Source organism: archaeon, assembly GCA_016432545.1.
Taxonomy (GTDB): domain Archaea; phylum Thermoproteota; class Nitrososphaeria; order Nitrososphaerales; family Gagatemarchaeaceae; genus UBA183.
On record CP066694.1, the window covers coordinates 906,418 to 960,842 of the forward strand.

67 protein-coding genes, 1 other RNA gene and 1 pseudogene (2 of these 69 only partly in view) are annotated in these 54,425 nt (G+C 61.9%); 39 read left to right on the forward strand and 30 right to left on the reverse strand.

Annotation, left to right across the window (positions count from 1 at the left end; genetic code table 11):
- Window positions 1–48, reverse strand: the start of a protein-coding gene (locus tag HY247_04995) for an Lrp/AsnC ligand binding domain-containing protein (GenBank protein ID QQG49566.1). 207 nt of this gene lie to the left of the window's left edge; 48 of the gene's 255 nt are visible here — the first part of the coding sequence; it begins with the start codon at window positions 46–48; its stop codon lies beyond the left edge, outside the window.
- 66 nt (window positions 49–114) lie between these two features.
- On the opposite strand from HY247_04995, the gene HY247_05000 reads away from it, so the two are divergent.
- The 5 genes from HY247_05000 (at window position 115) to HY247_05020 (ending at window position 5,950) form a co-directional block, all read left to right on the forward strand.
- Window positions 115–801, forward strand: a complete 687-nt coding sequence (locus HY247_05000) for a hypothetical protein (protein QQG48117.1) — start codon at window positions 115–117, stop codon at window positions 799–801.
- Window positions 802–826: 25 nt separating this feature from the next.
- On the forward strand, window positions 827–1,339 hold the full coding sequence (locus HY247_05005) for a DUF367 family protein (protein ID QQG48118.1): 513 nt from the start codon (window positions 827–829) through the stop codon (window positions 1,337–1,339).
- A gap of 39 nt (window positions 1,340–1,378) precedes the next feature.
- Window positions 1,379–1,666: RNase P RNA component (gene rnpB / locus HY247_05010), an RNA gene on the forward strand.
- Window positions 1,667–2,678: 1,012 nt separating this feature from the next.
- A complete protein-coding gene (locus tag HY247_05015) occupies window positions 2,679–3,932 on the forward strand; it encodes a DNA repair exonuclease (protein QQG48119.1) in 1,254 nt (417 codons plus the stop codon).
- Window positions 3,929–5,950 carry an SMC family ATPase gene (locus HY247_05020; protein QQG48120.1) on the forward strand — a complete coding sequence of 674 codons (2,022 nt, stop codon included), beginning with the start codon at window positions 3,929–3,931 and terminating at the stop codon, window positions 5,948–5,950. The genes HY247_05015 and HY247_05020 overlap by 4 nt, the downstream gene beginning before the upstream one ends.
- Here the strand turns inward: HY247_05020 and HY247_05025 are convergent.
- On the reverse strand, window positions 5,947–6,606 hold the full coding sequence (locus tag HY247_05025) for a VTT domain-containing protein (protein ID QQG48121.1): 660 nt from the start codon (window positions 6,604–6,606) through the stop codon (window positions 5,947–5,949). The two genes, HY247_05020 and HY247_05025, sit on opposite strands and share 4 nt — an antisense overlap.
- A gap of 91 nt (window positions 6,607–6,697) precedes the next feature.
- On the opposite strand from HY247_05025, the gene HY247_05030 reads away from it, so the two are divergent.
- From HY247_05030 to HY247_05040, 3 genes are all read left to right on the forward strand, one after another.
- Entirely contained in the window at window positions 6,698–8,014 is a 1,317-nt protein-coding gene (locus HY247_05030) for a hypothetical protein (GenBank protein QQG48122.1), read from the forward strand.
- Window positions 8,015–8,081: 67 nt separating this feature from the next.
- Window positions 8,082–8,750 carry an alanyl-tRNA editing protein gene (locus HY247_05035; protein ID QQG49567.1) on the forward strand — a complete coding sequence of 223 codons (669 nt, stop codon included), beginning with the start codon at window positions 8,082–8,084 and terminating at the stop codon, window positions 8,748–8,750.
- A gap of 35 nt (window positions 8,751–8,785) precedes the next feature.
- Window positions 8,786–9,091, forward strand: coding sequence for a hypothetical protein (locus tag HY247_05040; GenBank protein QQG48123.1), 306 nt, complete (start codon window positions 8,786–8,788; stop codon window positions 9,089–9,091).
- A gap of 320 nt (window positions 9,092–9,411) precedes the next feature.
- On the opposite strand, the gene HY247_05045 is transcribed toward HY247_05040, so the two are convergent.
- Both HY247_05045 and HY247_05050 read right to left on the reverse strand, forming a co-directional pair.
- A complete protein-coding gene (locus tag HY247_05045) occupies window positions 9,412–9,732 on the reverse strand; it encodes a hypothetical protein (GenBank protein QQG48124.1) in 321 nt (106 codons plus the stop codon).
- Entirely contained in the window at window positions 9,729–10,619 is an 891-nt protein-coding gene (locus tag HY247_05050; GenBank protein ID QQG48125.1) for a DMT family transporter, read from the reverse strand. Before HY247_05050 ends, HY247_05045 begins: the two co-directional genes overlap by 4 nt.
- A 63-nt stretch (window positions 10,620–10,682) precedes the next feature.
- On the opposite strand from HY247_05050, the gene HY247_05055 reads away from it, so the two are divergent.
- Window positions 10,683–11,687, forward strand: a complete 1,005-nt coding sequence (locus HY247_05055) for a TIGR03617 family F420-dependent LLM class oxidoreductase (GenBank protein QQG48126.1) — start codon at window positions 10,683–10,685, stop codon at window positions 11,685–11,687.
- On the opposite strand, the gene HY247_05060 is transcribed toward HY247_05055, so the two are convergent.
- Window positions 11,677–12,255, reverse strand: a complete 579-nt coding sequence (locus tag HY247_05060; protein ID QQG48127.1) for an O-methyltransferase — start codon at window positions 12,253–12,255, stop codon at window positions 11,677–11,679. The genes HY247_05055 and HY247_05060 overlap by 11 nt on opposite strands.
- A 100-nt stretch (window positions 12,256–12,355) precedes the next feature.
- Between HY247_05060 and HY247_05065 the strand changes: the two genes are divergently transcribed.
- On the forward strand, window positions 12,356–12,697 hold the full coding sequence (locus HY247_05065; GenBank protein ID QQG48128.1) for a DUF59 domain-containing protein: 342 nt from the start codon (window positions 12,356–12,358) through the stop codon (window positions 12,695–12,697).
- Here HY247_05065 and HY247_05070 read toward each other — a convergent pair whose 3' ends face one another.
- Window positions 12,698–13,318, reverse strand: a complete 621-nt coding sequence (locus HY247_05070; protein ID QQG48129.1) for a hypothetical protein — start codon at window positions 13,316–13,318, stop codon at window positions 12,698–12,700.
- Between the two features lie 123 nt (window positions 13,319–13,441).
- Between HY247_05070 and HY247_05075 the strand changes: the two genes are divergently transcribed.
- The 4 genes from HY247_05075 (at window position 13,442) to HY247_05090 (ending at window position 15,938) form a co-directional block, all read left to right on the forward strand.
- A complete protein-coding gene (locus HY247_05075; GenBank protein QQG48130.1) occupies window positions 13,442–13,990 on the forward strand; it encodes a hypothetical protein in 549 nt (182 codons plus the stop codon).
- Window position 13,991: 1 nt separating this feature from the next.
- Window positions 13,992–14,690, forward strand: a complete 699-nt coding sequence (locus HY247_05080) for a DUF4430 domain-containing protein (GenBank protein QQG48131.1) — start codon at window positions 13,992–13,994, stop codon at window positions 14,688–14,690.
- A 212-nt stretch (window positions 14,691–14,902) separates the two neighbouring features.
- Complete coding sequence (locus HY247_05085) at window positions 14,903–15,271, forward strand: hypothetical protein (GenBank protein QQG48132.1); 369 nt, start codon at window positions 14,903–14,905, stop codon at window positions 15,269–15,271.
- Between the two features lie 220 nt (window positions 15,272–15,491).
- Window positions 15,492–15,938 (forward strand): HIT domain-containing protein, encoded by a 447-nt coding sequence (locus tag HY247_05090; protein ID QQG48133.1) that lies wholly within the window; start codon window positions 15,492–15,494, stop codon window positions 15,936–15,938.
- On the opposite strand, the gene HY247_05095 is transcribed toward HY247_05090, so the two are convergent.
- Complete coding sequence (locus tag HY247_05095; GenBank protein QQG48134.1) at window positions 15,939–17,057, reverse strand: CAP domain-containing protein; 1,119 nt, start codon at window positions 17,055–17,057, stop codon at window positions 15,939–15,941. It lies immediately after the preceding gene.
- Between the two features lie 75 nt (window positions 17,058–17,132).
- A complete protein-coding gene (locus tag HY247_05100) occupies window positions 17,133–17,780 on the reverse strand; it encodes a hypothetical protein (GenBank protein ID QQG48135.1) in 648 nt (215 codons plus the stop codon).
- Window positions 17,781–17,912: 132 nt separating this feature from the next.
- On the opposite strand from HY247_05100, the gene HY247_05105 reads away from it, so the two are divergent.
- Window positions 17,913–18,626, forward strand: a complete 714-nt coding sequence (locus HY247_05105) for an NAD(P)H-hydrate epimerase (protein ID QQG48136.1) — start codon at window positions 17,913–17,915, stop codon at window positions 18,624–18,626.
- 46 nt (window positions 18,627–18,672) lie between these two features.
- A complete protein-coding gene (locus HY247_05110; GenBank protein QQG48137.1) occupies window positions 18,673–18,840 on the forward strand; it encodes a hypothetical protein in 168 nt (55 codons plus the stop codon).
- Window positions 18,841–18,845: 5 nt separating this feature from the next.
- On the opposite strand, the gene HY247_05115 is transcribed toward HY247_05110, so the two are convergent.
- Window positions 18,846–19,496 (reverse strand): class I SAM-dependent methyltransferase, encoded by a 651-nt coding sequence (locus tag HY247_05115; GenBank protein ID QQG48138.1) that lies wholly within the window; start codon window positions 19,494–19,496, stop codon window positions 18,846–18,848.
- A gap of 83 nt (window positions 19,497–19,579) precedes the next feature.
- Here HY247_05115 and HY247_05120 point away from each other — a divergent pair, with 83 nt between their 5' ends.
- Window positions 19,580–19,774: a hypothetical protein gene (locus tag HY247_05120; GenBank protein QQG48139.1), complete on the forward strand. Its 195-nt coding sequence runs from the start codon at window positions 19,580–19,582 to the stop codon at window positions 19,772–19,774.
- On the opposite strand, the gene HY247_05125 is transcribed toward HY247_05120, so the two are convergent.
- Window positions 19,771–20,316, reverse strand: coding sequence for a hypothetical protein (locus HY247_05125; protein QQG48140.1), 546 nt, complete (start codon window positions 20,314–20,316; stop codon window positions 19,771–19,773). The genes HY247_05120 and HY247_05125 overlap by 4 nt on opposite strands.
- A 168-nt stretch (window positions 20,317–20,484) precedes the next feature.
- Between HY247_05125 and solA the strand changes: the two genes are divergently transcribed.
- Complete coding sequence (gene solA / locus HY247_05130; protein ID QQG48141.1) at window positions 20,485–21,618, forward strand: N-methyl-L-tryptophan oxidase; 1,134 nt, start codon at window positions 20,485–20,487, stop codon at window positions 21,616–21,618.
- On the opposite strand, the gene HY247_05135 is transcribed toward solA, so the two are convergent.
- The gene (locus HY247_05135) at window positions 21,599–23,284 is read right to left on the reverse strand and encodes a hydantoinase B/oxoprolinase family protein (GenBank protein QQG48142.1); all 1,686 of its coding nucleotides are present in this window, start codon (window positions 23,282–23,284) and stop codon (window positions 21,599–21,601) included. The two genes, solA and HY247_05135, sit on opposite strands and share 20 nt — an antisense overlap.
- Window positions 23,281–25,308 carry a hydantoinase/oxoprolinase family protein gene (locus HY247_05140; GenBank protein ID QQG48143.1) on the reverse strand — a complete coding sequence of 676 codons (2,028 nt, stop codon included), beginning with the start codon at window positions 25,306–25,308 and terminating at the stop codon, window positions 23,281–23,283. The genes HY247_05135 and HY247_05140 overlap by 4 nt, the downstream gene beginning before the upstream one ends.
- 79 nt (window positions 25,309–25,387) lie before the next feature.
- Between HY247_05140 and HY247_05145 the strand changes: the two genes are divergently transcribed.
- On the forward strand, window positions 25,388–26,665 hold the full coding sequence (locus HY247_05145) for an MFS transporter (GenBank protein QQG48144.1): 1,278 nt from the start codon (window positions 25,388–25,390) through the stop codon (window positions 26,663–26,665).
- On the opposite strand, the gene dinB is transcribed toward HY247_05145, so the two are convergent.
- Both dinB and HY247_05155 read right to left on the reverse strand, forming a co-directional pair.
- On the reverse strand, window positions 26,614–27,702 hold the full coding sequence (gene dinB, locus HY247_05150) for a DNA polymerase IV (protein ID QQG48145.1): 1,089 nt from the start codon (window positions 27,700–27,702) through the stop codon (window positions 26,614–26,616). The two genes, HY247_05145 and dinB, sit on opposite strands and share 52 nt — an antisense overlap.
- Before the next feature lie 7 nt (window positions 27,703–27,709).
- Complete coding sequence (locus HY247_05155; protein ID QQG48146.1) at window positions 27,710–28,513, reverse strand: DUF72 domain-containing protein; 804 nt, start codon at window positions 28,511–28,513, stop codon at window positions 27,710–27,712.
- Between the two features lie 81 nt (window positions 28,514–28,594).
- On the opposite strand from HY247_05155, the gene HY247_05160 reads away from it, so the two are divergent.
- The 5 genes and pseudogenes from HY247_05160 (at window position 28,595) to HY247_05180 (ending at window position 32,793) form a co-directional block, all read left to right on the forward strand.
- Complete coding sequence (locus HY247_05160) at window positions 28,595–29,140, forward strand: hypothetical protein (protein ID QQG48147.1); 546 nt, start codon at window positions 28,595–28,597, stop codon at window positions 29,138–29,140.
- Window position 29,141: 1 nt separating this feature from the next.
- Window positions 29,142–31,234: pseudogene (locus HY247_05165) on the forward strand (SPFH domain-containing protein).
- Window positions 31,235–31,274: 40 nt separating this feature from the next.
- On the forward strand, window positions 31,275–31,493 hold the full coding sequence (locus HY247_05170) for a hypothetical protein (protein QQG48148.1): 219 nt from the start codon (window positions 31,275–31,277) through the stop codon (window positions 31,491–31,493).
- Between the two features lie 38 nt (window positions 31,494–31,531).
- Entirely contained in the window at window positions 31,532–32,395 is an 864-nt protein-coding gene (locus HY247_05175; GenBank protein QQG48149.1) for an alpha/beta hydrolase, read from the forward strand.
- A complete protein-coding gene (locus tag HY247_05180; GenBank protein ID QQG48150.1) occupies window positions 32,392–32,793 on the forward strand; it encodes an SRPBCC domain-containing protein in 402 nt (133 codons plus the stop codon). Before HY247_05175 ends, HY247_05180 begins: the two co-directional genes overlap by 4 nt.
- 4 nt (window positions 32,794–32,797) lie before the next feature.
- Here the strand turns inward: HY247_05180 and HY247_05185 are convergent, their stop codons facing one another.
- Entirely contained in the window at window positions 32,798–33,217 is a 420-nt protein-coding gene (locus tag HY247_05185) for a hypothetical protein (protein QQG48151.1), read from the reverse strand.
- Between the two features lie 87 nt (window positions 33,218–33,304).
- On the opposite strand from HY247_05185, the gene HY247_05190 reads away from it, so the two are divergent.
- On the forward strand, window positions 33,305–33,484 hold the full coding sequence (locus tag HY247_05190; protein QQG48152.1) for a chorismate-binding protein: 180 nt from the start codon (window positions 33,305–33,307) through the stop codon (window positions 33,482–33,484).
- Here HY247_05190 and HY247_05195 read toward each other — a convergent pair.
- The 3 genes from HY247_05195 to HY247_05205 all read right to left on the reverse strand — a co-directional run bounded on the left by HY247_05195 (window position 33,474) and on the right by HY247_05205 (window position 34,389).
- Window positions 33,474–33,671: a hypothetical protein gene (locus HY247_05195; GenBank protein QQG48153.1), complete on the reverse strand. Its 198-nt coding sequence runs from the start codon at window positions 33,669–33,671 to the stop codon at window positions 33,474–33,476. The genes HY247_05190 and HY247_05195 overlap by 11 nt on opposite strands.
- Window positions 33,672–33,694: 23 nt before the next feature.
- The gene (locus tag HY247_05200) at window positions 33,695–33,976 is read right to left on the reverse strand and encodes a hypothetical protein (protein ID QQG48154.1); all 282 of its coding nucleotides are present in this window, start codon (window positions 33,974–33,976) and stop codon (window positions 33,695–33,697) included.
- Between the two features lie 80 nt (window positions 33,977–34,056).
- Window positions 34,057–34,389: an FKBP-type peptidyl-prolyl cis-trans isomerase gene (locus HY247_05205; GenBank protein ID QQG48155.1), complete on the reverse strand. Its 333-nt coding sequence runs from the start codon at window positions 34,387–34,389 to the stop codon at window positions 34,057–34,059.
- 525 nt (window positions 34,390–34,914) lie between these two features.
- Here HY247_05205 and HY247_05210 point away from each other — a divergent pair.
- The 8 genes from HY247_05210 to HY247_05245 all read left to right on the forward strand — a co-directional run bounded on the left by HY247_05210 (window position 34,915) and on the right by HY247_05245 (window position 41,684).
- Window positions 34,915–35,346 (forward strand): hypothetical protein, encoded by a 432-nt coding sequence (locus HY247_05210; GenBank protein ID QQG48156.1) that lies wholly within the window; start codon window positions 34,915–34,917, stop codon window positions 35,344–35,346.
- Complete coding sequence (locus tag HY247_05215; protein QQG48157.1) at window positions 35,333–37,009, forward strand: hypothetical protein; 1,677 nt, start codon at window positions 35,333–35,335, stop codon at window positions 37,007–37,009. Before HY247_05210 ends, HY247_05215 begins: the two co-directional genes overlap by 14 nt.
- 333 nt (window positions 37,010–37,342) lie before the next feature.
- Window positions 37,343–37,996: a phosphoribosyltransferase gene (locus HY247_05220; GenBank protein ID QQG48158.1), complete on the forward strand. Its 654-nt coding sequence runs from the start codon at window positions 37,343–37,345 to the stop codon at window positions 37,994–37,996.
- Window positions 37,997–38,106: 110 nt separating this feature from the next.
- Entirely contained in the window at window positions 38,107–38,682 is a 576-nt protein-coding gene (locus tag HY247_05225; protein QQG48159.1) for a hypothetical protein, read from the forward strand.
- Between the two features lie 87 nt (window positions 38,683–38,769).
- Window positions 38,770–39,393 carry an orotate phosphoribosyltransferase gene (locus tag HY247_05230; protein QQG48160.1) on the forward strand — a complete coding sequence of 208 codons (624 nt, stop codon included), beginning with the start codon at window positions 38,770–38,772 and terminating at the stop codon, window positions 39,391–39,393.
- Window positions 39,390–40,319 carry a dihydroorotate dehydrogenase gene (locus tag HY247_05235; protein QQG48161.1) on the forward strand — a complete coding sequence of 310 codons (930 nt, stop codon included), beginning with the start codon at window positions 39,390–39,392 and terminating at the stop codon, window positions 40,317–40,319. The genes HY247_05230 and HY247_05235 overlap by 4 nt, the downstream gene beginning before the upstream one ends.
- Window positions 40,316–41,053, forward strand: a complete 738-nt coding sequence (locus tag HY247_05240) for an orotidine 5'-phosphate decarboxylase (protein QQG48162.1) — start codon at window positions 40,316–40,318, stop codon at window positions 41,051–41,053. Before HY247_05235 ends, HY247_05240 begins: the two co-directional genes overlap by 4 nt.
- Before the next feature lie 10 nt (window positions 41,054–41,063).
- Window positions 41,064–41,684 carry a hypothetical protein gene (locus HY247_05245; GenBank protein QQG48163.1) on the forward strand — a complete coding sequence of 207 codons (621 nt, stop codon included), beginning with the start codon at window positions 41,064–41,066 and terminating at the stop codon, window positions 41,682–41,684.
- Here HY247_05245 and HY247_05250 read toward each other — a convergent pair whose 3' ends face one another.
- Both HY247_05250 and HY247_05255 read right to left on the reverse strand, forming a co-directional pair.
- Window positions 41,685–42,071, reverse strand: coding sequence for a hypothetical protein (locus HY247_05250; GenBank protein QQG48164.1), 387 nt, complete (start codon window positions 42,069–42,071; stop codon window positions 41,685–41,687). It lies immediately after the preceding gene.
- A 4-nt stretch (window positions 42,072–42,075) separates the two neighbouring features.
- Window positions 42,076–42,489 carry an arsenate reductase ArsC gene (locus HY247_05255; protein QQG48165.1) on the reverse strand — a complete coding sequence of 138 codons (414 nt, stop codon included), beginning with the start codon at window positions 42,487–42,489 and terminating at the stop codon, window positions 42,076–42,078.
- An 86-nt stretch (window positions 42,490–42,575) separates the two neighbouring features.
- On the opposite strand from HY247_05255, the gene HY247_05260 reads away from it, so the two are divergent.
- The gene (locus HY247_05260; GenBank protein QQG48166.1) at window positions 42,576–42,944 is read left to right on the forward strand and encodes a hypothetical protein; all 369 of its coding nucleotides are present in this window, start codon (window positions 42,576–42,578) and stop codon (window positions 42,942–42,944) included.
- Here the strand turns inward: HY247_05260 and HY247_05265 are convergent.
- The 5 genes from HY247_05265 to HY247_05285 form a co-directional block, all read right to left on the reverse strand.
- The gene (locus tag HY247_05265) at window positions 42,941–43,450 is read right to left on the reverse strand and encodes a CBS domain-containing protein (GenBank protein ID QQG48167.1); all 510 of its coding nucleotides are present in this window, start codon (window positions 43,448–43,450) and stop codon (window positions 42,941–42,943) included. The two genes, HY247_05260 and HY247_05265, sit on opposite strands and share 4 nt — an antisense overlap.
- 53 nt (window positions 43,451–43,503) lie before the next feature.
- Complete coding sequence (locus HY247_05270; GenBank protein ID QQG48168.1) at window positions 43,504–43,776, reverse strand: hypothetical protein; 273 nt, start codon at window positions 43,774–43,776, stop codon at window positions 43,504–43,506.
- 80 nt (window positions 43,777–43,856) lie between these two features.
- Window positions 43,857–46,187 carry a hypothetical protein gene (locus tag HY247_05275; protein ID QQG48169.1) on the reverse strand — a complete coding sequence of 777 codons (2,331 nt, stop codon included), beginning with the start codon at window positions 46,185–46,187 and terminating at the stop codon, window positions 43,857–43,859.
- Window positions 46,188–46,309: 122 nt separating this feature from the next.
- Window positions 46,310–46,780, reverse strand: coding sequence for a helix-turn-helix transcriptional regulator (locus HY247_05280; GenBank protein ID QQG48170.1), 471 nt, complete (start codon window positions 46,778–46,780; stop codon window positions 46,310–46,312).
- A 48-nt stretch (window positions 46,781–46,828) separates the two neighbouring features.
- Entirely contained in the window at window positions 46,829–47,308 is a 480-nt protein-coding gene (locus tag HY247_05285) for a DUF192 domain-containing protein (GenBank protein QQG48171.1), read from the reverse strand.
- A gap of 61 nt (window positions 47,309–47,369) precedes the next feature.
- Between HY247_05285 and HY247_05290 the strand changes: the two genes are divergently transcribed.
- The 4 genes from HY247_05290 to HY247_05305 all read left to right on the forward strand — a co-directional run bounded on the left by HY247_05290 (window position 47,370) and on the right by HY247_05305 (window position 50,379).
- Entirely contained in the window at window positions 47,370–47,999 is a 630-nt protein-coding gene (locus HY247_05290; protein QQG48172.1) for a hypothetical protein, read from the forward strand.
- A gap of 85 nt (window positions 48,000–48,084) precedes the next feature.
- The gene (locus tag HY247_05295) at window positions 48,085–48,984 is read left to right on the forward strand and encodes a trypsin-like peptidase domain-containing protein (GenBank protein ID QQG48173.1); all 900 of its coding nucleotides are present in this window, start codon (window positions 48,085–48,087) and stop codon (window positions 48,982–48,984) included.
- A 145-nt stretch (window positions 48,985–49,129) separates the two neighbouring features.
- Window positions 49,130–49,582 (forward strand): hypothetical protein, encoded by a 453-nt coding sequence (locus HY247_05300; GenBank protein ID QQG48174.1) that lies wholly within the window; start codon window positions 49,130–49,132, stop codon window positions 49,580–49,582.
- Window positions 49,579–50,379, forward strand: a complete 801-nt coding sequence (locus HY247_05305) for a hypothetical protein (GenBank protein QQG48175.1) — start codon at window positions 49,579–49,581, stop codon at window positions 50,377–50,379. The genes HY247_05300 and HY247_05305 overlap by 4 nt, the downstream gene beginning before the upstream one ends.
- 9 nt (window positions 50,380–50,388) lie before the next feature.
- Here the strand turns inward: HY247_05305 and HY247_05310 are convergent, their stop codons facing one another.
- The 5 genes from HY247_05310 to HY247_05330 form a co-directional block, all read right to left on the reverse strand.
- Window positions 50,389–50,874, reverse strand: a complete 486-nt coding sequence (locus tag HY247_05310) for a PH domain-containing protein (GenBank protein ID QQG48176.1) — start codon at window positions 50,872–50,874, stop codon at window positions 50,389–50,391.
- Between the two features lie 2 nt (window positions 50,875–50,876).
- Window positions 50,877–51,398, reverse strand: a complete 522-nt coding sequence (locus tag HY247_05315) for a DUF4382 domain-containing protein (protein ID QQG48177.1) — start codon at window positions 51,396–51,398, stop codon at window positions 50,877–50,879.
- Between the two features lie 67 nt (window positions 51,399–51,465).
- Window positions 51,466–52,590 (reverse strand): aminotransferase class I/II-fold pyridoxal phosphate-dependent enzyme, encoded by a 1,125-nt coding sequence (locus tag HY247_05320; GenBank protein ID QQG49568.1) that lies wholly within the window; start codon window positions 52,588–52,590, stop codon window positions 51,466–51,468.
- A gap of 68 nt (window positions 52,591–52,658) precedes the next feature.
- On the reverse strand, window positions 52,659–53,471 hold the full coding sequence (locus HY247_05325) for a sugar phosphate isomerase/epimerase (protein QQG48178.1): 813 nt from the start codon (window positions 53,469–53,471) through the stop codon (window positions 52,659–52,661).
- 33 nt (window positions 53,472–53,504) lie between these two features.
- Window positions 53,505–53,930 (reverse strand): cyclic nucleotide-binding domain-containing protein, encoded by a 426-nt coding sequence (locus HY247_05330; GenBank protein QQG48179.1) that lies wholly within the window; start codon window positions 53,928–53,930, stop codon window positions 53,505–53,507.
- Window positions 53,931–54,400: 470 nt separating this feature from the next.
- On the opposite strand from HY247_05330, the gene HY247_05335 reads away from it, so the two are divergent.
- Window positions 54,401–54,425, forward strand: partial view of a tetratricopeptide repeat protein gene (locus tag HY247_05335; protein ID QQG48180.1) — the 5' portion only. It continues 1,928 nt past the right edge of the window; the window shows 25 of its 1,953 coding nt (coding positions 1–25); its start codon is at window positions 54,401–54,403; the stop codon falls past the right edge of the window.

Genomic DNA, 54,425 nt, shown 5'->3' on the forward strand with positions numbered 1-54,425 from the left:
GTTAATTAATACGAAACGCCATCGGCATGTGCCGAAATCACCACCTATCGCGTCACTGACGTAGTCTCTGGTAATAACCGTTGCTGCTTATCTGACTGAAACAACTTCGTAGCCATGGCTGCTTACCAGACTTGGGAACAAGTTGCTGGTTACTTTGACGGTGATGGCAGCATATTGATCTCAGACACGTCCAACCAACCGTTCAAATTGGGAATGTCCCTCCAGTTCGTGGATCAATCTAGGGAACAGATTCTGATGCTCCAAAATTTCTTAATCGATCGTGGTGTGAAGACCAGCAACATCCTGAAAACCTCGAAGGGCACCGCTAACATGCTTTCAGTAGGAAGCAGAGACTCAGTGATCAAGACCCTGAGGGAGATGGCCCCGTATCTGTTCAAGAAGGAAAGGGAGGCATTCGTTACCTTGGAATATTTGGAAGGTAAGATCACCGGGAATCAGTTGTTCACGGCCTTTCAGCTCGAAGTCGAAGCGGGTAGAAGGGAGAGGAGAGGGAGAACTGTGATGATTGATGTGCCGTACACGCAGTTCGAAGGAGAGGCCCTCATGAAGGCCCGAAGAAACGAAAGACTAGCGAGGGCGATAGTGAAGACGCGTTCGAAAGTCAGTGAAAGCGACTATTTTCGGATCAGGAGGGAAAACTACGTACTGAATTGGACGTTGCGGGACATCCTCGAAGCCCATCCCCAATATAGCAAGGAGACAATCCGCAGAATTCTCGGCAGGGGAAGGGGCTACGTTCTCGTGAAGGGCCGGGGCATCGTCAAAGCGGACAATAGATAAGGAACGGCCGAAGGCCCGCCCCAGAATGTTCGGAGTCTTCGCTCTCGAGATGGGCCAGGACGACCCCACGAAGTGCACGGCCAGGAAGATGATCCAGGCGGACCTGGCCAAGGGGGTGGGGAGAAAGTTCCACGCCAACGACAAGACGATGGTGCTCAACCCGTACGCCCACAGGGTCATCTCTCCCCCCGACAAATCGGTAAAGGCGATCATGGTCAACGACTGCTCGTGGAACCAGGCGCAGGAGGTCTTCTTCACGCGCCTGGGGGGCAAGCACAGGAGGCTCCCGATGCTTTTGGCCGCCAACCCCACCAACTACGCCGTCCCGGGGATGCTCAGCTCCGTGGAGGCGGTCGCGGCTGCGATGTACGTCCTGGGGGAGGTGGAGGACGCGCAGGTCTTCCTGGCGCTCTACAAGTGGGGGCCCAACTTCGAGACGCTCAACAAGGAGCCCCTCGAGGCGTACAGGAAGGCCCGCTCCGAGGGGAGGGTCCTCCAGGCGGAAAGGGAGTACTTCCCGAGGCTCTTCGAGCGCTGAGAAAGGGTTATCTGGGGAAGGCGGGTCGACGGCCCTGACGCGAGCCGGTGAGCGGGCCACGGGGACCTCCTGAGGAAGTTCCTCCCTCGCAGCAGGACGCGCGGCGCCATGAGGCGCAGCCGGAGACGGCTGGCTCCAGAACAGAAACGAGACCCGGCCCATCAAGGGCGATGATAGGGCGACCTTGAGGTCGGTGGAGACCGGGGTGAAACGGCTGACCCGCGCGGAGCAAGGCCAAACGTGGTCGATGAGACGCCTGCCGGAGACCAGGGTAGGCCGCTGAGCCGAATCCCGCCTAAAACAGAAGGAGGACTATGGCCGGGACGCGTCAGACATGACTCGGTGGGAGGGTGAAAAGCCCTCCTCCCGAGGCCTTAGTCCCTCCGACGAAGCACCGGGAGAGGCTAGGAGCTGGTTCAACCGGATCTGACCTAGCAGTTTTGGTGGTGTTGGACGATTCAAAGTGCCACCCACTTCGAAGCCTTGAATGGTTTGAAATCAGGTGACCTGAATAACCAATCGGAGGGGTCTGGACGGACTGCGCCCTACCTACATCGGCCACCGGCACGTCTTGTTCGAACGCAGAAATACTTCTGTACTGCATTTACGTTGGTGCTGAACAAACCAAGAAGAACCGTCGCCATCGCAATCGTGTTGGTGGTTGTGGTGGTGGCCGTGGACCTAGTCTACTTCCCCGGGAGTGGAGAGATGTCGACCAGGCGGGTCGTTCTGAGCCCCAGCTGCCTGCTTCAGTCCGGTTGCAGAGAAGGGTTTGATGTCAACATCACGCGCCCCCAGGTTCTAAGAGTGAGCTTTGTAGCTCAACATGAAGTCTATGCGGAAGTGGACTTCGTTGGCAATGGGACGTCGAGCGAGGCCCTGCATTGGCCCAGAGGACTACAAGCTGATCTCGTAGTCTCCGTTCCCTGTAACTTCGGAACTTACAGAATATGGTTCGCCAACCTAGGTACATTGGAGTCCGAGAATATCGTAACGGTACAATTCGAAACGACTGACATTTCGGCTCCAAAGTGTGGTTGATTGGAACCTGATGGTAAGGGTTAGGCCGCAGTCCATTCCCCGTTACAGACGATCTTAGGCCTTGACCTTGACGTTACTCCTTCGCCGTAGGAAAGAGAGCGGAATGGCATGGGGGATTGTTGGCTTGATGCCATTCAATTTGTTCTATGCCTTCATCATTACTCTGTTTGTCATAGCACTAGCCAACTGCGGCCCCGAGTGCTGAGTCCAAGGGTCTGCTCACTTTCAAGGTCTGGACACCGATTGTCGCGTTTCCTGAACAAGCCTTAAACTGCCTCAGCCATCGCAGCGGAACCCCTTGCACAAGTTCGCCCACCTCGCCGACGCACACCTCGGGGCGCACAGGGAGCCGAACCTGCGGAAGCTCGAGCTCGAGACCTTCGACCTGACGATGCAGAAGTGCGTGGAGATAGGAGTAGACTTCGTCCTCGTATGCGGCGACCTCTTCCACGTGGGGATACCCGACCTTGGCGTCGTCGACGCGGCACTGCGGAGCATGCAGAGGCTTCGGAGAGAGGAGATCCCAATCTACGCGATCTACGGGAGCCACGATTACACTCCCAACGGGACCTCGGTCATCGACATCCTGAACACGGCCGGGATCTTGACCAATCTGTTTAGACCCCAGTTCGTTGGAGAGAAGCTTAGGGTCCCCGTAACCACCGACGAAAGGACCGGAGCCAAGCTCGCGGGCATTTCGGCAAGGAAGATCGGGCTCGAGAGCAGGTGGTACGAGCGGCTGGACAGGGAGTCGCTGGAGGAGGTCGGGGGGTTCAAGGTCTTCGCGTTCCACAGTGGGATTACGGAGCTCAAGCCCCCTGACCTCGAGCAGATGGAGAGCATAGGGGTGGACATGCTGCCGAGGGGCTTCGACTACTATGCGGGCGGGCACATACACGGGAGGGGCGAGTTCTCTCTGGAGGGGCACGAGAAGATAGTCTTCCCGGGGCCGCTCTTCACCGGGCACGGGCCCGACCTGGAGGCGACTGCGAGGGGGGAAAAGAGGGGGTTCTACATTGCCGAGTTCGACGAGAGGCTCAGGGGACAGAGGTTCGTCCCGATGGAGACGGTGCAGGGTGTCTTCAGGGAGTACGACCTGACTGGGAAGAACTCGGTCGAGGCGAGCAGGTGGATGGGGCAGGACCTTGAGGGCGTGGACGTCGGAGGTAAGCTGGTGGTGGTCAGGGCCTGGGGGGAGCTGGCGGGAGGGAGGAGCTCTGACATCGACTTTGGGGCCATGAGGGCGGGGCTGGCGGCGAGGGGTGCCCTGCACGTGTACCTGAACCGCGGCTCGGTCAGGTCGAGGGAGGTCTCGCAGCGCCTGATGCAGGGGATGGATTCGAGGGATGTGGAGAGGGCCCTCTTCAGGAGCGAGGCGGGGAAGGTGAAGGCTCGCGCTCAGAGGCTCGGGCGGGAGAGGAGCCCCGAGACGGCGGGGGAGCTGCTTGGGATCCTGAGGCAACCCCAGAAGGTGGGCGAGTCGAAGAGGGACTACGTGTCGAGGATGTCGCGTTCGGGAGCGGATGCGCTGGGCCTGGAGGACGTCGCGTGATAATCAAAGAGCTGGAGCTGAAGAACATCCGGAGCTACAGGAAGGCCAAGGTCGAGCTCCCCATGGGCAGGACGCTCTTCGAGGGGGACATCGGGTCGGGGAAGTCGACGATCTTGATGGCGGTCGAGTTCGCGCTCTTCGGGTTGGGGTCGGAGTCGGGGGCATCACTGCTCAGGCTCGGGGAGCAGGAAGGGGAGGTGAGGTTGAGGTTCGAGGCCGAGGGGAGGGAGTACGAGGTGGGGCGGAGGCTCCAGAGGAAGGGAGGGTCGGTGCAGCAGAGGGACGGATGGGTCGAGACCCCGGAGGAGAAGCTCGAGCTGTCCCCGGGCGAGGTCAAGGAGAAGGTCCTCGAGGTCCTGAGGTTCAACGAGGCCCCGGACCCGAAGGCCCAGAGCACGATATTCAGGTACGCGGTGTACACGCCACAGGAGGAGATGAAGGAGGTCCTGGCCATGAGTCCGGACCTGAGGCTCCAGACCCTGCGGAGAGCGTTCAGGGTGGAGGACTACAAGACTGCGGCGGAGAACGCGCAGGAGGTCGCAAGGGAACTGAGGGGAGAGGTTAGGGAGCTGGAGGGCGCCGGAAGGGGACTCGAGAGGCTGAAGGAGGAGGCCTCGGAGCTCCGGGAGGAGTCTGGGGAGTTGAAGAGGGCCCACCAAGAGCTGGAGAAGCAGGAGTCGGGGGCGGAGAGGGAGGTTGCAAGGCTCAAGGGTGAGAGGGAGAAGCTGCGGGTGGACATGGTCAGCTATGAGAAGGCTAGGACTGAGGAGAGGCTCCTCGAGAGATCGGTGTCAGAGAGGAGGGAGGGGCTCGAGGGCCTGGAGGAAGAGCTGGAGGGCCTGCGGGAGAGAGCCGGTGAGCTCAGGGAAGTGGAGGTGCCAAAGGGGCCGCCGGAGTCCCTGACCATTTTGGAGCTCAAGGCCGAGGAGCGGAAGGCCCAGGCTGAGGTCAAGAAGCTGGCGGCCCTGGAGGCGACGATGGAGGAGAAGCTCAGAGACTATGGGACGATAATGGAGAGCGGAGTCTGCCCTGTTTGCGACACGAAGATCGCGGAACACGACTTCGGCAAGAGGACTGAGGCCAAGGAGGCCGAAAGGAGGCACGTCAGGAAGCTACTGGGGGAGGCGGAAGGGAAGCTGGAGGACGCGAGGCTCGCGCGCGAGAAAGCAGAGGAGGAACGCCAAGCGAGGGCGAGGGCGGCGGACGCGGAAAAGGAGAGGAAGACGGTCGATTCGGAGTCGCACAGGGTGGAAGGCGCAAGGAAGAAGATTCTAGCGAAGCTGAAAGAGGAGGAGGCCCGGCTCGCGGAGCTGGTGAAGATGACGACGGAGTTGCAGGCGTCTGTGGCGAAAGTCGAGGCGATGGAGGAGAGCCTGGAGGGGGCGGAGGAGTCGCTAAGGAAGACCAGGGACTCGATTTCAACCGGCAGGGAGAAGTTGAGGGGCCTCGGCGTTCGCGTGGCAAGGCTGAAGGAAGAAGTCGAGGCCAAGGAGAAGGCTAGGACGAGAAGAGACTCCCTTGCTGAGGCGGAGCTGTGGCTGACCGGCTACTTCGTGCCCACGGTGCAGCTCATCGAGAGGTCGGTCCTCGCGACGATCAACCAGGACTTCGGCGCGCTCTTCCAGAAGTGGTTCGCGATGCTGGTGGAGGACGCGGAAAAGGACGTGAGGGTCGACGACGACTTCACCCCGCTCGTGACGCAGGAGGGGTACGAGCAGGACGTCAGGTACCTGAGCGGGGGCGAGAGGACGAGCGTCGCACTGGGGTACAGGCTGGCGCTCAACGCGATGGCGCAGAGGGCGTTGGGAGGCGCGGCCTCCGACCTTCTGATCCTCGACGAGCCCACGGACGGGTTCAGCAGGGAGCAGCTGGGGAATGTCAGGGAGGTCCTGGACGACCTCGGGGCGCCGCAGGTCATCGTTGTCTCGCACGACAAGGAGCTGGAGAGCTACGCGGACCAGATACTCAGGGTCAGGAAGGCGGGCGGGGTCTCCGTGGTCGAGACGCCTGCTCGCTAGGGTGCGGTTTCTGAGCGTCCGCTTATCCTGAGGATGGCCAGGGTCCCGAGGAGGACTTCCCTGAGGCCGCCCGACTTGTACTTCCTGTAGGCGAGCTCCCAGTCGGCTCTCGCGAGGAGGACGGTGACGACCACGGTGAGCACGATCACGAGTATTGTGGGGCCCAACGAACTTGGGCCGAGGGTGGAGCCGGCGAGCTGGAAGTAGGCCTGGCCGAAGTACGCGACCGCCACGGAGAGGATCACCTTGCCGAGGGTGTTGACTGCCATGAAGCGCCAGAAGGGGAACTTGACCATGCCCAGGGGCACCAGGTAGATGTCGTCTGGGAGGGGGGTCACGGCGAAGAGGAAGACGCCCAGGTCGCCGTACCTCCCGATGAAGCGGCCGAGGAATTCGAGGTTCTTCTGGGTCCCCTTTCCAGAGATCAGGTATCCCGACCTGCCGAGGAAGTAGGAAGTGGCCTTGCCGAGCGCCCCTCCTATCCCAGCGACCACACCGAGGGCGAAGGGGTCGAGGGTCCCGCTGAGGAGGATGACTACGATCAGGTAGGGGACGGGGAGGAAGGGGATCACGCTACCCGCGAGAGAAGCTAGGAAGACTCCCAGGTAGCCGTAGGAGAGCGAAAGGTCGTAGAGAAGGGTGACCAGGTCGGACACGAGGGGAGGACACTTTCGGAGTCGTGATAAGGTTAGGCCCGAAGTCCACCACGGGGTTTAAACTCGGGAACGCCCGCTCGAGAGCCCTGTTTTGGCGAAGAGGATTGCCTGGCTCTCGAGCGTGATGCCCGCGGCGGTCACCGGGCTGGAGGAGCGGGTCGCGAGGTCGATCGAGGTCGTGGAGGAGCCGCCTGCGTGGATGTGCCTCGCGTGCAGGGGCGCCAAGCTCCTCTGCGGGAAGCCGAGGTGCCCGATCATAGTCAAGGCCCAGGCGATGGCGAGGCAGCCGCCCTCGTTCGCTGGCACAGAGATCGAGGGGTCCTCACCGCCGGGGGTCTTCGTGGGCAGGCTGGGGTATCCGAAGGTCTCGATTGGGCCGATGGTCCCGGCGCAGTTCGGGGACACGTCGATACTTGACACCCCGGAGGAGTGGCTGGGCAGGCCGGTGGACCAGATAGTGGACTACCGGTACTCGTTGGTGAGAGGCAACTCGAGGGCCAGGGTGGAAGACGCCAGGGACCCGGGGAGGCTCCTGACGTCGCTTCAGGAGCTGGCGATGGCGAGCAGGCCGGTGGACACAGAGCTTAGGCTCACGAAGGCTCCGAGGAAGGTCCTGATGCTCAGCGAGGACACGCAGCCCTTCGGGCCCTCGGCTCCGCTGGAGAGGTTCAGGACGCAGAACCCGACCGTCGACAAGAGGATCGAGGAGGCGCACTACGACAGGGACCTCGGGGCCGCGGACGCGGTCGAGAGGCTCTACGAGAAGGGGGTGCTCGTTACGAGGATCCAGAAGGCCTTCAGCATCGGGATGTTCGGTGACGGGGCGCGCAGGAGGATCGTACCCACCAGGTGGAGCATTACGGCGGTCGACAGCTCAGTGAGCCTGAGCCTCCTGGAGAAGGTGAAGCACAGGCCCACCATAGACGAGTACAGAGTCTATTCGTACTCGGTGTACGACAACCAGTACGTCGCGATCCTGCTGCCCGAGCAGTGGAGGTTCGAGTGGATCGAGGCGTGGTTCCCCAACACCACCTGGAACCAGTTCAATTCGACGCCGTACATGATCGGAGACTACGAGGAGTACTTCGGGAGGACGAAGTACGCGAAGGTGGGAGGGTGCTACTACTCGACCAGGCTGGCGGTCGCTGAGGCACTGGAGAGGGAGAGGAAGCAGGCGGCCGCGATCGTCCTAAGGGAGACGTACCCTGGATTCATCATGCCGCTTGGGGTCTGGAACGTCAGGGAGAGCATCAGGGAGCTGATGAGGCAGCCCTTCGAAAAGCACGAGACCTTTCGGACCGCGATGGGCTCAGCGCTCTCGAAGCTCAGGATCCCCCGGCAGAAGTGGGTCAGGGAGAGCGTTCTGATCTCGAGGGAGCTGACTCAGAGGAAGATCACTTCCTACTAGCCAGATAGGCCTAAATCCAAAGTCGGAGGCGAGGGCGACCTTGACAGAGAAGCTCTTCTGGAGCGACATGTACCTAGCGGAATTCGACGCGGTGGTGGTTTCGGCCGAAGGGAACAGGGTAGTCTTGGACAGGACCGCGTTCAATCCAAAGGGAGGAGGGCTGGTGTCGGACACAGGGGTGCTCGGGGCCTCGAAGGTCGTCGAGGCGGTCAAGGAGGGGGACGAGGTCGTGCACCTCGTCGAGGGGGATCTCGGGGCCGGCAAGGGAGCGGGCGTCCGCGGGGCGATAGACTGGGGGAGGAGGCACAGGATCATGCGGATGCACACGGCCGCCCATCTTCTGAGCGCTGTCGTCAACAGGGAGACGGGCGCCCTGATCACAGGGAACCAGATTTCGCCCGACGAGTCCAGGGTGGACTTCAACCTCGAAGACTTCCGGAAGGAGAAGGTAGAGCAGTACGTCCAGGCTGTCAACGGTGAGATATCGAGAGGACTGGAAGTCAAGACCTACTTCATGAAGAGAGAAGAGGCACTGGCGACGCCGGGGTTCGTGAAGCTGGCAGGGGCGGCTCCACCGTCGGTGGAGATGTTGAGGATAGTTCAGATCGGGGATGCGGACACGCAGGCAGACGGCGGGGTCCACGTAAGGAACACGAGAGAGATCGGGACGCTGGTCGTGAACAGGTCGGAGAACAAGGGGAAGAACAACCGACGCCTGTACTTCACGGTGCGGTAGGAAGGATATTAGACAGAAGCAGGTCGGAGGCTTCGTTGGCCGGCTTCGCGGACGCGCTCTCGAGGGAGACGGAGGTGAAGGTGACGGTCGCAAGGAGGTCGGGCGGAACCCTCGAGCTGCTGCCGATGTACGGGCTCAAGACCGTCTGGTTCAGGGACTTCGAGAGGGCCGGAAGTCTTGAGTTGAGCGTGGGGAACGAGAGGACGAAGGCCGTCCCGCGTGTCTTGAGAAACGCGGCCTCGGTCGAGGAAGTGAAGGGGAGGTTCGGCAAGAAGTACGGGGCAGGGGAGGTGAGGAAGTACTATCCGACTTCGGAAGTCGCCCTGAAGGTCGAGCTCTAGCCTAGCGCCTGCGCGCGACCCAGAGCGGCATCCGCTTCGCAGTGCAGTTTCCGCAGTAGGTCCTCATGAGCCGGCTCGGCTCGTCGAAGATGGTCGTGGAATGTGACATGCAGACCACCTGGCCGCACTCAGCGCAGGTAGCGACCGCGTGGCCTTTGCAAACCGAACATCTCGCCAAATTTTTTCACTTTTCTCGCGCCGATTGAACACAGTCAGTCCTCGTCGAACCCTGCAAGGTCGTCGTGGGCGAGACGTGCCTTTGGCGCAATGGTTGGGAAGGGCTTCCTGTTAATAAAGGCGAGCCCCTAAAACTTCGTCGGCTAGATGGGGAGCTTCGGCTCGCCTTCGTACTTCGACAGTCCCCTCTCGGCGAGGCCGTTCACGAATTCCCTGGCCTTTGAGGCCGGGACCCAGGGCGTCATCGTCTTCGAGTTTCCATCGGAGTCGCAGATCAGCGCGGCCGCCGTCCCGTTCTTGCCGGCGATCACCGAGTACAGGGACTCCTCTCCGACCGGGGTCCACTTCGCGGGGCCGATTTTGAGGAAGAGGAGCGGATAGCAGGGGCCCGCCACCGACTGGAGGAGGTCCATGGCCTCCTTGACCCTCGCTCTGCCGGCCTGGACCGCTTCGAAGTAGCTCATGCTGCTCCCCCCAGGTAGAGCAGGGTGAAGACGCCCGTGAGTGAGAGGAAGAGGCCTACGGCCTGGTTCTTTTCCAGCCTCTCGTGGAGGAAGACCATGGCGTAGGTGGCGGCAACGGCTCCTCCCATCCCCGAGAGGGCCGCGACTACGGGGAGCGAAGCTATTCCGCCTGCGATTCCGTAGCTGAAAGCGAGGAAGCCCACAGCCTCGAGGAGGCCCATGGCGACTATCGTAGCGGAGAAGTTACGCCTTGAGGGCCTGACTGACTGGTGAAGGAAGGGCGCAAGCAGGAATCCGGTCAGGGCCCCGACGCCCCGGAGGAAGACGGCCGGGAGGACGTAGCCGACCAGGGGGGTGGAGTATCCGACCCCGACGTACACTGTGCCGAAGAAGACGGAGGAGCCTACCGCCGACCCGACTCCGGCGGTGATCCGCCGACCGCCTGCCGCTGACTTTCCACGGATCTCTGAGACTCGCGTGGAGAGGAGAACGACTCCGGCGATTATCGCGGTGATCGCCAAGACCTGCGTGGGGAGGAGGAGTGCGCCCAGTATCGTGACCGAGAGGACTGCCGTCACTGCTGGATAGGTGTAGGCGATGGGGGCGACCACGGAGACGACCCCGGTGTGGAACGCGCGGTAGAGGTAGATGAAAGCCATGAAGTTGACGAGCCCAGAGACTACGAGGATCACAGCTGCCACCGGCGGCACGCTGAAGGTCGGGCTCAGTATGGGCACCAGGGCGAGGAGTATCACGAAGGTCGCCAGGTGCGAGTAGACCACAGTAGGGAAGTGGCCGACTGCCTCGGACTGTCTCCGGGACAGGTAGTCGGCTGTCCCCCAGCAAAGTGCCGCGATCAGTCCGAGGAGAACTGGGGTGTAGGCCATCTTTGTCTTGTGTCGGTCTTCTCCGACTCGGGTTTAAGAGGCGTCTCCTGGCCCTGAATTTGTTTGAAGATAGACGTCGAGGTGGCTTCATCTCCGGCCGAGGTGCCCGGGCTTGCGCGCAAGGCGGAGGAGATGGGGTTCGATTGTTTCTGGGTCAATGAGACGAAGCACGACGCCTTCGTCCAGCTGGCGTTGGCGGCGGCGGGCACGAAGAGAATAGGGGTAGGGTCGTCGATAGCGCTGGCCTTTACGAGGAGTCCGACGACGATTGCGTATGCGGCCTGGGACCTGCAGAGGCTGGCTGGGGGAAGGCTCCTTCTTGGGCTTGGGAGCCAGGTGAAGGGGCACATCGAACGCAGGTTCGGGATGAAGTGGGAGAGCCCGGCTTCGAAGATGAAGGACACGGTCCTCGCCGTCAGGGCGGTGTGGAAGTCGTGGCAGGAAGGCGTGCCTCTGCGCCACGACGGGAGGTTCTACAAGCTCGACCTGATGACGCCATTCTTCAGCCCCGGGGCGATGGAGTGGCCCAAGATACCGGTCTACCTTGCCACTGTGAACGAGGGGATGGCGCGGGTAGCCGGGCAGGTCGCCGACGGCGCCCACGTTCACCCCCTGCACACCGTGAAGTACCTCAGGGAGGTCCTCCGCCCCGCCCTTGACGAGGGGATGAAGAAGTCTGGAAGGAAGGGAGAGGACGTGACGGTCACTGCATCGGTCTTCTCTGCGGTCGGGAAGGACAGAAGGGAAGTCGTGGCCTCGAGGGAGGCTTGCAGGGGGCAGATTGCATTCTATGCATCCACGAGGACGTACAGGAAGGTAATGGAGGCTCACGGGTGGGGCGACGTCTGCGACAGGTTGCACGAGCTTTCGGTCAGAGGAGAGTGGGACAAGATGCCCGGCGAAGTCAGCGACGATGTGCTAGCAGAGATGGTCGTCGAGGGGACGTGGGACAAAATCGGACGACTCCTGGTCGAGAAATACCGCGGGCTTGTTGATAGGGTGAGGCTCTACACGCCGTTCGATGGAGGAGACGATTGGAAGGCGCTGGCGGTGACGGCTAGGTCTTGACGCTGATTTCTACTGCGTCAGGCTCCTCTTTGCCGACCCCATAGCGGAAGCCTGGGCTCTCATGGTAGGAGCTCTTGTAGTTGCCCGAGTTCCTTACGTATTCGAGGTACTCTGCGACCTCGTTGGCGTGGGAGAGGACGTTGTCGGCCACGACGACGCTCCCCTCGTGGAGGAGCCCTTCGCATGCGCGGAGGTAGCCGATGTACTCGTCCTTGGCGGCGTCAAGGAAGACCATGTCGAACGGGCCCTTGAGTGTGGGTATCAGGACCTTTGCGTCCCCGACCAATATCTCGACCCTGTCTGAGAGTCCGGCCTTTGTGAGGTTCGAGAGCGCGACCCTGGCCATGTCCTCGCGGACTTCAAGGCAGGTGAGCTTCTGCCCGGGCTTTAGGTGGCGGGCCATGCGGATCGCGCTGTAACCCACGAGGGTCCCGACCTCCAGGATGGTGGAAGGGTTGTGCTTTTCCAGGACCTCGTCGAGGAAAGCGCCCCTCTTTGGGCCGATGATCGGAAGGCCCTGCTCCGGAGCGATCTTCTCGATGGACTGCAGCACTTCTTCGGGCTTCATGGGATGGGATGGAGGTCTGGGCGCGTGTAAACCCTTCGGTGAACTGACGTTGGCCGGGACAATCTTTTAAGGCGGAGAGGGGCGGTTTCCATCTAGAGACATGTCCACCGAACAAGTAGACGTCAGGGAGGTACAGAGGCAGGTCTCGAAGGTCGTCGACCCCGAGATCGGTATGCCCATCGTCGAGATGAATCTAATCGACAAGCTGGACATCAAGGGGGGAGAAGTGGATGTAGAGTACCACGCGACCACGCAGTACTGCCCGCCGGTCTTCGCTCTGAAGATCTCCCAAGACATCAGAGACGGCCTGATGCAGGTGAAAGGCGTCAACTCAGTCAAGGTCGTCGTGACTGGACACTACTTCGCTGATGCGATTAACCGCCAGGTGAACAAGCCTTCGACCGATCAGGGCGCTCCGCCAGCGGAAGCCCCGAAGCAGTAGTCAGAGCAGGGTAAGAGCCGCGGAGAGTGCGCCGAGCCTAGCCGTTGAATCGTTACTCGCACCGCACAGGACCACTGCGTCTCCGTTCTTCGGACTGAGTCCTGCTCTGAGGAGCGACCAAGTGCCGCTTGGGAAGTCTCTCTCGCAGTCGTGGGACCCGCCAGGGACCGCGAACTTCCCCTCCTTGATGACGTAGGTCGTCGCGCCTGCAGCTCCCACAAGAATCGCTGCGTCGCGCTGGTCGATGCCGGTTGCGACCTTTCTGGCCCCGGAGCGGACCAGCATGCCCACATGATGGCTGCCTACCGTCAACCGAGAATCCTTGATTGAGATCATGGGCGAGAGGGCGCTGAGAGTCTCCCTGTACAAGCGCGCGCCTAAGACAGTCAGATGACAGCCCGTGGTGTCCGCATCGACGTATCCTTCTTCGCGGAGTTTCTTGAGGACGGTCCTAATCGATCCCTCCCCAAGCCCAATGTCCTGGGCCAGCGCCTGCCTGCCTATCGTCCTGGAGTTCCCAATCGTGAGGAATGCGAGGAGAAGGTGGGCCCTTGTAAACCCAGGCGACGGGCCCGGCTCGCTCTTCTCTCCGATGCTCAGGAGGGCCGCCAGGGGACGCAACCCCATCGCTTCACTCTGGGGTTCTCTATAACTCGTTCCTCGACTGCGGGAGGATAGGCGAAGGGTTTGTGACGAGGACTCAAGACCGAGCGCTTAAATGGCTGGCTGGATTATCCAGCCAGCGTGAGGAGGGCGCAGGATGTTGCGGTAGTGGGGATATTTTCAGCCCTCGTCGTAGGCTCCGACTTTGCTCTCTATCCGCTCTATGGCATAAAGCTGATGGACACCCTGGTCTTCTTCGTGGCTTTCGCCTTCGGAGCAAGGGCGAGCGTCGGTGTGGCGGTCATCTCTGAGACGACTTGGAGCTATGTCAGTCCCATCGGGGCCGCGGGCGTGATTACTCCTTTCCTGGTAGGGGGAGAGCTCCTCTTCGTCCTTGCCGGTTGGTGGGCTTCGAAGGCGTGGGGGGACCGGTCGAAACTCCTCTCTCCAAATGCTATCTTCATCGGGGCGCTGATGCTGATCTGCGCCTTCGTCTGGGACTTCGAGACGAACGCGGCCACGGCCCTGATAGCAGGCTGGCCAACTGTGACTCTGCAGTCCGTTGGGGCTTGGGAGCTGAGCGGGATCCCGTTCGCGGTTGTACACGAGGCCGCTGACTTCGTCCTGGGGATGGTCTTGATACCCGCGATCCTGATGGTGGTTCCGAGGACGAGGGAGGCCGGGCCCTGACATGGCGGGGAAGGGACTGCTGTATGGGGTCGTAGTGGTGATGGTGGCTGGGATACTGCTCACGTCCACGCTCGCGGTCCAGTACTACGCACTTTACCAGGCCCAGGCCTCTGCGTCGGAACAGCGGGCAGGCGAGCTGAGCGTAGCACTTGCGAAGTACAATTCGCTGGCGACTGACTACAGAACTTCCTTGCGCGACTACAACACGACCCTGTCGCTGCTTGCGAAGGCGGTCGCGAACCTGAACACCAGCACCCCCGCCTACGTGAACGCAAGCAGGGCACTCGCTACTCTCTGGGCGTCATACAAGGAGCTCGCAAGCGCTCAGGGAGGGAAGCCGCTGGTCTACCAGGTCAGGATGCTCCTGGACTTTGGGAACGGCACGTCAAGGTGGTACAACGACACGTCGATTCAGCCGGGATGGGACGGGTACGTAGCCACTTTGGTCTTCGTCGGCGGCAGGGTGGATGCGACCTGGTATCCGCAGTACGGAGAGCACTTCATCAACGGGATTGGAGGGGTCGAAAACGATTATGCGAACGACAAGTCATGGACTCTCTGGACGTGGAACTCAGCGAAGGGGTGGCAGAGTTCGACCCTGGGGGCCGACCAGGTACAGCTCGCCAACGGGACGGTCTTCGCCTGGGCCTACTGCGGATACGATCCGAACACCTTCGTCCCTACGTGCTCTCGGCCGTGACGGACTAGCGCCTAGTGGTCTATCGCCCGTAGAAGAGCGAGGGAGCGCCTCTGAATCTGGTGCTCCTCGGGCCGTTGAGCCGGATGTGCCTGCGTCGAGTCATGGACGCTACATGGCAGGCTGGCGCAGTTGAAGATGGGAATCAAGGATTTCTGACCTTCTGCTCAACTGGCTGCGTGCTTAAGTGCCGAGTAGCGGCCGCGTCCATCGAGTTGGCGGGTCAGGAGGAGAGGATGAAAGCCCTGGTAGTCGCACTCGTCCTGGAGCGGCGCCCGGAGGAGGCCATCGAGGTCCTGAGCAAGTGGTACAAAGTGACCGTGCCCAGGCTCGGGGTCGGCGTGACCGAGGGGAAGACCAAGGGGATCGCTGCGGTATACTCGGGTAGAAGGAGGGAGATTCTCGCAGCCAACAGGGAGTACCTGTACGACCCGTTCGTGATAGTTCATGAGTTCTATCACCACCTTAGGACGATCGGCGGGACTCACAAGGGGACTGAGAGGCAGGCTGACCTATTTGCGAACGGCTTCATCGCGGCTTATAGGAGCGCGGCTGCCGAGTGGGCGTCAAAGACCGACGGCTGACCAGATGTCCTCGTCATCGTCGAGGTCTACGTAGCCACATCGCTCGCACCTGGTACCCCGGATCTTTGCAGTCCTTTCTCCAGAGCCCACGGTCCTCTCGTATTCGAGCATTTGCCCAGCGTGGCATCTGTCGCAGATCATCCCAGCCGTTCGGACTGGGGTGGTATTTTAGGGCGGGGCAAAGGTTTAGGGATGAAGCCTCGGATGTGGGGGCCGAGAAATGAAGATCGCGTTCAGCTCTCCTAGCGGCCCCGACGCGTGCATCTTCTGTAAGATTGTCTCGAGAAAAGAGGCCTCGCACATCATCTACGAGGACGAGAAGCACATCGCCTTCCTGGACGCGTTCCCCTTCTCAAGGGGACACACGCTCGTCTGTCCGAAGCAGCATGGAGAGACGATCTGGGACATGAACGAGGCGGAGATCGCCGAGCTCTTCAAAGTCGCGTCGAGGGTCTCGAGGGCGGTCGTCGCCTCGACCGGCGCGGACGGTTTCAGGTTCGTGCAGAACAACGGTGAGGCGGCCAATCAGGTGGTCGCGCACGTCCATGTGCACGTCATACCCGTCAAGATGGAGGACAAGGGGAAGTTCGCCGACCGGAGACGCTTCTCTCCTGAAGAGATGGGGGAGGCGGCCGAGGCCATACGAGCGGAGATGCCGAAGCGCTAGCTAACCTGTGACGAAGACTGAGATTGAAGTTATCGCGGTGCCGGTGTCAGAACCTGTGACTGCGTAGATCGTGTACACGCCTGCTCCGTAGTGCTGGATGAAGTCGTGAAGGGAGAAGGCGAGCGCGTCCTGGGTTGAGGTGAACTTCCAGGTGTCGGCATAGACTGTGATGCCTGACTGGAAGGAGGGACAGCCGAAGGAGCAGGGTTGGAGAACCCCGCCCGTCAGGGTGCCAGGGCCGTATTCGTGCGGGCCAGCGTTGAGCTGGGCGGGGGTCTCGGCCGTCGGGGGCGAGTCATAGGTGATGTAGACCGCCTTGGGCGCGGTGAAGGCTTGGAGGGTCGTCCCGGCGATTGAGACGTCGTATGTGCTGGAGACGGAAATCGTCAAAGCGATGTAGTAGTTTTCAAAGTCCTCGACGAAGTAGACCACCGTGCCGTCGTAGGCCACCCCTATGGAGACCCTGTTGTGCAAGGGGTTCAGGATGTTGATCCTGTGCCCGTTGTTGCAGCACTGAGAGTCGTTGTTCATCATCTGGTATTCGAGGGTCCGGATCGCTCCCTCTACCTCCGAAGTGGTGTAGAAGATCGGGCCGCTTGCCCGGTCGTAGGCTACGTTCTCCCCGACCGCCCCCTTGCCGCCGAGGAGCGAGTATCTCATGTAGGGAGAGTAGCCCTGAGTGTCGTAGTGGCTGAAGTATCCGTACCTGAGCATCGAGTTTGCGTGCTGCTGGGCCACGGGGTTGGGGCTTAGGGACACGGCCTGAAGGCCCGGCCTGTCCTGGTTGATCAGCGAGAGGGCGTAGGCGGCCAGCGTGTCGTAGTCCGGCGGGTAGGAGATCTTCGCCGACCCGTTCCCGATCAGGGGCGAGTAGATGGTGTAGTTCAGGGGAGGCCGTGCCGTGATCCCGAGGCCGCCGAAGATCGAGGACAGGAAAGAGGAGGCCGACTGTTCTGCCGACCTGAGGCCCGACTCGGCGTCGGGGGAGAGCGCTACGAAGGCGGCGACCAGGAGGACGACCACCAGGAGAAGGCCGAGGACGACTCCGGAGGCGCCCTGGCGCTTCGGCTCGGCAGGGACCACTGATGACGGGGAGGAGCGCCTCGCCTCGATGAGCATTGTAGAGACGCCGTCGGCCACGATATTAAGCGAATAGCGCGCGGCCGACGTTCAAACCCGTCGAACGGAGGGGCCCTATGCTGAGAGGTCTTCGGTTTCTCTGGCGGCAAGGACCTCGGCAGGTAACTCGGGGAAGCTGTCCCGCATCCTTTGCTCGGCGACCGCCGCTGCCTCCTCCATGACCTTCTGCGCATCTTCGTTGGCCACGTCGAAGTTCAGAGAGAGGCCGCCGGTGGTCCCGGCGTCGATCAGGACGCTGCTCAGGAGCCCGGATATCTCTCCGATCTCCTTGTCCGCTTCGGGGAGCGCGACCTGGAGACTCTCTTTCATGCTCCTGATCACCGACACGGCGGGGGCCAGGGTTGAGGCGATCTCGCCAAGGTCCGTGATCGTGCCGAGGCGCAGGGAGATCTGCTCAAGGGCGAGCTGGGCCTGAGTCACGACCTTGCCCATCTTGCGTACCTCGGTGAGCTCGTTCGCGTAGACCGCCGCGTGCGCGGTGTCGTGCTTTGCGAGAGAGGTGACGACTCCCCGGAATATGACGGAGTCGCGCTGTTTTATCCGGTTGACTGTGCTGTCGAGCTGCGAAATCAGGACGCGGATCTGCCGATTAGCCTGGTCGATCTGCGGCTTGAGAGGCGTGGGAGGGCGTACCGAGTCCTTGAGCCTGTCGATAATGCCCGGACCTTGTTCCTTCTTCTCCCACTTGTTTGCAAATCCCATGATGTCTCGTCGGATGCTCGAACTTCCTATATTTCGCGGGCTCAAAACCAGATGCCAGTTTGGGCAAAATATTTTGACGCGAGGTCTTGGAGGAGGTCTGGGCTTGAAGAATAGCAGGGACGGCGCTGTAAATTGAGGATAGCGGAGGGCATAGCGTACCTGACTGCCGCCGAGATGGCGGAGGTGGACAGGGAAGCTGTCGAGGAGTTCGGGATTGGAGTGCCCACGTTGATGCAAAGGGCTGGGGAGGGCGCGGCCGAGGTGGCGAAGTTGATGCTCGGAGGCGAGGTCCGGGGGCGCGCCGTCTCCGTTCTGGCGGGGAAGGGGAACAATGGAGGGGACGGGCTTGTGGTGGCCCGGGTTCTGAAAGGATGGGGCGCCGCGGTCGAGGTGATTCTTGGTGTGGGGAGGGCGTCCCTCAGGGAGGCGCCGTCGAAGCAGCTGGCACTGGCTGAGGGGGCCGGGGTCGAGGTCTTCGGGCAAGCTAGGGCCTTGGGGGAGCCTGACCTCATTGTGGACGCGCTTCTGGGGTACAATGCGAGGGGAGACCCGAGAGAAGCTGTCGCGAAGCTGGTCAGGGAGGCGGGCGCATCAGGGTCGAGGATTCTTGCGCTCGATGTTCCCTCGGGGTTAGACTCGACATCGGGAGGGCGCGGAGAGCCATGCGTGGTCGCAAGCGCGACCGCGACGTTCGGGCTGCCGAAGGTAGGGCTCCTCGAGGCGAAGGAGGCGGGCGTCGTGGGGGACCTCTACCTGGTCGACATCTCACTGCCAGAGGAGGCGTACAGGAGGGTCGGGATGAGAGGTTCTCCGTTCGATGGGAAGCGGCTCCTAAGACTCTGGTAGGCCGGCCCGATACAACGCTTTTCAACTCAACGGCCAGCGGAGAGGCATGAAGTCGGCGGAGGAGGACATGGGATGTCCGAAGTGCCATCGCTTTGAGCTCAGGGAGCATCCGGAGGGAGTCAGGTGCAGGTTCTGCGGCTACGCTTTGACTCCGGGAGAAGCGGACAAGTTCAGGCTCTTCAGGCTCCTCAAGGAAGAGTCAAAGAGAAACTGAGGCGGTCAGGGTGCGGACTGCGGCGGGTTGAAGACGAAGACGCACCATACCCTGCCTGCCCTCGACTCGAAGACCGGCGCGAACCCTTTCTGGCTCAGGAGCGAGAGCACCTTCTCTACTGGATGGACGTAGAACCTGAACCCGCGGCGCCTGAGGAAGATCTTCTGCAGGGGTAGGAAGACCTTGAGAACTCTTGTGAGGATGCGGCGATCGTCGGGGATCGAAATCGCGTAGAACCGGGAGGCGGCGGCGCTGGAGTTCTCGATGAGCCCTTGGACGTCAGGGTAGCAACAGAGAACCGTGTCGAGCACCACGAAGTCTGACCGTTCGAGGGATAGCAGGGCCCCGTCTCCGTGAACAAACTGGGCTGATCCCGAGTGGCCTGCGTCTTGGACAAGCGAGCGCGCGGTGCGTACCATCGCCGAAGAGAGGTCGACCCCCTTTGCCTTGGAGGCCCCTGCCTTGAGGAATTCGAGAGTTAGCGCGCCAACACCGCAACCTAGCTCCAGAGTACTGGAACCGGCGAGGCCTCGCTCCCTGAGCGCAGCCAAAATGGTCTTGGAGGTCGACCCCAGGCCCCTCCTCCGATAGTCCTCGAGCATCCTCTCGCTCTCTTCGTCGAAGCAGCAGGTGATTCCGCTGGTGTCTGTCGCCACCTAGGAGGCGACTCGGATGAGTGAGTTAACAGTTCTCGTCATTGGGAGGGCGTTTATCTTGGGTTATCCGGCAGGTGCCGTTCGTGTCCGCAAGAGTGAGCCCGGTCTCGAAGGTGTCCTCGGTCTTGATAGTCGCGGTGGGAATATTCATGGTCATCGCAGGTTTGGTTGGGGGCACGGAGGCGAACACGATCGCGGGACTGGCTTTCGTAACACTGGGAGTTGTCCTGTATGTCCTGCTCTACAGACTCGGGAGAAGGCGGGACGCTAAGAGCTAGGCGGTTGGCTGCGCTGGCGGCTGCGAAACCGCCTTGAACCGGGCAGATAGGTTCCTGTTCCAGAGGCGGACTGCGAGAAGCCCTCCGATGGCGCCGCTGATGACACCGACGACTACTATGGTTCCGTAGATTGCCGGGTCGTTGGGAAGGATTGGAGTCACGTATACTGTCGCGTAGTACGCCACCGGGCCCACGATGGTGCTCGAGATCGTCATTGCGATCGCGGCACGCTTGGAGCTGACCGCCTCGCCGGACCTGACCTTGAGGCCCGAGCAGAGGGCGTCCGTTAGCGCCCCATAGAGGACTGCCAGGGCGAAGGGATAGAACGAGTACTGTGGCTCTAGGATGTTGATCAGAAGGCCTGCGACCGCGGCGGTAAGGGTCGCGCCTCCGACCCCAAGGAGGATGAAACTCAGCGCGAGGAGCGTCGCCTCCACGACGATGAGGAGGTCCCCGGTTGGAGGGGGCAGGATCGGCCCCTTGACGATCGCGATTATCACGCCGAACAGCGAAGCGGTTGCAATCTTCCTGGAGTCTGCCAACTTGGAGGGGTTTTCTAGGTCAATATTTAACGCTAGTTATACGACTAACCGCCGAGTGCGAGGCCTGCCGAGGCTGTTACGTGGCCCGAATCAAGCCCGGGCTGCAGGGAAGAGAAGTTCCCAGGTCTAGTCGCAAACTTTCATAACGTCCACAGTTGCCGCGGGCACATGCGCCGGTACGATGCGGTCGTGATCGGGTGCGGCGTCATGGGGTCGGCGGTCAGCTACAACCTCGCCTCCAGAGGTATCAAGACGGTGACCTTGGACAGGTATCCGCTGAATCATGAGATGGGCTCTTCTCACGGGAAGACCAGGATAATCAGGCTCGCCTACTACGAGGACGAGAGGTACGTCCCCCTGCTGAGGAGGGCCTTTGACGCGTGGGCCGAGGTCCAAGAGAAGTCCGGCAGGCGCCTGATGGAGATGACCGGAGGGCTGATGGCCGGGAGGGAGGAAGGGGAGCTGGTTTCTGGCGTCTTGAAGACGGCCAGGGCCCACGGACTGGAGCACGAAGTCCTCTCCACCAAGGAGGCGGAGTCGAGGTTCCCTGCGATCAAGCTCTCGGAGGAGTTGAAGGCGGTCTACGAGGAGAGCGCCGGGATCCTCTACACCGAGGAGTGCCTCGAGGCCTTCACTGGGCTGGCGGCGGACGCGGGCTGCGACTTCGAGCATCTGGCCGAAGTGACGGGCTGGAAGCCCACGCCAGAAGGGGTAGAGGTGGAGGCCTCTGGAGAGACATTCCTCGCTCAGAGGGTCGTTTCGTGCGCGGGACCGTGGACAAGCGAACTCTTCCCGGGGGCGGTCCCGCTGAAGGTGGAGAGGCAAGTCCCCATATGGTTCTCATCGAAGAAGCAGGGCATCTTCTCGCCGGAGTCGATGCCGGTCTTCATCATGGAAGAGGAGGCAGGGAAGTTCTTCTATGGACTACCCGAGGTCGGGCACGGAGTCAAAGCAGCGAGGACGCACGCTGGAGCTATTGTGAACCCAGACTCGGTGAGCAGGACAGTTACCAAGGATGACATCGCCCCCGTCGAGGCGTTCGTAGGAAGGAGGTTGCCCAAGCTCGGGAGGAAGCCGATCGACTCTACTGTCTGCCTTTACACCAACACCCCGGACCTGAACTTCGCCATAGGACCGCACCCCGAGGAGGGGAAGGTCGTAGTCGTCAGCGCGTGCTCGGGGCACGGGTTCAAGTTCGCAAGTGTCCTTGGAGAGGTGGTCGCGGACATGGTCGAAGGGAAGAAGACCCAGGTAGACGTGTCGTGGCTGAGTCTCAGCCGGTTTAGGGCCGTTCACGCCTAGGCACATCTTTGGTTCGTCCGAGTCTGTAGTGCTTCCTCGCTTCCTCGGACGAGACGAGCCCGGCTTGGATGTCTCCCGACACTTCGAGCGTCCCCCTCTTGTCTGGATCCCCGAATCCCCCTCCGCCAGCCGTCCTGACTTCGACCTCGTCTCCGGGCCTGAGGGCGAGAGTTACCTTGACGGGGACCTTCTCCTTCGAGCCGCGGCGAGATACGAAGAGCTCGGTGACTCTTCCCGGGAGCCCGCCCTCAAGGCCCCATGGAGGGTGGGTCCCCCTGTCTGCGAGCGCAGTGAAGGTCGTGCCGGCGAGCATCCTGTAACCACGAACAATCCCAGACCCACCCCGGTGCGCACCGGGGCCTGAACTGTCGGGCCTGAACTCGTACTTGGTCATCAACACCGGGAAGGAGCGCTCGAGCTCCTCGATCGGGGTGTTGAGGGTGTTCGTCATGTTGCACTGGATTCCGTCGATGCCGTCGGCGCGTCGACTCCCTCCGAGCCCGACCCCGATCGTCTCGTAGAAGGCCCACTGGCGGCCGCGCCATCGCCCTCCGACCATGACGTTGTTCATTGACCCTCCTGCCGCAGCGGGAACCCGGCCTGGGGCGGCTTTGGCTAGGGCGCGGAAGACCACGTCGGCGTTGCGCTGGCTCGTCTCGACGTTGCCACCGCCGACCGGATGGGGGGAGGTGGGGTTGAGGATCGACCCGACGGGCGCTCTGACCTCCACTGGGGCGAAGGCCCCGTGGTTGGCAGGTATGTCGTCCCCTAGCAGACATCGGAGGACGAAGTACGCGCCTGAGATGGTGACCCCGAAGACAGCGTTGAGGGGGTAGTCGACCTGCTTGTGGGAGCCCGAGTAGTCCACGAGCACGCCAGAGCCGCTGATGACCACCTTCGCCTTGAGGACGAGGTCCGAGCCGTCAGGGGCCTCGAGATAGTCGGAGGCGGAGTAGGTACCTTCTCCAAAGCGTGCGAGCCTCTTCCTGGTTAGGGCTTCAGAGCTCCTGAAAGCCGTTCGCGCCGCGGCGCGGAAGTCATCTAGCCCATACTTCGATACGAGCGAGAGGACCCTCTTCTCTCCTGTGGAGTTGGCTGCCGCCTGGGCTCGGAGATCGCCCTTCCTCTCGCGCGGCGTTCTGGAGCCGGAGGCGACGCGGGTGACAGTGGATTCTACGAAGCGGCGCCCTCTGCGAAGGTAGCACGGCTCGAGGACCAGGCCTTCCTCCTGAAGGGTCCGCGCGTCCGTCGAGATGCTTCCCGGAACCTTCCCACCGACGTCAGAGTGGTGGGCCTTGTTGACCGCGAAGCCGACGAGCTGGGCGCCGTGGTGGATGGGAGCCATGACAGTGATGTCGTTGAGGTGCGTCCCAGTGATGTACGGGTTGTTGGACACGAGCATGGAGCCAGGCTCGAAGTCCAGGCCAGAGCGTTCGCAAGCGCCGATGAGTTTCGAGAGGCCCCACGGAAGGGAGCCGAGGTGCACCGGGATGTGCTCCGCCTGCGCCAGGAGCCTTCCTCGCTCGTCGAAGACTGCGGCCGAGTGGTCCATCCTCTCCTTGATGTTCGGCGAGTAGGAAGCGTCCCTGAGTGCAAGTCCCATCTCTTCGCTCGAGTAGCGTAGCGCCTCGTTGATCAGCTTCAGAGTCACTGCGTCGCGCTTCATCTCTCGAGCCTCGTCCCATACTCTTCGGCGCGCCACCTCCAGCCCGGATTGACTACTAGTGTCGAGTCGTACTCCTCGATGATGCAGGGCCCTCTGCCCCTTCTGCCCGACTGGATTGTCTCCCTGGTCAGCACAGGAACAGCCTGATGCTCTCCACCAATCCATGCGCGGCGACGCGATGGGTGCCCAGGCCGCCCCCTCGTCTGTTGCGTGGGGATAGGATGGGCCGAAAGCCTGACCGATGCCCTCACGTGGAGGTTGACCACTTCGACCACGTCTCTTGTCGAGTAGTCATAGAGCTGGCGGTGCCTAGAGCTAAAGTCCTTCCTGAAGGCGTTGTCGCCCCGGAATTTCAGGAGAAGTTCGTGGGACTGTCCTTCGTATCTTGCCTCTGCGTACCTCAGCAAAGAGAACTCGGGGAATCCTTCCTTCTTCATTGCGGCCCTGACCTTCATTTCAAGTGCTGCGAACTGGGGTTGGAGGGCGCCTGTTCGGGCGGATGCGGAGAAGGTCCTTGTCAGGTCTCCGGAGAGCAGACCGTGCGCGGAAAAGAGTCCCGCATGGGCGGGGACCACTATGGCCCTGATGCCCAGCTCTTCAGCCAGGTCGCAGGCGTGCGCTGGGCCCGCTCCGCCGAAGGCGAAGAGGACGAAGTCCCTAGGGTCCCTGCCTCTTTCGACGCTGACCATCGAAATCGCCCTAGCCATGTCCGCGTTGACCAGCCTGAGTGCCCCAATCGCGACATCCTCGGCGGCCGTCCCGAGAGTCTTGCAGAGCTGGCTGAGGGCCCTCTCGGCCAAGTCGAACCTGATCGGCATCGACCCGCTCAAGAGTGAGACCGGGTTGAGCCTCCCGAGCAGGACGTTCGCGTCGGTGATGGTTGGTTCAGCGCCGCCTCTTCCGTAGCAGGCAGGGCCCGGCTGGGAACCCGCGCTGCGCGGCCCCACCGAGAGCTGTCCGGACTCGTCAGCCCAGAGGACCGTTCCTCCGCCGGCGCTGACCTCCGCGAGGTCGATGAAGGGTCCCCTCACCGAGTAACCGCTGCCCCTGATTGACCTCCCGCTGTGTGAGCGTCCCGCCGCTTCGAACTCCCGGGCGACCTCAGCCTCGCCGCCCACTATGGCCCCGGCTTTGGCGGTCGTGCCGCCCATGTCGAAGGTCAGGACGTTGGGCTCGGAGAGGTGCCGGGCGAGCTGTTTGCAGGCGACCACGCCGGCAGCGGGGCCGCTCTCGATTCCGTGGACGGGCATCGAAGAGGCGAGATTTGGAGTGGTCGCGCCGCCGTCTGAGTTCATCAGGTAGAGCGGAGCGGTGACCTTTGCCCGCCTCAGCGAAGTGGCGAGTTTCTGAATGTAGGACTCCATGAGGGGGGCGAGGACCGCGTTGACTGTGGTGGTGCTGGTCCGTTCGAATTCCCGGTACCCGTTGTCGACTTCGCTGGAGATGCTGACGTGGCCTGCGAATCCGGATGTTCGGAGGGCCTGCTTCATCCTGAGCTCGTGCGAGGAGTTGGCATAGGAGTTCAGGAAGCATATCGCTACCGAGCCGTATCGCCCTCTCGTAATCGACCTTGAGACTGAGCTGGCCAGGCGAGGGTCGAGCGGGAGGAGCTCCCTGCCGTCGGCACTTATCCTCCCGGGAACTGTGTACCTGTCGCTCCTACGGATCAGTGGGGGCGGGCGCCTCGTGTCCAGATTGTACAGCTCAGGGCGCCGCTGTCTGCCGATCTCCAGGATGTCCCTGAAGCCTTCGTTGGTGATGAGCGCAGCGCGCCCGAGTCTCGTCTTGGTGAGGAGGGCGTTGGTCGCGAGGGTGGTGGCGTGGGAGATCAGAGCGAGCTCTGACGGTCTGGGATTGAGTCTCAGGACACCTCGCACTATGGAGGCGGGCGGGCTCACTGCGGTGGGGAACTTCAGGACTGAGAGGAGGCCGCTACGGGAGTCGAAAGAGACTATGTCGGTGAAGGTCCCGCCGACGTCGACCCCCACGGAGACCGGGGAGGAGTTGCCCACGCGGGACGGCAAGAGTCCCCGAGCGTAATTAACAGTTGGTCGGCTGCTGTGGTTGGTTTATACCCACAGGCTATGGACGGAACGGGAGGCAATGCTGGAGGACTTTCGGGGGATACCATGGGAGGCTCGGTTCCTCATCTACCTCAGCTTCCTGCCGGGGATCTCGCTCGGCTTCATCTACACGGACCTTTCCTACTTTCTTCCGAATCTCGCTCTCTCCTACCTGCCTCACGACTCGGCCTTCTTCTGGATGGGCATAGTCGTGGGGACGATGGCGGCCACGCTCGTGGTCAGCAGCGTCCCACTGGGGATCGTCGCGGACAGGTATGGACGGAGGAGGCTCCTGGTCCTGGGCAACCTCTTGGCCGGCGTGAGCCTGATGGGGTTCGCCCTTACCACTTCGATCCCGCTGCTTCTCGCCGCGGCCGTCCTCGAAGGGGTCGGGGAGGCGGCATTCGCGGTCTCCTTTGGGGCCCTGGTCGCCGACCGCGCGGGCGACGCAAAGAGGACCTCAGCCTTCGCCCTCGTCGCGTTCCTGGGCTGGACCTCGGGGGCCATCGGTGCGCTCTCGATATCATCGGTCGCCGCGATTCAGGTCCTAGGGTTCGACGAGAGGCAGGCTCACGTGGCCCTGTACGTAGTGGTCGCGCTCCTCGGCCTCTCGGTGACGCCCCTGATGTTCAAGGTCCACGAGGGGAAGGTCGCCCCCGCAGAACCGAGGAAGGGATTCTTCCCGAAGAAGTCGAAGGATGTGCTCGTCAGGTTCAGCTTCTATAGCGTGACGCTCGCGCTGGGAGCGGGCCTCTTCGTCCCCCTGATGACCGCGTGGTTCCACGCTGCCTATGGGGTCACCGACGTGGTGAGCGGGCCGGTCCTTGCAGGGTCTGCGGTCCTGACCTCGGCGGCGATCCTCCTAGCACCCAGGTTCGCGAGGCGCATTGGGATGGTGAAAGCGATAGTGGCGTCGCAGGCGCTGGCCACTGCCTTCATGCTTCTGGTCCCGTCGTCCCCCACCTTCGCGATCGCGGGGGCCGTCTACTCGATCAGGGTCTTCCTCATGAACCTCTCGAACCCCCTCGGGCAGTCGCTGTTGATGGGCCTGGTCTCGCCGGACGAGCGGGGAGCTGCCTCCGGGGTCGCCGCCTCTCTCTGGAGGCTCCCCAACGCCCTCAGCAGCTTCGTGGGGGCAGCGCTGATTGGGGCCGGGCTCGTGGCCCTGCCGTTCTACATTGCGACTGTCCTCTACGTGGTCGCGATTTCGTTGTTCTGGTTCATGTTCAAGAATGCCAAGCTTCCCGAGGAGTCGATGCGGAGCGCTCAGGTCTTGGCCCAGTCGTCGAGCCTCGAAGGCCCGGAAGAGCCCCGCTGAATCCCGGAGACCCTTACGCCGATTAGGCGCACCGGCCGTGACGTCTTCTCGAACTCGTCCAAGAGGCGCCCTACGACCTCCTGAAGTGCGTCCTCTCCGTCGGTGTTGCTCACCAGAGTCTTCTCCCTGGTGTGGGTTTCGAAGCCCTTGAACCTGATCTTGATCCCTCCGACCCTGTAGGTCAGCCCGGAGGAGCGGACCCTCCGGATCAGCTCCGACGAGGCGTCCGAGGCGGCCTGCCTTACCGTCTTGAAGTCCGCGGTGTCCTCCTTGAAGGTCCTCTCCACGCTCAAAGATTTGGGGGTCTCCTGCTGGCGGACCTCCGTCCTTTCCTCGCCCTGGACGACCCCCCAGAGCCAGACGCCGTTCTTGCCGAACCATTCCAGGAGCTGCCGTCCCCCCACCTCCTGGAGCTGGCCGATCCTTTCGATCCCCTTGCTCCTGAGAAACTCGCTGGTCTTGCTGCCTATCCCGGGGACGACGCGAGCGTCGAGGGGGGCGAGGTAGCCACGGACGTCGTCGAAAGGTACCACCGTCAGGCCGTCGGGCTTGTTCCTGTCGGAGGCGATCTTGGCTGCGGACTTGTTTGGTGCGACCCCGATGGAACAGGTAAGGCCGTTCCTCTCTTTGACCGCCTTCTTCACTTCAAGGGCGAGGGCCTTCGCAGCCGATTGGCCTGGGGCCCTTTGTGAGACGTCCAGGAAAGCCTCGTCGATGCTCGACTGCTCGAAGGCGTCGGCGAAGGTCTTGAGGGTCTTCATCACTTCGTCCGAGACGCGCTCGTAGAGGCCCCAATCCGGAGGCAGGTACTTCGCCTGCGGACAGAGGCGGTATGCCTGGGAGATTGGCATCCCGGAGCGAAGGCCGAACTTCCGTGCTTCGTAGGAACAGGCGACGACTACCCCGCGGCCCTTTCCGCTCTCCGGGTCCGCGCCCACGACGACCGGAAGGCCCTTCAGCTCGGGGTGTTCGCGGACCTCGGCCGAGACGTAGAATGCGTCGAGGTCGACGTGGAGGACGGCCCTGCGCGCTGGCATTGTTCAGCTACGACCCGAAGAGAGTCTGCTGCTCGGACCCCAGGGGCTTCCACTCGAGTTCTATCAGCCCGAGGAGCCTGCGGAACTCGTTGGCGGATTCGGGGCTGAACCCGGCGAAGTGGTTGTTGAAGAAGACGTAGCCCGACTCGAACTTTCCTGCGTTCTCTTTCACCGATTCGGCCCAGCGCTTCATGTCTTCTCCCCGGTCCTTCTGGGTGCCGGAGAACTCGGTGATTTCTCTGTCCCCGACCATCCTCACGTAAGCGAAGTCGGCCGTGACCTCGGGCGGGGTCTCCAGATACTGGTTGAGTGACCAGATCATCGCGACGTTCTCCTTCTTCAGCATCGAGTAGACCTCCGGGGTGAACCAGGACTTGTGCCTGAATTCTATTGCGTGCTTGAACTCGGGGCTCAGCTGGCCGAGGAAATCCTTCATGGCTTCGAGGTGCGTGGAGAGCTTGACCGAAGGAGGGAGCTGGATGGCTATGGGTCCGAGCTTGTCCCCCAGCTTGCTGACGACGCTGTAGAAGTAGGTGAGCGAGGTGCCGAAGCCTTTGAGCTTCGCCTCGTGCGTGATCTTCTTGGGGAGCTTGGGAGAGAATAGGAAGCCGGGTGGGGTGTTGTTCCTCCACTGAGTGATCATGAACGCGTTGGGCACGCGGTAGAAGCTCGAGTCGATTTCGACGCAGTTGAAGACCTTCGAGTAGTTGGCGAGGTAGTCCTTGGGCTGGAGGCCCTTCGGATAGAAGACTCCCAGCCAGTCCTTGTACGACCAGCCGCTGCATCCGATTCGAAGGTCTTCGAGTTCCAACCGGAGGCGAGGCCACTCTCATTCCTGATAAAGGCTGTCAATATTTATAACGCTGCGAGCGTTTCGCGGCCCGAAAGCGATTTGTCTCAAGGGAACCCTGACATCAGGCAGCAGGTCGAGGCGAACAGGGGGGCGCTCAAGAAGCTGCAGCTACTGATCCCTGGGCTCAGAGGATACAGGAGCAAGGAGGACATCAGGGTCTCCGACGAGCTCCTGAGGAACCAGGCAGCGGACAGGCTTGACAGGGTGAAGAAGAACCTGGAGGAGATTAGGAGACAACTTGCGTCTAGCAACGACCTCACCAACATCACCACTATCGGGTCGCTGGTTTCCCAGGTGCAGGGCGTCAGTGGGGAAGTGAGGCACGCGGCGCAGGGCTATGCCGGCTGGGTCGCTCCGATCACGATAAACGAGGACAAACTCAACAAGCTGTACGACTACGACTATGCATTCATCAACTCTGTCTTCCAGCTTGAGGAGGCGACGTCCCCGGCGAACCTGAAGTACGACAGCGCGTCGCCGAACTCAATCCAGGCATCGCTGGGCGAGCTGGGAAGGACCTTGGGGGACCTGAAGCAGAAGTGGTCAATGAGGATGGAGACGATCGAGGGGATAGCCCTCAAGTAGGATGGATAGTTTGTTCGGTAAGAAGCAGGACCCGGTCCCCGCCACGGGGGGGAGCGCTTTCGGGTCGACCACAATCGCCTGGGAGGACCAGTTCAAGCAGGGGGCGGTCCTGTGGAAAGCGCACAGGAACATCAGGCTCAACGACAACATAGTGGTGAGGGAAGACGAGATCGCGGTCTTCTACAGGGACGGCAAGGCCCTGACATACTTCGACCAGCCGAACAGATATGCGCTGACTGACATCAACGCGCCCATCGTCGGGAAGCTGCTGAAGTTCTTCACCGGCGTCCAGCAGGAGGCGGAAGTCTTCTACCTCCCCAAGAGGTACCTGGACGGGAAGTTCGGGAGCACGCAGCCGTACCAGTTCACGGATCCGACGTTCGGCATCGTGAACCTGAGGGTCTTCGGGGAGTACAGGTGGAAGATCGACTCGCCGGAGCTCTTCGTGAACCAGTTTGTGGGGACTTTCGACGCGGAGACCTCGGACGATGTGGAGGGTAGGGTGAAGGAGCAGGTCGTGATCATGGTCTACAACGTACTTGGGAAGATGAAGGCCCAAGGGATGAAGGTCACCGACCTGGCCGCCAGCCTGACCAACATCGAACAGATGGTCCTGGCGATGGGACCAGACCACCTGGGACAGTACGGAATCGAGATCAACAAGATCTCAGGGCTCACAATCAGCCTCCCCGACGAGGTCCAGAGGGCCATCGACACCAGGTCTGAGATGCAGGTGCTCGGGGTCAACTACATGCAGTACCAGTCGGGCAAGGCGATTGACGACGCCGCCAAGAACCCCTCGGGAGGGGCCGGGGTGACGGCGGGGCTGGGGGCCGGGCTGGGAGTGGGATATGCGATAGGAGGGCAGATGGCGTCGGGGATGGGCCAGGCGCTGACGAGGAGCTGCCCGAACTGCGCTTCGCTGATACCTGCCAACGTCAAGTTTTGTCCGAACTGCGGGGCCGCGCAGCCTGGTCCGAGCGCTCCACCCGCCCCAGCCGGGACGGGAAGGTTCTGCCCCAACTGTGGTAGTGCGGTGGGGACAGCGTCCAAGTTCTGCGACAACTGCGGCAAGCCGCTCTAGGGTGAGAGGGGACGTTCTGCCCGAGGTGCGGTACCCAGCTTCCCGATGACGCGGGTTTCTGCCTCAAGTGCGGCGCGAAGGTGGGGAGCCTGCAGGCCCCCCAAGCTGCCCAGCCACCTGAGCCGGTCATTGCGCCCTCGGGAGCCGAGCAGCTGAAGTGCCCGAGCTGCGGGGCCCCGATAACCCCGAAGTTCGGCGAGATGATAATCACGTGCGAGTACTGCGGAAGCAGCGTGACGCTCGGGAACCAGGGATGGAGGAGCGTCAACAAGCACACGATGCTCCCGCTGAGGCTGGCTACCCAAGACCAGGCCACAAAGGCGGTGCACGACCTGATGGACAGGGGACTCTTACACAGGCACCTGCAGGAATCTTCCACCCTTGAGGAGATGAACCTGGCGATGATCCCGTACTGGCTCGTCCCCGTCTCGGCGAGGACGTCCGTCGTGGCGACCGACATGGTCGTGGAGGCTGGGAGCATAGCGACGACCGCGGCCCTGGCGGGGATCATGGGCGCTGCGATGAGCAGTGGAAGGAGGGGCGGAGGCGGGGGGCTGATGACGGGGGTCCTGCTCGGGACTGTGCTGAGCGGCGGGGGGGTCGGAGGGAGGGAGACGCCGAAGAAGGCCTTCCAGATGGACTTCGACTACGACTTCCCGATAGTGGCCCTGAAGGCCCTGGGAGAGTACCAGCCCAAGGAGTACCAGTTCAACCTCGCAGAGAGGACCCTCTTCGACGCGCCCAAGGTGAAGGGGCTCAAGGTCCTGAACGGGGACGTGGGAGAGGAGGTGGCAAAGACGCAGGCAAAGACCCTGGTGGACCAGCTCCAGTCGGAGAAGGCGCACGCGGCGCACCACATGATCCAGCAGCTCTCCACCGAGTCGGATGTGGGGGAGGCGGAGCTACTTCATGCGCCGGTCTGGTTCGCGAGGTACGGCCACAAGGGCCGCAAGATCGTCCTCGTCCTGGACGGGAACTCGGGCGGCGTCATCAACAGCCTGGGACTCTAGCGCTCAAGCCAGAAATAACCGGGCTCCGCTCCTTCGGGACATGTCGACAACCAAGCAGGGAGTCCCGGTCACGGTGCCGACCGACGTGTGGCAGAACCTGATGGAGGTCAGGGCCCAGCTCGATTCGGAGTGCCCCGGGGCGCCGACCCCGGTGGAGGAGCTTCTCAGGGAGCTGGTCGGCCACTACAGGCGGTGCTCGAATGCAGTCGGGGAGGCGGACGACTTCTGCAAGAGGGCGCAGGCCTGGAAGAAGGGCTGAACAAAGAAGATTAGTGGCCCTGAAAGCACCTCGGGCGCATGCCTTCCATGGACGTAGGGGGAGTTGGGCTGTACTACGAGGAGAGCGGGAGCGGTCAGCCGGTCGTCTTTGTGCACGGAATACCTACCGACTATCGGGCGTGGGCTGCGCAGGTCGGGGCCTTCTCGAAGGGGAGGAGGATGGTCGCGCTCAGCAGGAGGTACGCAGCGCCGAACCCGAGGAAGGGGGACGTCTCTGATTCAACTGTCCAGAACAACGCCTCCGACCTGAAGGGGTTCCTGGAGGGCCTCGGAGGAGGGCCGGTGGACCTGGTGGGGCACTCCTACGGAGGGTTCGTGTCGGCCTACCTGGCCGCGCAGTGGCCCGAGCTGGTAAGGTCGCTCGTGCTTGTCGAGCCGGCGATCTCGACCCTCCTCGTGGCCGACCAGGGAAGCAGTGCGGCCCTGTTGGGCCTGCTGCTGAGGAGCCCCTCGGTGGCTCTCTCGGGACGAAGGTTCCAGAGCGCAAGCCTCAAGCCCTCGTTGGAGGCTCTCGACGCGGGTCAGCTGGAGAGGGCGGTCGAGCTGAACGTTGACGGCGTTCAGGACAGGAAGGGGTCGTACGCTGCGCTCCCGGAGGTGACGAGGAAGATGATGCTTGACAATGCGAGGACGGTGGCTGAGCTCAGGACAGAGTTTCCGAGGTTCACCGCAAAGGAGGCGTCCAAGATCGCGCGCCCGACCCTGGTGGTCAACGGAGAGGAGAGCGCCCTCTGGCTGAGGAAGATTGGGGAGCTGGTGGGAAAGGCGGTCCCTGGGGCGAGGATGGAGAAGGTCTCGGGCTCGAGGCACTTTCCCCACATGGAGAACCCCGATGAATTCAACTCGAAGGTCCTAGGGTTCATAGAGAAATGGATCGCGTGAAGTTCGAGACCATTAGGCAGAAGGCCCTGTTGAAAGCGAGTCCGTGCGAAGTCTGTCAGGCCTATGTGGACCCCTTGAAGCAAACCGAGGTCACGGGTTCCGAGGCGTCGGGGTCCCCCATGGTCGGGGGCAGGTTCACCGCATGGGACGGAAACATCTCAGGGAAGTACTTGGAGCTTGAAGAGGGAAGGAAGATCGTGCACGATTGGAAGACCACCGAGTGGCCCAAGGGTTATCCCGCGTCGCTCGTGGAGATCACTGTCACCAAGAAGGGAGGCGGGACGCAGCTCGAGATGGTCCACTCGAAGGTTCCGGCGGAGCAGGCGGATGACTACGCAGAGGGGTGGGAAGAATACTACTGGAAGCCTCTGAAGAAGTATTTCGCGAAGAGAGAGTAGCTAATCAGCCAGTCGTGGCAGGAGCGGGAGGCGGGGTCGAGGTCGTGGGCATCATTGTGCCTTTCCCGAAGTAGGCTTTCACGTGCGGCTTCCACAGGTACCACACGATTATGACGTCGATGGCCAAACCGACTACGGAGCCGAAGTTCCCTGTCGCGAGTGAGCCCAGTCCGCCGAGGATTCCAAGGATCGCAAGGATCACAGCGAGCGTCCAAGCCCAGCTCTTTCCAGACCAAAGACCGTATCCGACGAGGATCGCGAACAGGCCGATGATGAGGACTACTGCTCCGAGGACAGCGATGAATCCTGCAAGGAAGCCATAGCCCGCTGCGGAAGCAAAGTAAGAACCGCCTGCAGCTAGGCCTAACCCGGCTAGGACGGCAATAATCCCGCCAACCATGTCGAGAATTGCTAGAACCGTCACTCCGGTTGGCCTTGGCGGCCTCTGCATCATCTCATCAGCATTCGCATCCAAAGTAGATAAGCCTGACCCTCTCACGTGAGCGTGGCCATGCCTGAGTGCCCGAAGTGCGGGGCGCAGAACAAGAAGCCTGTAACTCAGTGGACGGGGGGCGCGAAAACGAAGAAGCCCATGGCCGTCCAGAGATTCGTGTGCGGGAAGTGTGGGACTAGCTTCGTGGCGTGGAAGGATTCGAAGACCGGCGAAGTGAAGACGATGACTAGGAAGTAGTCTTCCCGAACTCGAAGCCGCACTTGAGGCAGGTCCTCATGCCGGGAGCGTCATTGAGCACCTGTCGGGTGCCGCACCTTGGGCAGTCGACGGTCGACGTGGCGGGCTTGATCGACTCGGCGTGTTGGGCGCGGACCTTGTCGATAGCGTCACTGTAGGCGTTCCTTCCTCGTCTGCCTCCTGGCATAGGGGGACCTCCCCAGAGGTAGGCTATTTGAGTTCCTCAAGCGTGAAGGTGAAGCGCGCTCCCGCGAATTCGCCCGTGCTTACTCTCTCCCAGGCGACCTTGTAGGTCTTGGTGACGTTGGCGCCTACGATGCTGATCTGCGTTGGGACGTCCGCGAAGAGCTTCTCGACCTTGGCAGGGTCCTTGGTGAAGATCAGGCTTCTCCTGCGCTTCATGAGGTACTTGACGGCAACGTTCTGGTGGGCGTGCCCCTCGACCGGGATCTTCTCTCCTCCGACCTCTATGGTGAAGCCGCGCTTTGCCATCCTAGGTCCGGGTGGGGTTCAGGATGGTAAATAGATTCGGGGTCAAATCCTGTTCAGGGATTGGTCGAAAGGCGAGCCCTCTAGGGACGCTTGATGTTGGTCAGGAGGAGGCGGAACCAGAGCGTCTTGCCCGTCATTGGGTGCCTTCCGGTCTTTCCGTAGGCCTTCTCCGGCGGGAGGGTGACCTCCTTGGTTTCGTTGACTTTCATCCCCATCAGTGCTTCTTCGAATCCAGTGATCACCTGGTGCTTTCCCAGCTCGACCTGGAGTGGTTTGTAGTCCCTGGCCGGGCTGAAGAGGGCGGCCTTGACCGCCTCGGCCTTCATGCTGGTGTCGAAGACTTTGCCGCCCGGGAACTTTCCTAGATAGTGGACGGAGACCGTGTCTCCCTTCTGCGCTGCTAGCTCACTCAATGGGCAACGGGCGCCGCGCTGAGCCAGTTAAGCAATTAGCCGCCCCTCGCTGTCTTCGTCAGCTCATTCGAGCCGTCCGTGGTCCTCCTTCTGTGCCTCGTTCGTGCGCCGGACGCTTCGTCTCCCGACCTCGGTGTCAAGCATGACGCTCCGCACCTCCTTCGTTCGAGGAAGGTTCTTCGCCGTCCCGAAGCGCGGCTTTTGGACCGCGTCTGGCCCTCCTGAGCTCGAGGCTGGGCATCGTCGCGACTGGCCGACCGGAATATTCCCGGCCTCGCGCGGAACCGGCGTCGGCGGTCTGCCACGTCGAAATTTGCCCTGCCAACAGCGAGAGAGCTGACTGGAACTTGACGGGCCAAGTTGTTATCTGGGCTTGACTCTAGTTCCTGACAAAGAACAGATTTTCTGTTGACCAGCCTATCAAGAGGGCCTGGACGCGGTGGACACCCCCTTGATGAATCGGTGACACCTGCTCTAATCTCCTAAAGCAAGGCGAAGAAATCCTGTGGGCGGGAGGGATGGGCTGTGGCAGAGTCTGCGCTGCACAGGTCGATGAAGGACGTCGTAAGGGCGGAACTCGAGAGGGACGAGTATGCGGTGATTGAGGAGCCGCTCTTCCCTCCGGGGCGGAGACTCTCCTGGTCGAGGTACAGGCCAGACTTGCTCTGCTACAGGAGGAGAGGTGGTGCTGAGGAACTGGTCTTCGTGGAGTGCGAGACGAGGCCCAACATGAAGAGATTCCTGTCCAAGAATTTCATGAGCGTCTCGTTCCAGTCGTACCTGTTCTCAAATAGCACGGTCAGGAGGATCCTGGCGGTGCCTCGGGGAAAGCTGGACTCGGTCGACATGGTCCTCAGGAGCGAATGGGAGGTCTGGGTCCTGGGCCACAAAGGCCCTATCCAGAAGGCGGAGAGGACTCTGGCACGCCAGGCACGGCCAGGAAATGAAATCACCTAGGCTTCCAGCCAACTGGCTGGAGCGCCCTCTTGCCAGGGACCTGCTTGGGGGCCTCTTCGTTCTTGCGCCGCCCTATGTCTTCGAGAAGGCCGACCAGTTCTTCTTTCTGACTCACCAACACTTCCTCTTCTTCACCCTTTCAGGAATCAGGTATGACTTCGACGTGGTGTACCTCGCGGCCGCGGGCTACATCGTCGGGCGATCCTCGAAAGGGTTAGCCAGGTCCTGGGCCGTCTACCTGATGTCCGTAGTCGTCTTTCTCTGGCTGGTCTATTCTGCCTGCTCGCCAAGACTCTGCTACAACACGGGCGTGGACGGCCTCGAGCCGCTCAGGATGGGGTCGATATTCGCGGCCGTCGGGATTGCGTCAGTCTTCTCTGGATGGGCCCTACGGCAAGAGGAGCCGCGTAAGGGGGAGGTGATGTTAGCGGGAGGCGCCGCGTTCTATGCGATAGCGTACCATCCGGTGGTCTTCAGCCTTGCCGGGGCGGGCATACTTCCGCCACTCGACCCAACGGCAGTGTACGCCTTCCTCGCTGGCCTGGGGTGGGTGGTGTCAAAGAGCCTCCCCGAAGAATTCGGCGTGTTTGGCGTGCTCCGGCGGTTCGCGGTCTCGACCGCTGCGATCCTGGTCCTTCTTGCAGTCTCCGAAGGCATAGCCGGGCACTACATCACTCAAGAGCTCTGGTTCCTGGCGAGTGCAGCGCTTGCGAGCGCGGGCGGTGCGTTCGTCGGGGCGGCCCAGTCAAGAGTCTCCGCGAAGTGGGGGAAGAGATTCTATGCGGTTCTGATTCTCTTCGTCCTTCTTGTCACCCTGGTCGTATGGCCGGATGCGGTCGCGGGCCAGGTCCTGACATCGACCGACCCCCTGCGTCCTGCTGCGTACTCGTACGTGACCCCATACTACGTCGGTGGCTTCATGTCGAGCCCCATGGTCAGGCCGACGGCGGTAACACTTGACGTGTCCTTCGCACAGGGAGACGCGAGTTCGATTCCTGGAGGAGGGTTCCTTGCCGCGGGCATCGGCGTCCACGCGGCGGACTGCTGCACCGACGGGATAGACTACGGATACCGATTCGACAGGGTGCTCTATCCGAACGGCAGCCAGTTCCTGACAGGAAGCGCCTGGGAGGTCTGCGACGCCAACGCCGCCTGCGGGGGGCATTCGTGGAAGCAGTTGCTGTACCACTTCTCCTCCCCGCTCGGATCCTTCGAGGCATCGGAGCCCGTCCACCTCATCATTGGTTGGGAGCTAAGGAGGGTCGCGTTCATTTTCGGGGGGAGCCTGAATCAGTCCACGACCGTCGTAGGGTCCTTCCTACTTCCCCGCTCGGCCAACGCGGCCTTCAACGCCGGATGGTTGGGCCCTCCAGACAAGCCTTCCTTCAGAGGGGCGTTCTTCTTTCAGTTCGGGGTCGCCAGCGTCGGGACGCCGACCGGAAGCTGGTCTGTCACACTGTCCTGCCCGGCGATCCCCCACAACGGTAGCTGGACGTGCGTCGACCACGCCCAGACACTGCAAGGAGACCAGTCCTTCTGGAAGGTCCTGTGGAGGTGGGGCGAGCTGTTTCCTAAGGTCGATGTAGCGGGCGACAATGCCACGAAGACGATCATTGTCTCCGGTTCGGAGAACACGGTCGGGAGCTTCGAGCCTCTTTGGTAATCGCCAGGCGGCTCGTGACTCTCAGGTCTGGGAACCGTAGCAACTGATTTATACTTCGCAAGCCCATTAGCAGAACACTCGTCCGGCCAGGAAAAGGTTGGATTCGCAGTCCAGGATGCGCTCGGGAAAGCCTTGGCGCATGATACCTGCCTGCGAGCGGGATGGTGGCGCGTAGAGACGGGGAAACCCGGACTTCACGAAGGCCATGCCGAGGGCAAACCGGGACAGTGGCACTGGAGGAACGCTACGAGGCCGCTGTCGGAGGAAAGCCACATCCCTCCTGAGAGCCGGGCGAGGCAATCCAAATATCAGTACAGTTCAACCCATATCGGGTTGTCGAAGGTTCTGTTCAAGGACAGGGCGGAGGCTGGGAGGAGGCTGGCCGCGGCGCTATCTGAATTCAAAGGGCAGGACGTCGTTGTGCTTGCCATCCCCAGGGGCGGGGTCGCGGTGGGGAGCGAGGTCGCGGGCGTCCTGGGCGCGCCCTTGGACGTGGTCGTGACAAGAAAGATCGAGGCGCCAGGGGAGCCCGAGTATGCGCTTGGGGCCGTCACGCAGGAGGGGGAGGTGATCATGGACAGGCAGGCGGCAGAGTCCTTGGGGGCGACCAAGGAATACCTTGACTCGCAGGTCCGCAAGAAGAAGGCAGAGGTGGAGGAGAGGGTCCGGAAGTTCAGGGGGGACAGGAAGTTTCCTGTGCTCGAGGGGAAGACGGTCATAATCGTCGACGATGGCATAGCGACCGGAAGCTCCGTGGGGGCCGCCGTGATGTCGGTGAAGAAGCGGAGCCCGAAGATGCTGGTGGTCGCTGTGCCGGTCGCGCCGCCGGACGCTGTGGAGACCCTCTCCGAAGATGTGGACAGAGTGGTCTGCCTGGAGAGACCCACGGAGTTCCTGTCGATAGGGGAGTTCTTCGGCAACTTCGACCAGGTCGAGGACGAGGACGTGAAGCGGATCCTGGAAGACGGCTGGGCGAGGCGCGGCTGAGTTCGCAGACCCACGGGCCCAAGCTGGACGTCCGAAGGTTCAGGTCGGACCTGTCGGAGCTGGCCGCGAGGGCATGTCGCGATGACGAGCCCGGGGTGAGGTCGAAAGTCATGGAGCTGAGTGAGATGCTGGTGGGGCTCTACTCGAAGAGGCTGGTCAAGGTCAACCACTCTGCCTTGGAGCTGGTCTGCGCCAGGGCGCTCGTGAAGAAAGGCTACGAGGTCAAGGTCGAGCACAGGCTGGACTCCTCGCACGTCTGTGACGTGATGGGAGAGAGGGGCGACGGCGAACTGATCGTGGAGATCGAGACGGGCTTCATTCCTCCGGAGGCGGCGCTCGAGCCCGCGAGGTACGCCCGAAGCAGGGTCGCGAGCAAGATCGCCAGGTACAGCAGGTTTGCCGGAAAGTTCGCGCTGGGGACGACCCCGTCGTACGTGCTGGACTATCCAGAGTTCTTCATCAGGCCCCCCAGCACAAGGACCGAAGCCGAAGCGCGCACGGTGAAGGAGCTCACGGACTTCGTGTACAGCAGACCGCCAATCTCCATAGAGGAGCTGATCAACTCCAGGCTCCATTCGATCTTCGTGATCGACGTGGACTCTGCGACCACCAGTGAGGTGGACCCCGAGGCATACAGGGACACTGCGTCGGGATTCTTGGGCAGGAATCCCGCGGTCAAGGCTTAAATCGCGAGCCTCTGTCCGGGGAGATTGGGTTCGATTTCTGAGAAATCGGCAGGTTGAAGGGAGGCGCCCAGGGAGGTTGTCCTTCTGATGTCCGAGCCCGCGTCCGGCAGGGCCGCTCTTGCAGAGGTCCTCTTCAGGATCGGGGCATTGAGGTTCGGGAAGTTCACGCTCGCCAGCGGGAAGTCCAGCTCATACTACCTCGACCTGAGGGTCGTGCCCAGCTCCCCCGAAGCGTACTGGTTGGCGGTCGAGGCCTACATGGCGATGGCGAAGGAGATTGGCGTCGAGAGCTTCGATGCCGTAGCGGGCGTCGCGACGGCGGGGGTAACTATCTCGTCGCCGCTGGCCTACCTTCTCAAGAAGCCGATGCTCTACGTGAGGAAGGAGGAAAAGGGACACGGCCTGGGCCGTCAGGTAGAGGGCGCGGTCAAGCCAGGATGGAAGACCGTAGTCGTGGACGACCTCGTGACGACAGGCGGGAGCGTAGTCACGGCAGTGGAGGCGCTCAGAGGGTCCGGGTGCGTGGTCAAGGAGGCGGCGGTGTTGGTGGACAGGCTCGAGGGAGGGAAGGAGAACCTCAGGGCGGTCGGGGTCAGGCTCAGCGCTTTCGCGGACATCAAGGAGCTCGTGGGGACCCTCTATCAGGGAAAGAAGGTGACGAAGGGCGACTATGAGGCCGTCCTCAAGCAGATGGGGGCCGGGAAGGCTTGAGCGTCGATGCAATCAGGGTGCAAATGGGGAGTTTGCGCCTCGAGAATCCCACCGTGCTTGCTTCAGGGGTCCACGGGAGCTCGTTGGCCAAAGTCCTCGAGGCCCTCAAGTACGGCGCGGGCGGAGCGGTCACAAAGTCGGTCGGGCCGTCACCGAGGGAAGGGTACGCTGAGCCCACCCTGGTCGACGTGGAGGGCGGGATGGTCAACGCGGCCGGCCTTCCGAATCCTGGAGCCGCGAAGTTCTCCGAGGAACTGGTCACGGTGAAGGGCAAGGGCCTCCCCATCTTGGTCTCGGTCTTCGGTGGGGACGAGAAGCAGTTCGCTGGAGTCGTCAAGGTGCTCGACGCAAACGATTTCCTCGGGTATGAGCTAAACCTCAGCTGCCCCCACGTCGAGGGCGTCGGGACAGAGGTCGGGCACGACCCTGAGCTCGTGTCCAAGGTCGTGAAGGCAGTCAAGAAGAGCACGGCAAAGCCCGTCTTCGCGAAGCTCTCTCCAAACACTGACAGGCTGGTCGAAATCGGCGGCGCAGCAGTGGACGCAGGAGTGGACGGTCTCACTGCTATCAACACCATTAGGGCGATGGAGGTCGATATCGAGTCGGGCAGGCCTGCGCTCTCCAACGTCTACGGGGGCCTCTCCGGGCCAGCCGTGAGGCCTGTCGCCCTGAGGTGCGTCTACGAACTTAGGGAGAAGTTCGAGGTCCCGATCATGGGATGTGGTGGAGTCTCGACCTGGGAGGACGCGGTCAAGTTCTTCCTGGCTGGAGCGGACGCAGTGCAGCTGGGGACGAGCACTGTCAGGAAGTTCGCAATCTTCAACGACGTCAACGTGGGGGTACTCTCCTACCTTGAGAGGAAGGGGCTCCAGGGCCTGGACCAGGTCGTGGGAGCCGCGCACAGAAGTGGGGGACTCGCGGCATGAAGGGGTTCAGGGAGAGGATGCTCGACTCGGCGAATGAGAGGAAGAGCAGGGTGGTCCTGGCCCTCGACATCTCGGGGCCCTACGAAGAGAGGGTCTCGAAGGCGATGGAGGTCTTCAGAGCGACGAAAGAGGAAGTTGCAGCCGTCAAGCTCAACCATCATCTGCTTCTGCCCTTCGGGCTTGAGGGAATCAGGGGGCTCCTCGGGGACTTCTCGGACGCCGGAGTGCCGGTGATAGCCGACCTGAAGCTCAACGACATCGAGTCGACGAACCTGAACGCAGCCGAATCTCTGCGGCACTACGGGGTCGACGCCGTGATAGCGAACCCGTTCGTTGGAAGGGAGGAGGGACTCGGAAAGGTCGTGGAGAGGATGCATGATTTGGGGGGTGGCCTGATCCTCCTGGTGTACATGAGCCACAGAGGAGCCTCGGAGGGATATTCTCTTCGGGTCGAGGGCGGAGAGCCACTGTACCGGGTCTTCGCGGAGAGGGCGCGAGACTGGGGCGCCGACGGGGTTGTCGTCTCTGCCAAGGAGGGAAAAAAGCTGGCGGAAGCGAGGGAGATCTTGGGCAAGGTTCCTCTGATCTTCAGCCCTGGGGTAGGCGCACAGGGAGGGGACGCGAGGGAGGCACTGAAGGGCGGGGCTGACTTCGTCATCGTTGGAAGGACGATCGCAGAATCGAAGGAGCCCCTCAAAGCCCTCCGCGGGCTCGACGCTGCCGGCCTTGACTGAGTGAGCCTCGTTGGAACACTGGGTGGAGGTCAACCTGCACGGGCCCCTGAGGCATCAGGACAAGATCCTCCTTGGGACCCTCCGCCCGCACGTGGCGCGACTCCGGAAGGCCGGCGACCTGATGACATTTCATTTCTTCCGCGAGCCGGAGATCCGATTCAGGGTCCGACTCAGGACCAAGAGGGCGAAGGCCAGGGAAGTAGGGGTCCTCGGGGCCATGGCCCGGGAGCTCGTCTCGAGAGGCCTGCTCCGGACTTGGAACTTTGGGAACCATGGTCTGGAAGGCGAGGCCTATGCGGGAGAGGAGGAGGACAGATACGGAAAGAACGGTTGGAAGGTCGCACAGCAATACTTCGAGCGAGGGTCGGAAGTGGCTCTTGACCTCCTAGCGCTGAGGGCCAGGGGCAGCCTGGAGAGCCCGCTCTGGGCCGAGGGGGTCGGGAACCCGTGGGAGGGCGGAAGGAAGAACCCGTGGCGCGAGAGGGTCGAGGACCCGCTGGCGTTTCACTGGAGCAGGTACGTCCACCTCTTCTCCAACCAGCTGGGTTTCGATATCGACGGTGAAGTGGAACTCTGCCGCAGGCAGGCGAGGAACTACGGCAAGGTCTCGAGGATGGGGATGAAGTGGTAGTCAGGGCTGCGTGGCTCGGCGCTTACTTCCGTAGAAAGACCAGATCCTCTTCTGCTGGACTCGGACGTAGTCGCGCTCGGCCGCTGTGAGCCTCGGGTCGCTGCTCTTCCGCCTGTCCCTGACCAGTCCGCGAGGAAGGTCGTCGTCGCAGAAGAAGCCGCCCCCGGGAAACCCCGTGTCCTTCCTGACGATGATTGCCGCGAATCCCGGGGCTCTCTTCTTGATCTCTGCCCTGTCGACCGTCCCTATCATTCTAGAGAGGGCCCTGCCCCTTGAGAGATTGTGTCGCTTCATCAGGTCCCCGTATGTGACCGTCCTGCCCGACCTGGCTGCCGGGAGGAGGAAGGAGCGGACCTCGCGCGCCTTCTCCGGGGACGGACGGTTCAAAGCTTCATGACTGGACGGTCTCGGGAGCGACGGAGAGCCTTCGGATCAGTTCGTCGATTCTTCGAGAGAGTTCGTCCCTGACACTCCTCAGCTCGTCGTCACTCTTCCCGGTCGACCCTGGAAGAGGCCAGTCTTCGCCCTTCTCCTCTGCGCCGATGGGGCAGCGGTCAAGGCATCCGAAGGTGACTACCCTTGTCGCGTCACGCACCAGCTCCGGGGTGACGACCTGCGGCTTTCTTTCAACGTAGTTGATTCCGACTTCCCTCAGGAGCCAGAAGACGACAGGGTTCACCTCTTGTGCGGGGTTGACCCCGGCGCTCTCGGCCCTCCAGCCAGAGGGTGCCTTGGAGTTGAAGAGCTCCTGTGAGAGGACGCTTCTGAACGTGTTCTCGACGCACACGAAGAGGACCTTGCGCATCGAATGGTACACGAGGATGCCGATAGAAAAGGATGAAGAGTTCAGGGGAGGTTTATACCACGGACTCCGGCCGGATGTGCGTCCGCATGCTCGAGAAGCTAACGGGGAGCGCAGGCGCAAGCATTCTGGCCCAAATCGGCTGGGTCGTGTTTCTGGTGGGGACAACCCTCTTGGCCGCAGCGACGGGAGACCTGGACCAGTACACTGCCTCAAGCCTGGTCGTCGCGATCGTGTTCGTGGTCACGGCCTGGTTCTCTTTCAAAGGGAAGCCTTGGGCATTCCTGGCGAGCGCCGTCCTTGGGATTCTGTTCCTGGTGGCCACGGGATACACGTTCAGCTCCGGCGTGACCGAGAGGTCGCTGATCGTCTGGGCGGCGAGCCTGGGTTCAACACTCCTCGTTCTGATGACAATAGGGGGAGTCCTGGCCTACGCGGAGAGCAAGAAGGGCGCCTAAGATTCTAGGTTCTTCGCTACTCTGAACTGGTCGCCCACGATCGAGCGCATGTTGAGAAGCCCGAGAGGCTTCCCCTTGTCGGTGACGAAGAGCGTCCGTATCTTGTACTTTGCCATCATCTTGACGGCCTCTGAGAGAGGCGTGTCGGCATCTACCGATATCATCGGAGAGGTCATGATCTTCCGGACCGGGATGCTCGAGGAGAGCAGGTCGTCCGCCGCTATGCGGTTGAGGATGTCCCGCTCGGTCAGAATTCCTTTGGGCTCTCCCTTGATGTTGACTAGGATGTTGCCGGCGCCTCGGTCTCTCATCTCCTGGGCGGCCTTGAGGACGGACTCGTTGGCGTCTATGGAGAGCGGGTCGGTCTTCACGAAGTTCCTCACCGTCGAGACCTTGGGCTCGGAGGCTTCAAGCCAGAACGTCAGTGAGTAGTGGCAGTTGGGGCACTCGTCCGGGGTGATCTCCCCTTCGAAGATGTGCCCGCACCGATAGCACTCCCACTTCAAGCGAACAGAAATGACCGTCTGTGGTATATTAAGAAGACGCGGGAGTTTGGGCCTTACGGAGTCGTCTGCTCTTTGGGCGTGGTGGCGATGAGAATCCTCGCCTTCTGCTGGCAGAGCGCGGCGTTGTCTGCGTAGAATTTCCACGGCGTGTAGTTCTCAGTGACCTTCGCGAGGAGGAGGTAGATCTCGGCGGCCTGCAGGTAGTTTGAGATGGCGGGCCCGTTGCTGCCGGACTTCTCGGCGGTCGCTGCGTCGGTCATCAGCTGTGCGGCGTACCAGCGGAGCTTCTCTGACCGGGTCATCGGGGCCTTTGGGGCTGCTTGCATGCCTCCGTCTGGAAGCCTGAGGCCAAAGAAGGATTGGTCGAAATTTGTAGACGAAATCGACAAAAGGGCACGAGGCCCGCTCAGGTCTGGGAGCTCGACAGGACCCTGATTGAGCCGCTCGCGAGGCTCCCTGAAGCCTTGTACCCGTTCGAGAGGCTGATCGAGAAGGTGTCTGAGGTCGCGGGGCCCTTGTTGCCCACGACCTGGATGGTGAACGTGACGGAAGTTGTTGTCTTTCCGTTGCTCACTGTCCCTGTCCCGGTGAAGGAGGCTGTGTTGCCGCTGATGAAGAAGGAGGTAATCGTCCCGCCCTGGACGAGGAGCGAGGAGTCGGAGTCGAGGTACTGGAGCGAGCCCTTGAGCCCCTTGGGCGTGCTGTCGACCCTGAAGTGGAAGCTTCCTTGGCCTCCGGGGAGCGCGATCGCTCCTGAGCCGATGGCCCTCCCAAGGGATGGGGCGAAGAGGCCCGGCCCGGCGGTCTGCTTGACGTAGTCGATTGCGGCGAAGCCGCTGGTGGTGTTTGCGTCTTGGGCGATGACGAAGTTGGCGAAGCCGTAGTTGTCAATCGTGAAGCTAGAATATTCTGCGAGGTTCCTGGAGCCTGAAGGGCAGGCCGTCCCCTCGGTGCAGATCGGCCCACGGTGGACCACGCCGTCGGGGAGGTCCTTGCCTCCGCTGGCCACCACCTGATAGAAGGTGGGCTGCGAGGAGAGAGCGTTCGGTGTGACAGCGTAGAAGGTCTTCCACTGTGCGTTCGCGAAGGCGGTGAAGTTGTCGGGGCTGTTGCTGGAGACGCTCGTCCCGTACCACATCAGAGCGACCCGTCCGTTGTCGCCCGCCTGGAGCCAGGGCTCGAGGGCGGTGGCAGTCTCCGGGCCGTTGTTGACCCTCACCGGGAGGGTCCATGTCTTGCCCCCGTCCGAGGAGCTAATCAGGTAGATGCTGCGCCCGGTGCTCCACGCGACGTAGATGTTGCCGGAAGCGTCCACCGCGACCTGCGGGAAGACGCTCGTCACGGTCATGTTCGTGGGGCCCCGGAAGGCGGGGGTGACAGTGAATGCCGAGGCAGATGCAGCCGATAGGGGCAGTGGGGGCAGGCTGCATGGTGCGGGACACGTTGCCAAGTTGATCTGTCTCGGCGAGGGGCCAGCATAGACGTTGTAGAGGCTTCCGTCCGGACCGGTCGCGACCGGCCCTTGGAAGATGGAGGTATCAGTACCAAGGGTCTTCCCGATGAACGCGCCGTTCGTGAAGGTGAGGCCTCCGTCGGTTGATTGGAGCATCACGAGGTTGGAGGATCCGGTCAGTTCGACGCCGATGTCGTTGTACGTGATGTAATAGTTCGACGCCCCTGAGGCCGCGGTCCACTGCCTGTCGTCGAGCGGGAGGTCAGTGGAGCTGACGAGCCAGTTGGAGCCCCTGTTGACAGAGTCTGCGACAGTAATCGACTCTGGGAAGGGGTTGACTCCGAGCCCGTCCCAGAACAAGGAGGAGAGGTAGACCCTTCCCGTCGAGTTGACTACCAGGCCGTTCCCGGCGTCGAGCAACACGAAGGGAGACCCTAGAGCGATGTCTTCATCTCCTCCTCCCAGGCCGCCGATGGTCTGGTTGTTCAGCAGAGCATTCTGAGCGCCGTCGGGCTGCCCAAGATACTGGAAGGAGTTCCCGCCGTCAGAAGAGCGCCAGAAGTCGGTGCCTCCTGGGGTCCCTTGGATGGCAGCCGCGTATATCGTACCGAATGGGTCGATCTTGATTCCCGGCTCGACGTCCTGAGGGCAGATCACGGTGCAAGCGCCCTGCTGTGCTCCTACGAGCCTGAGGTCTGGAGTAAGGACGAAAGGCGTCCCTGCGGACTTGCCCGCGGTGTCGTCGACATACGTCGCGGACCTAGTGGGGAAGCTGTAGGGCGGAGGGGTGAGCCCGAGGGTCGCGACCCCGCTGTACACTACCCCGGGCGGGACCAGCCAGTTGTCGGCGTAGATTTGGTAGGTACCCGGCTGTGCCCCCGCGAGGGTCACTATCTCGTAGTTTGTCCCTGACCCTAGGAGGTCGGAGCCGACTTGGACCCCGTTGTAGTACACGTAGAGGTCATAGTCGTACTGGGTGCTCGCCCACGTTATCGAAATGTTGAGGAAGTAGTTGGGGTACGCCGTCGCGAAGTCTGAAGGGATGTTGAAGTTCAGGGTGTAGAGGTCGCAGTACCCGACCGTCAGACACCTGTTGGGGTTGAAGGAGGTAGTCAGCCCGATGGTGGGGTTCGCGACTGGCGCGGACCCGGTCCACGTGACGGTGGGAGTAAGGGTCGTTATCGTTCCGGTAGCAGGCGTGGCCGCGTTGACTATAGTGCCCGCGCGGAGTGAGAGTACGAGCAGGAATGCGACCGCGAGCGCAACGGCGGCCTTGCTGTTCAAGCGTCTTCTAGAGCTAGGCCTGCGATAATAAACGGAGCCGTATCATCGCAGTAATCACGGAATAGTCTGGTAACCTGATAACCTCCAGGTTACGGAACAGTGTTCTCTTTGCATAACGAGCGCTACTTCAATTCCGGGTCGAAGCCCTCTTCGTACCTGAGGAAGAGGAAGACGGGCTCCCCCAAGCGGGCTATGATGAGGCCCTTCTCAGTCAGGCTGTAGTTGACCCTGGGGGGCCTGGTGCTGAGGACCCTACGCCGGATCAGCTGTTTCGCCTCGAGCTGCTTGAGCTTCTCCGAGAGGACCCGATGGCTTATCCCCTCCAAGCTCCTCCGGATCTGCTCGAAGCCGAGGAACTTCATCGTGTAGAGCATAACGAGGATCTCCAGTGACCACTTCCCGAAGATGGTTTTTGTGACCTGAAGGTTCAGCTCGGCCTGGTTCGAGATGGCTGGGCCGGCGTCGGGGGAAGGCGCGACCTCGTGCGAGAACTTTGAGACAACGTCGCTGAACTCCCGGAAGCGCCTGCGCATCTTCGCGCGGTCGATGGGAGGATTCGGTGTCAGGCTTACCGCGTCAGGTTCTGTGCCCACGTGAATGGAGCTTGCGAGGCTCGGCAGAGTATATAATCGATTTTGGAGTCATGCGAATCCTAACTCGGTCCCCAGTGTCACCCCGTTCGTGGATACGAATCCCGCCCTGGCCTCTATCACGTAGTTGGCGGGGGAGGTCGGGGTGTAGAGGGGGCAGGTTGGAACCCCTATGCAGGGGGGCGCGTCGGTCTTGATGTAGACGACCCTGCCCTGGGATCCGTTGGCGCTTATCCAGATCATGTCGAGGCTCGCATTTGTGTCGCGCATGTAGAAGGAGTAGTATCCGGGGCTGGGCCATGCGAAGAGCATCGTGGTGTCGTTCGTGATCTTCCGGTTCATCAGCCCAGCTTCTCTCTGAGCTTCGTTCGAAGCGATGTAGGTGAACTGGAAGGTCTTGCCGTTGACAGTGAAGTTGGAGGGTATAGGACCGGCGACCGAGCCCCACGTCTCCACTGCGAGTGCGGCCCCGGAGACCAGGACCGCCAGGGCGAAGACGCCGAGGAATGCTCGCCTCCCGAGTCGCACCATCGGCTTCGGCTTGGCTCGCGCCGGTTTTTTAAGGGAGGGAGTTCGTCACAGCTCGATTAGTTTGGGGGAGGACCGGGCGGACGGCCTCGGGGTTGACGGGGAGGGCTCGGGGCTGGGCGGGAATGACGCGGACGTCATGGCGACCATAGAGGCGGAGGGCCTTTCCGTGTTCACTTTCGACGGGATCAGGAGGATCACCGGGGCGCACCCGGAGACGCTCTCGAGGAGCTTGGAGCGCCTTGAGGAGGACGGGGCCATAGTCAGGTCGGAGGAGGGCTACGCGACGACTGGCAAGGTTCGAGAGTCATTCGGCCCTAGGCCGGTCAGCGAGCTGGGGAGGAGGGTCTCGCTCCTCCACACTTTCCTTCCGAACCCTTCAAGCACGGCAATCGTCGTGTCTGCGCTGAAGGGAAGGTGGTTCGACAGGATCAGGTGGGTCGGGATGTCGGGGGCCGAGGAGGGTGTGGTGATGAAGTGGGTCACGGACGACGGGGGAGCTCTCATAGACGCGAGGTTCACGTCCGGCGAGCTGGAGGTGGAGGCGAGGATCAGGAAGGAGTCTGACATGGAAGGCGCCCTCAGGGGCGCGCACCAGCTCGTGGCCAGGATTTCAAGGCTCTATTCGAGCCCGAGGCCGGGGGCCAGGCCCCTGACGATGCACATAGGGTACTTCAGGCCCTATGCGATGTGACTGAGTAGGCTCCCAACCCGCTCAACAAGTACCGCCTCTCCCATACCGCAGCCGGTGATTTCGAACTATGACAAATCCTGATGGAATGGAGCTGCTGCAGTCTTTTTCCAACGCAGTGGCGAGCTTGGCCGACGCGGTCTCGCGGTCGGTCGTCAGCGTGAACGCGGGGAGGCACAGCGGGACGGGCTTTGTGTGGAGCTCGCACGGCCACATAGTAACTGCCAGCCACGTGCTGGGCCACGCCGAAGGGGCGACGGTGACGCTCGGCGACGGGCGCGAGCTGGAGGCGAAGGTCCTGGGAAGAGACGGGTACACAGACGTCGCCTTGCTGAAGGTGGACGCCAGCGGCCTGGAGCCGGTCCAGGTCGGAAGCGGCAAGGACCTCAAGGTCGGGCAGTTCGTCCTGGCGATGGCCAACGCCTACGGGCGGAAGGCCTCGGCGACCTCCGGGATCGTGACCAGCCAGAGCAGGAGCATGCGCGGATGGTGGGGCGTCGTAATCGAGAACGCGGTCGTCTCGGACGCCAAGCTGAACCCGGGATACTCGGGCGGACCCCTGGTCGACGCCTCGGGCAAGCTCCTGGGCATGAACGTGGCCTACTTCTCAGGAAGAGGGGTCGCGGTCTCGGCGGACTCCCTGAAGGAAGTCCTGGAGAAGCTCTCGAAGGATGGGAGGGTGAAGAAGGGATTCCTCGGAGTCGTCGTGGAGGCGGTCGAGCTTCCCGCTGAGCTCGCCAAGAGCACGGATGTGGGCCAGGAGCAGGGCCTCCTGGTCAGGTCTGTGGACCAGAAGTCTGCCGCGAGGGCGGCGGGCGTGGTCCTCGGTGACGTGATCCTCAGGCTCGGGGACACGAAGGCCACGGACGAGTACGAGCTGCACAAGGCCCTCTCAGGCGACATCGTGGGGAGGCCCACGAGCCTGTGGGTCCTCAGGGGCGAGAAGCTGACCGAACTCAAGGTGACGCTAGGGGAGGCGGAGCACTAGGTGTTCCGCCGCCTCTCGAGCTCCATGCCCAGGGAGCCGAACTTCCCGCAGCCTGGCGGACCGAGAGAGCCCCTCCCTCCGCTGCGGCCTCCGAGCTGAGCGGCTCGGGGCTGTGTTGATTAGGCAGCCCCTGGGGCGAAGGAGCATGAGCGAAGTCCGCGCCAAGACGCCGCACGGCGAGATGTCGGTCGACCAGCTCGCCGAGATCCAGCCGGGAATGGCTGCGATCATGAAGGAGGTAGGGGAGAGGTACTCCGCCTGCTACTATGCTGCCAAGGGCGGGAACTGGAAGCTCGCGGCGTATCAGCTAAACATGGTCAGGGTCTCGTTCAGGACGGCCAAGGTCACGAGGCCCAAGTTCACAGAGGACCTCAATGCTTTCGACAGCGAGTACCTCCTGCCGGTCTTCAAGGCGATCCAGTCCCAGGACTGGGCTGAGTTTGAGGCAGCGTTTCAGAAGGGCATGGAGGGCTCCGACGTCTACCACGACAAGAGGGGGTATCAGTACATCAGGTTCGTCCTTCCGGACAAAGCGCCCGCCAACCTATACATGGGGCCGCCAGAGAAGTTCACCAGAGCCAAATCCGCGAAAGAGTGAGTTGGGTCAGGATGAGGACGGGCCTGGCGGTGGGGCTCCTGCTAGTCGTGCTCGCAGCTGCCTTCGTGGTGGAGTTCGGAGCGCAGCCACTGCACAACGGGACGAGCTCCACCACGCCATCGGGGTACAAGGAGACGACCCTCGAGTCTCTCATCGCAGGGAACTTCACGAGCGCCTCGGATAAGCACGGCACCGGAGGAAGCCTGGTAGCGGTCCGCAACCTGCTCGTGCTCTACGTGAGGAACGTCTCGGACGGGGACTGGCACATGGCAGTCTCGGACGGGAAGGTCCCGGTCTTCATCACTGAGATAATCCCCGCCGACCAGCGGTCAGAGGGCAGGCCCGTTCAAGGCATGGTCATCGACGAGTATGGTGTGGCTTTCTGCGACACCCTCCACCAGGGCGAGGCGTGGCACGGGAGCACCTGCTGGGAGATCCATCCCATCAAAGAGTGGCACGAGTCAAACGGAAGCGTTCACGTGACCTCGACCTCGTACCAGAACATGGGGCTCGAAGTGAGGTTCTCGTATGCATCGAACCCGATCGCGAGAGGGTCGACCCAGACGATAACCGTCTCCGTCTCAGACCTCGACGGGTCGGTGGTGGGGGCGCTGGTGCAGGTCGCGGTCGGGTATGCATCGGGCTACACTACGAAGAACTTCGAGTGCACGACAGGAGCGGACGGGAGCTGTTCGGTTTCTTGGCAGATAGGCTCCACGGCGACGCCCGGGACCTTCCAGGTAAACGCCGAGGTCGAGGGTTCAGACTACTCGTCGTCGTTCACAGTGACTTCGTAAGAACTGGGCTCAGGCAGGGAGGCCGCAGTTGCCGCAGAACTTCTGGCCTGCTGTCAGGGGGGAGCCGCACTTCCTGCAAGAGGCTGCAGAGAAGTTGAGGGGAGAGGACTGGGGCCTCAGGGGAGGGACGCCAGCCTGGGTAAAGGGCGCCTGGTATCGGACCAGGTTCTCGCGGATGAGGCCGTAGGCTTTCTGGGCGTCGCCGTTCGGAAGGTCGCCGAGGAGGAGGGGCTCTCCCCCGAAGCGAAGAGTGCACTTCACCGTGGAGCGGAGGACTCCTTTTTCGAGGACGACGTTGGAGACGTCCTGATAGTTGAAGTCGGTGTAATCCTTGCGGAGCCTGAGGGAGTGGGGATGGCGGAGGATCACCCTCTCGTTGGTTATGAGGACTGAGTCGACGTTGATCTTCGGGTGGTAGATCTTCTGTCTGATGTAGAGCTGGACCTGCTCGTTCGGGCCCAGGACGTTCTTGAGGTCGTCTGGGATGGACTGCATGGTCAGCTCGGCCCGCTCACGCTCTTGACGGTCACGACCGGCCTGAGGTTGTAGGACGCGCTGACGTTCGTCATCACCGGGGTGATGTCGAGGACTATGGTCGTCTTCTCGCCCGGCTTTACGACGAGCTTCTGAGTGGTGAGAGGCACCTTGACCTGGCCGCTTGGGACGTTGAGCGTTACGTTGCTGCCGGCTATCGTGGCTATTGCCGAGGTCACGTTGAACCTGATCATCGTGTAGTTCCCGGCAGGCACGCTCTGGGAACCGAGCATCTTGGTGATGTTGTTGAGCTTCAGGAGGTCGAAGGTAGTGGCGTTGACGGCGAAGGTGACCGTGGAGTTGGACTCTCCCTGGAGTACGATGTTCGTTATGGTCAGAAAGATGTGGGTCACGTTGGAAGGGATCGGCGAGTCGGTGACCCCGACCGCCAAGGTGCCCATCGACCGGTTGGAGAGGAGGTATCCCGCCCCGGCGACCGCGGCTACGATTAATACCAGAACGGCGACAGTGATTGTAGATCTCATCGTCGGACCGGCGTGACATGAAGTCTGTCCGTATATTATACACGGGTTTTGAACGAGTGTCCTGTCTTCAGTTGGAAGGCGATGGGCCTTTCTTCGAGAAGAAGGTCCGCATCTTCCCGACCGCGTCGGTGAGGGTCGAGTCCTTCTTCGAGTAGCTGAACCTCACCAAGCTCCGCCCCTTGCTCCTGTCGGAGTAGAAGCTCGAGCCGGGGACGACCGCGACACCGCAGTCTATGGTCATCGAGTACGAGAACTTCGTGTCGTCGAGCTTGCTCAGCTTCCCGAAGTCTGCAAGGATGTAGTAGGCCCCCTCCGGGGTCATGAAGTCGAAACCGATCTCCCTGAGGCCTGAAGCGATGAGGTCCCTCTTCTTCTGGTAGGTCAGGGCGAGGTCGGAGTAGAAGGACTTCGGCAGAGAGAGGGCGAAGGCGGAGGCCTCCTGCATGGGGGCGGGGGCGCAGACGGTCATGTAGTCGTGGACCTTGCGGATCGCGTTGGTGAGGGCTGCGGGGGCGATCGTGTAGCCGACCCGCCAGCCAGTCGCGGTGTAGGTCTTCGAGATCCCTGAGATGGTGACCGTCCGTTCGGCCATGGAACCTACCGTCGCGAGGCTGACGTGCTTCCGGCCGTCGTAGAGTATGTGCTCGTAAATCTCGTCGGTGACGGCGATCGCGTCGTAGTCCTCGCAGAGGTCTGCGATGACGCCCAGTTCCTCTTTGGTGATGACCTTCCCGCTCGGGTTGTGCGGGGTGTTGACGATCACCAGCTTGGTCCGCTTCGAGAAGGCGGCCTTGAGGGCCTCCTCGTCGAGGGTGAACCCGGGGCCCATCGGGACCGGGCGCGGGGTGGCTCCCGCGAGGACCGTCGAGGGGATGTAGTTCTCGTAGGCGGGCTCGAACATGATGACCTCCTCTCCGGCCTCCGCGAGGGCCATCACCGTGGCCATCATCGCTTCGGTGGAGCCGCAGGTGACTGTGACGTTCTTGTCTGGGTCGCTCTCGATTCCGTTGAACCAGGATGCCTTGTCGGAGATCGCTCGCCGCAAGTTGGGAGCCCCCCAGGTGACCGCGTACTGGTTGATGTCCCCTTCGATAGCTCTGACGGCCGCCTCCTTGATGTTCGCCGGGGCCGCGAAGTCGGGGAAGCCCTGGGCGAGGTTGAGGGCTCCGTGCTTGTCTGCGAGCCTGGTCATCTCTCGTATGACCGATTCCGAGAGGGAAGCGGTCTTGCTGGAGACGAGGCTCCTTTCGTGGCTGGCCTTCAATTTGCGGCGCCTCCCTTTCGGCCCAGCCTTGACTTAAATTCCGAGGCTCCCTTCAGCGCCTGGTCGGGGGAGTACCTGTGAGGGTCGAGCTCGAGGCACACCAGCAGGTCAGAGCGGGCGAAGCGCTCCATCAGAGGCTCGAGGTGGGCGCTGCCTTCGCCGGGAATCAGGTGGTCGTCTGCGGCGCCCGCGTTGTCGCTCAGGTGGACCTCGGAGAGCCTTGAGCCGGCGAGGTCTGCGACGTGTTCGGAGGAGAGCCCGCTGGCGTGGGCGTGTCCGGTGTCGAGGGTGAAGTGGGTCCCCTCTGTGGAGGAAAGTAGGGTCTTGATCGAGTCTTCGGTGCTCGCGAGAGGGTAGTGGTATTTTGAGTGGCTGCGGGTCTGGTTCTCGAAGTTGATGGAGAGCCTGCCGTCGCTGACCTTGACCAGCTCCCTCAAAGTGGAGGCGGAGGTCTCTGAGGACTTGCTGACCATCTTCTCGTTGTGGACGGTCCCGGGATGGAAGGTGATGATGGAGGCCCCGAGGTATGCCCCCAGTTCGACGTAGTCTGACAGGGTCCTCAGGATGGCGCCCCTCACCGGCTCGAAGGGTGTCGCGGGGTTGAGGTCGGTGAACGGGCCGTGGATGGTCGTAGTGAAATCGAATGCTGAGAGAGAGTCGCGGAGCCGCTTCTTGTCTATCCAGTCAGGGTAGGCGTGAGGTACCTCCCCCCAGAGCTCGATGTAGTCGATGCCCGACTCGCCGATCGCGCGGACGGCGGAGTAGACGTCCAAGCTCAGGAGCGACCACGTGCTAAGGCCTATCTTCAATGTCTATCAGACCAGGTCAGGGCCCGGCAGAGGCTAGGACGTCGGCGAAGTCTGTGCCTTGCGGAGGCGCTTTACGAGTTCCTTTAGCATCGCGTGCGCGATTTCCGGGTGTTCCTTCGTCACGGCTGCATAGGCCCATGAAGTGATTGCCCAGCACTTTGTCGGGGCGACGGCCACTACGTCGGCCGAGCGCGGCTCGTCGTCGATGAGCGACATCTCGCCGAAGAACTGGCCCTTTGCGAGGTTGGCAAGGACCTTCTCGCCCTTCCGCACCTCGGCCTTGCCGTCGAGAATCAGGAAGAACCCGACGCCCATCGTCCCCTCCTTCACTATCGATGTGCCGGGAGAGTAAGACATCTCCTTCCCCTCCGAGGCGACCGCTTTGCGCTGGTTCTCGTTGAGGCCGGCGAAGATCGGGACCGAGCCAATCATCGAGACGGCGTCGCTCGAGGCGGGCATTCGTGTTCCCGCGCGCCTCAGCCGATTTAAACCCACCGACAATTTTCTTGAGGGCCTGACTTGGACTTTGCTACCTGGCGAGTCAAGTTGTTGGCGCGCGTTTGGTTGTAAGAGAGACGATCAGGGCAGAAGCGGAAACTACTAGGATAGAGAAGGACACTGCCATCTGACCTACTTCATTTGGATGGATACAAGTTGCGGGGCATGAGAATCCTCCAGGGCAGATGCAGCCACGATTCAACAAATAGGCCAACAGGAGCAGAACAAAGCCGATTACCACGCCAAGAGCAGAGACACTTCTGAGTAGTGTCATCTTCTAAATTGACCGTGTCTAGGACTGGTTCGACCTATATTGAATCCTTCCACGAGAGGCCTCGCCGCCAAGAATAGGGACCGCCACACCGAGAAATGGATAGAGCCTAATGGTACGCGAAGGTTAAAGCGAATGCGCCCCACGCAGGTCCTCGGACTTGAGCGACCCGGCTGGCGAGAGGA

Bases quoted from the DNA above. Each gene is read 5' to 3' on its own strand.
- HY247_05065 (QQG48128.1), top strand. From the start codon at position 12,356: ATGTCCACCGAACAAGTAGACGTCAGGGAGGTACAGAGGCAGGTCTCG.
- HY247_05135 (QQG48142.1), bottom strand. From the start codon at position 23,284: ATGAAGCGCGACGCAGTGACTCTGAAGCTGATCAACGAGGCGCTACGC.
- HY247_05285 (QQG48171.1), bottom strand. From the start codon at position 47,308: ATGGTGCGACTCGGGAGGCGAGCATTCCTCGGCGTCTTCGCCCTGGCG.
- HY247_05310 (QQG48176.1), bottom strand. From the start codon at position 50,874: ATGCAGTCCATCCCAGACGACCTCAAGAACGTCCTGGGCCCGAACGAG.
- HY247_05295 (QQG48173.1), top strand. From the start codon at position 48,085: ATGGAGCTGCTGCAGTCTTTTTCCAACGCAGTGGCGAGCTTGGCCGAC.
- HY247_05110 (QQG48137.1), top strand. From the start codon at position 18,673: ATGAAGTCGGCGGAGGAGGACATGGGATGTCCGAAGTGCCATCGCTTT.
- HY247_05330 (QQG48179.1), bottom strand. From the start codon at position 53,930: ATGCCCGCCTCGAGCGACGCCGTCTCGATGATTGGCTCGGTCCCGATC.
- HY247_05195 (QQG48153.1), bottom strand. From the start codon at position 33,671: ATGCCAGGAGGCAGACGAGGAAGGAACGCCTACAGTGACGCTATCGAC.
- HY247_05190 (QQG48152.1), top strand. From the start codon at position 33,305: ATGCCTGAGTGCCCGAAGTGCGGGGCGCAGAACAAGAAGCCTGTAACT.
- HY247_05320 (QQG49568.1), bottom strand. From the start codon at position 52,590: ATGACCAGGCTCGCAGACAAGCACGGAGCCCTCAACCTCGCCCAGGGC.
- HY247_05260 (QQG48166.1), top strand. From the start codon at position 42,576: ATGCTCGAGAAGCTAACGGGGAGCGCAGGCGCAAGCATTCTGGCCCAA.
- HY247_05270 (QQG48168.1), bottom strand. From the start codon at position 43,776: ATGCAAGCAGCCCCAAAGGCCCCGATGACCCGGTCAGAGAAGCTCCGC.
- HY247_05225 (QQG48159.1), top strand. From the start codon at position 38,107: ATGGAGCTGAGTGAGATGCTGGTGGGGCTCTACTCGAAGAGGCTGGTC.
- HY247_05175 (QQG48149.1), top strand. From the start codon at position 31,532: ATGCCTTCCATGGACGTAGGGGGAGTTGGGCTGTACTACGAGGAGAGC.
- HY247_05000 (QQG48117.1), top strand. From the start codon at position 115: ATGGCTGCTTACCAGACTTGGGAACAAGTTGCTGGTTACTTTGACGGT.
- dinB (QQG48145.1), bottom strand. From the start codon at position 27,702: ATGCCAGCGCGCAGGGCCGTCCTCCACGTCGACCTCGACGCATTCTAC.
- HY247_05230 (QQG48160.1), top strand. From the start codon at position 38,770: ATGTCCGAGCCCGCGTCCGGCAGGGCCGCTCTTGCAGAGGTCCTCTTC.
- HY247_05100 (QQG48135.1), bottom strand. From the start codon at position 17,780: ATGGGATTTGCAAACAAGTGGGAGAAGAAGGAACAAGGTCCGGGCATT.
- HY247_05035 (QQG49567.1), top strand. From the start codon at position 8,082: ATGTACCTAGCGGAATTCGACGCGGTGGTGGTTTCGGCCGAAGGGAAC.
- HY247_05095 (QQG48134.1), bottom strand. From the start codon at position 17,057: ATGCTCATCGAGGCGAGGCGCTCCTCCCCGTCATCAGTGGTCCCTGCC.
- HY247_05300 (QQG48174.1), top strand. From the start codon at position 49,130: ATGAGCGAAGTCCGCGCCAAGACGCCGCACGGCGAGATGTCGGTCGAC.
- HY247_05060 (QQG48127.1), bottom strand. From the start codon at position 12,255: ATGAAGCCCGAAGAAGTGCTGCAGTCCATCGAGAAGATCGCTCCGGAG.
- HY247_05200 (QQG48154.1), bottom strand. From the start codon at position 33,976: ATGGCAAAGCGCGGCTTCACCATAGAGGTCGGAGGAGAGAAGATCCCG.
- HY247_05080 (QQG48131.1), top strand. From the start codon at position 13,992: ATGGCGGGGAAGGGACTGCTGTATGGGGTCGTAGTGGTGATGGTGGCT.
- HY247_05145 (QQG48144.1), top strand. From the start codon at position 25,388: ATGCTGGAGGACTTTCGGGGGATACCATGGGAGGCTCGGTTCCTCATC.
- HY247_05045 (QQG48124.1), bottom strand. From the start codon at position 9,732: ATGAGCTACTTCGAAGCGGTCCAGGCCGGCAGAGCGAGGGTCAAGGAG.
- HY247_05240 (QQG48162.1), top strand. From the start codon at position 40,316: ATGAAGGGGTTCAGGGAGAGGATGCTCGACTCGGCGAATGAGAGGAAG.
- HY247_05255 (QQG48165.1), bottom strand. From the start codon at position 42,489: ATGCGCAAGGTCCTCTTCGTGTGCGTCGAGAACACGTTCAGAAGCGTC.
- solA (QQG48141.1), top strand. From the start codon at position 20,485: ATGCGCCGGTACGATGCGGTCGTGATCGGGTGCGGCGTCATGGGGTCG.
- HY247_05215 (QQG48157.1), top strand. From the start codon at position 35,333: ATGAAATCACCTAGGCTTCCAGCCAACTGGCTGGAGCGCCCTCTTGCC.
- HY247_05050 (QQG48125.1), bottom strand. From the start codon at position 10,619: ATGGCCTACACCCCAGTTCTCCTCGGACTGATCGCGGCACTTTGCTGG.
- HY247_05170 (QQG48148.1), top strand. From the start codon at position 31,275: ATGTCGACAACCAAGCAGGGAGTCCCGGTCACGGTGCCGACCGACGTG.
- HY247_05315 (QQG48177.1), bottom strand. From the start codon at position 51,398: ATGAGATCTACAATCACTGTCGCCGTTCTGGTATTAATCGTAGCCGCG.
- HY247_05005 (QQG48118.1), top strand. From the start codon at position 827: ATGTTCGGAGTCTTCGCTCTCGAGATGGGCCAGGACGACCCCACGAAG.
- HY247_05090 (QQG48133.1), top strand. From the start codon at position 15,492: ATGAAGATCGCGTTCAGCTCTCCTAGCGGCCCCGACGCGTGCATCTTC.